The 57671-nt window shown below is 61.4% G+C and carries 48 protein-coding genes and 1 tRNA gene (2 of these 49 cut by a window edge); 24 read left to right on the forward strand and 25 right to left on the reverse strand.

Annotated features, from left to right (window positions below):
* Together dnaE and M2447_RS03880 are read left to right on the forward strand one after the other, a co-directional pair.
* Positions 1–1083 carry the 3' portion of a DNA polymerase III subunit alpha gene (gene dnaE, locus M2447_RS03875; protein WP_277557472.1) on the forward strand. 2889 nt of this gene lie to the left of the window's left edge, so 1083 of the gene's 3972 nt are visible here — the last part of the coding sequence; its start codon lies beyond the left edge, outside the window; it ends in the stop codon at positions 1081–1083.
* 242 nt (positions 1084–1325) lie between these two features.
* The gene (locus tag M2447_RS03880) at positions 1326–3422 is read left to right on the forward strand and encodes a glycoside hydrolase family 172 protein (protein WP_277557473.1); all 2097 of its coding nucleotides are present in this window, start codon (positions 1326–1328) and stop codon (positions 3420–3422) included.
* Positions 3423–3533: 111 nt separating this feature from the next.
* Here M2447_RS03880 and M2447_RS03885 read toward each other — a convergent pair whose 3' ends face one another.
* Positions 3534–4502, reverse strand: a complete 969-nt coding sequence (locus M2447_RS03885; protein WP_277557474.1) for a hypothetical protein — start codon at positions 4500–4502, stop codon at positions 3534–3536.
* A gap of 93 nt (positions 4503–4595) precedes the next feature.
* On the opposite strand from M2447_RS03885, the gene M2447_RS03890 reads away from it, so the two are divergent.
* The 6 genes from M2447_RS03890 (at position 4596) to gyrA (ending at position 12459) form a co-directional block, all read left to right on the forward strand.
* Entirely contained in the window at positions 4596–5078 is a 483-nt protein-coding gene (locus M2447_RS03890; protein WP_277509824.1) for a deaminase, read from the forward strand.
* A 201-nt stretch (positions 5079–5279) separates the two neighbouring features.
* Positions 5280–5711: a 50S ribosomal protein L13 gene (gene rplM, locus M2447_RS03895; RefSeq protein ID WP_277509823.1), complete on the forward strand. Its 432-nt coding sequence runs from the start codon at positions 5280–5282 to the stop codon at positions 5709–5711.
* Positions 5712–5718: 7 nt separating this feature from the next.
* The gene (gene rpsI, locus M2447_RS03900; RefSeq protein WP_277509822.1) at positions 5719–6114 is read left to right on the forward strand and encodes a 30S ribosomal protein S9; all 396 of its coding nucleotides are present in this window, start codon (positions 5719–5721) and stop codon (positions 6112–6114) included.
* A gap of 136 nt (positions 6115–6250) precedes the next feature.
* The gene (locus tag M2447_RS03905; RefSeq protein ID WP_277509821.1) at positions 6251–6892 is read left to right on the forward strand and encodes a hypothetical protein; all 642 of its coding nucleotides are present in this window, start codon (positions 6251–6253) and stop codon (positions 6890–6892) included.
* Positions 6893–7223: 331 nt separating this feature from the next.
* The gene (gyrB, locus tag M2447_RS03910) at positions 7224–9842 is read left to right on the forward strand and encodes a DNA topoisomerase (ATP-hydrolyzing) subunit B (protein WP_277557475.1); all 2619 of its coding nucleotides are present in this window, start codon (positions 7224–7226) and stop codon (positions 9840–9842) included.
* A gap of 121 nt (positions 9843–9963) precedes the next feature.
* A complete protein-coding gene (gene gyrA, locus M2447_RS03915; protein WP_277557476.1) occupies positions 9964–12459 on the forward strand; it encodes a DNA gyrase subunit A in 2496 nt (831 codons plus the stop codon).
* 380 nt (positions 12460–12839) lie between these two features.
* Here the strand turns inward: gyrA and M2447_RS03920 are convergent, their stop codons facing one another.
* The 10 genes from M2447_RS03920 to rpmH form a co-directional block, all read right to left on the reverse strand.
* Positions 12840–13598, reverse strand: coding sequence for a hypothetical protein (locus M2447_RS03920; protein ID WP_277557477.1), 759 nt, complete (start codon positions 13596–13598; stop codon positions 12840–12842).
* Between the two features lie 71 nt (positions 13599–13669).
* Positions 13670–14134: a ribose 5-phosphate isomerase B gene (gene rpiB / locus M2447_RS03925; RefSeq protein ID WP_277509816.1), complete on the reverse strand. Its 465-nt coding sequence runs from the start codon at positions 14132–14134 to the stop codon at positions 13670–13672.
* Positions 14135–14218: 84 nt separating this feature from the next.
* Positions 14219–15997 carry a biosynthetic-type acetolactate synthase large subunit gene (ilvB, locus tag M2447_RS03930; protein WP_277557478.1) on the reverse strand — a complete coding sequence of 593 codons (1779 nt, stop codon included), beginning with the start codon at positions 15995–15997 and terminating at the stop codon, positions 14219–14221.
* Positions 15998–16108: 111 nt separating this feature from the next.
* On the reverse strand, positions 16109–17110 hold the full coding sequence (locus M2447_RS03935; protein ID WP_277557479.1) for an NAD-dependent epimerase/dehydratase family protein: 1002 nt from the start codon (positions 17108–17110) through the stop codon (positions 16109–16111).
* 12 nt (positions 17111–17122) lie between these two features.
* Complete coding sequence (locus M2447_RS03940) at positions 17123–17911, reverse strand: WecB/TagA/CpsF family glycosyltransferase (RefSeq protein WP_277557480.1); 789 nt, start codon at positions 17909–17911, stop codon at positions 17123–17125.
* Positions 17912–18016: 105 nt separating this feature from the next.
* Complete coding sequence (locus tag M2447_RS03945; RefSeq protein ID WP_277557481.1) at positions 18017–18733, reverse strand: YebC/PmpR family DNA-binding transcriptional regulator; 717 nt, start codon at positions 18731–18733, stop codon at positions 18017–18019.
* Positions 18734–18810: 77 nt separating this feature from the next.
* The gene (gene yidC, locus M2447_RS03950) at positions 18811–20631 is read right to left on the reverse strand and encodes a membrane protein insertase YidC (RefSeq protein ID WP_277557482.1); all 1821 of its coding nucleotides are present in this window, start codon (positions 20629–20631) and stop codon (positions 18811–18813) included.
* A gap of 47 nt (positions 20632–20678) precedes the next feature.
* Complete coding sequence (gene yidD, locus M2447_RS13710; RefSeq protein ID WP_343215365.1) at positions 20679–20951, reverse strand: membrane protein insertion efficiency factor YidD; 273 nt, start codon at positions 20949–20951, stop codon at positions 20679–20681.
* Between the two features lie 158 nt (positions 20952–21109).
* Positions 21110–21496 (reverse strand): ribonuclease P protein component, encoded by a 387-nt coding sequence (gene rnpA / locus M2447_RS03960; RefSeq protein ID WP_277509809.1) that lies wholly within the window; start codon positions 21494–21496, stop codon positions 21110–21112.
* 52 nt (positions 21497–21548) lie between these two features.
* A complete protein-coding gene (gene rpmH, locus M2447_RS03965; RefSeq protein WP_277509807.1) occupies positions 21549–21686 on the reverse strand; it encodes a 50S ribosomal protein L34 in 138 nt (45 codons plus the stop codon).
* Positions 21687–21799: 113 nt separating this feature from the next.
* Here rpmH and hemG point away from each other — a divergent pair, with 113 nt between their 5' ends.
* Entirely contained in the window at positions 21800–23203 is a 1404-nt protein-coding gene (gene hemG, locus M2447_RS03970; protein ID WP_277557484.1) for a protoporphyrinogen oxidase, read from the forward strand.
* A gap of 25 nt (positions 23204–23228) precedes the next feature.
* Here the strand turns inward: hemG and M2447_RS03975 are convergent, their stop codons facing one another.
* Positions 23229–24728 (reverse strand): sigma-54 dependent transcriptional regulator, encoded by a 1500-nt coding sequence (locus M2447_RS03975; RefSeq protein WP_277557485.1) that lies wholly within the window; start codon positions 24726–24728, stop codon positions 23229–23231.
* Between the two features lie 198 nt (positions 24729–24926).
* Here M2447_RS03975 and M2447_RS03980 point away from each other — a divergent pair, with 198 nt between their 5' ends.
* From M2447_RS03980 to M2447_RS04000, 5 genes are all read left to right on the forward strand, one after another.
* Positions 24927–25469, forward strand: coding sequence for a hypothetical protein (locus tag M2447_RS03980; protein WP_277509803.1), 543 nt, complete (start codon positions 24927–24929; stop codon positions 25467–25469).
* Between the two features lie 59 nt (positions 25470–25528).
* Complete coding sequence (locus M2447_RS03985; protein ID WP_277557486.1) at positions 25529–26401, forward strand: hypothetical protein; 873 nt, start codon at positions 25529–25531, stop codon at positions 26399–26401.
* A gap of 101 nt (positions 26402–26502) precedes the next feature.
* Positions 26503–28281, forward strand: coding sequence for an arginine--tRNA ligase (gene argS, locus M2447_RS03990; protein WP_277557487.1), 1779 nt, complete (start codon positions 26503–26505; stop codon positions 28279–28281).
* Positions 28282–28363: 82 nt separating this feature from the next.
* Positions 28364–28990: a DUF4339 domain-containing protein gene (locus M2447_RS03995; RefSeq protein ID WP_277557488.1), complete on the forward strand. Its 627-nt coding sequence runs from the start codon at positions 28364–28366 to the stop codon at positions 28988–28990.
* A 27-nt stretch (positions 28991–29017) separates the two neighbouring features.
* Positions 29018–30670: a YhjD/YihY/BrkB family envelope integrity protein gene (locus tag M2447_RS04000; RefSeq protein ID WP_277557489.1), complete on the forward strand. Its 1653-nt coding sequence runs from the start codon at positions 29018–29020 to the stop codon at positions 30668–30670.
* Between the two features lie 140 nt (positions 30671–30810).
* Here M2447_RS04000 and M2447_RS04005 read toward each other — a convergent pair whose 3' ends face one another.
* The 4 genes from M2447_RS04005 to M2447_RS04020 all read right to left on the reverse strand — a co-directional run bounded on the left by M2447_RS04005 (position 30811) and on the right by M2447_RS04020 (position 35896).
* On the reverse strand, positions 30811–32070 hold the full coding sequence (locus M2447_RS04005) for a 6-phosphofructokinase (RefSeq protein WP_277557490.1): 1260 nt from the start codon (positions 32068–32070) through the stop codon (positions 30811–30813).
* Between the two features lie 547 nt (positions 32071–32617).
* On the reverse strand, positions 32618–33655 hold the full coding sequence (locus M2447_RS04010) for a DUF362 domain-containing protein (RefSeq protein WP_277557491.1): 1038 nt from the start codon (positions 33653–33655) through the stop codon (positions 32618–32620).
* Positions 33656–33770: 115 nt separating this feature from the next.
* Entirely contained in the window at positions 33771–34643 is an 873-nt protein-coding gene (locus tag M2447_RS04015) for a DUF6599 family protein (protein ID WP_277557492.1), read from the reverse strand.
* A gap of 80 nt (positions 34644–34723) precedes the next feature.
* The gene (locus M2447_RS04020) at positions 34724–35896 is read right to left on the reverse strand and encodes an aldo/keto reductase (RefSeq protein ID WP_277509791.1); all 1173 of its coding nucleotides are present in this window, start codon (positions 35894–35896) and stop codon (positions 34724–34726) included.
* Between the two features lie 171 nt (positions 35897–36067).
* Here M2447_RS04020 and M2447_RS04025 point away from each other — a divergent pair, with 171 nt between their 5' ends.
* Positions 36068–37384: a citrate synthase gene (locus M2447_RS04025; protein ID WP_277557493.1), complete on the forward strand. Its 1317-nt coding sequence runs from the start codon at positions 36068–36070 to the stop codon at positions 37382–37384.
* Positions 37385–37410: 26 nt separating this feature from the next.
* On the opposite strand, the gene M2447_RS04030 is transcribed toward M2447_RS04025, so the two are convergent.
* Positions 37411–37992, reverse strand: coding sequence for a hypothetical protein (locus M2447_RS04030; protein WP_277557494.1), 582 nt, complete (start codon positions 37990–37992; stop codon positions 37411–37413).
* A 143-nt stretch (positions 37993–38135) separates the two neighbouring features.
* Here M2447_RS04030 and M2447_RS04035 point away from each other — a divergent pair, with 143 nt between their 5' ends.
* Both M2447_RS04035 and meaB read left to right on the forward strand, forming a co-directional pair.
* A complete protein-coding gene (locus M2447_RS04035) occupies positions 38136–38618 on the forward strand; it encodes a PTS sugar transporter subunit IIA (protein ID WP_277509786.1) in 483 nt (160 codons plus the stop codon).
* An 18-nt stretch (positions 38619–38636) separates the two neighbouring features.
* The gene (gene meaB, locus M2447_RS04040; protein ID WP_277557495.1) at positions 38637–39788 is read left to right on the forward strand and encodes a methylmalonyl Co-A mutase-associated GTPase MeaB; all 1152 of its coding nucleotides are present in this window, start codon (positions 38637–38639) and stop codon (positions 39786–39788) included.
* A gap of 3 nt (positions 39789–39791) precedes the next feature.
* Here meaB and M2447_RS04045 read toward each other — a convergent pair whose 3' ends face one another.
* Together M2447_RS04045 and M2447_RS04050 are read right to left on the reverse strand one after the other, a co-directional pair.
* The gene (locus M2447_RS04045; protein WP_277557496.1) at positions 39792–40088 is read right to left on the reverse strand and encodes a hypothetical protein; all 297 of its coding nucleotides are present in this window, start codon (positions 40086–40088) and stop codon (positions 39792–39794) included.
* Positions 40089–40094: 6 nt separating this feature from the next.
* Positions 40095–40412 (reverse strand): addiction module protein, encoded by a 318-nt coding sequence (locus M2447_RS04050; protein ID WP_277557497.1) that lies wholly within the window; start codon positions 40410–40412, stop codon positions 40095–40097.
* A gap of 87 nt (positions 40413–40499) precedes the next feature.
* Between M2447_RS04050 and tkt the strand changes: the two genes are divergently transcribed.
* Positions 40500–42494: a transketolase gene (gene tkt / locus M2447_RS04055; protein WP_277557498.1), complete on the forward strand. Its 1995-nt coding sequence runs from the start codon at positions 40500–40502 to the stop codon at positions 42492–42494.
* Between the two features lie 289 nt (positions 42495–42783).
* On the opposite strand, the gene M2447_RS04060 is transcribed toward tkt, so the two are convergent.
* Positions 42784–42860: transfer RNA gene (locus M2447_RS04060), tRNA-Val, on the reverse strand.
* Between the two features lie 195 nt (positions 42861–43055).
* Here M2447_RS04060 and lepA point away from each other — a divergent pair.
* The 3 genes from lepA (at position 43056) to M2447_RS04075 (ending at position 47275) form a co-directional block, all read left to right on the forward strand.
* Positions 43056–44849, forward strand: coding sequence for a translation elongation factor 4 (gene lepA, locus M2447_RS04065; RefSeq protein WP_277509782.1), 1794 nt, complete (start codon positions 43056–43058; stop codon positions 44847–44849).
* A 98-nt stretch (positions 44850–44947) separates the two neighbouring features.
* Positions 44948–46255 (forward strand): signal peptidase I, encoded by a 1308-nt coding sequence (gene lepB / locus M2447_RS04070; RefSeq protein ID WP_277557499.1) that lies wholly within the window; start codon positions 44948–44950, stop codon positions 46253–46255.
* Positions 46256–46303: 48 nt separating this feature from the next.
* The gene (locus tag M2447_RS04075; protein WP_277557500.1) at positions 46304–47275 is read left to right on the forward strand and encodes a DNA/RNA non-specific endonuclease; all 972 of its coding nucleotides are present in this window, start codon (positions 46304–46306) and stop codon (positions 47273–47275) included.
* A 104-nt stretch (positions 47276–47379) separates the two neighbouring features.
* On the opposite strand, the gene galE is transcribed toward M2447_RS04075, so the two are convergent.
* Positions 47380–48369 (reverse strand): UDP-glucose 4-epimerase GalE, encoded by a 990-nt coding sequence (gene galE, locus M2447_RS04080; RefSeq protein ID WP_277557501.1) that lies wholly within the window; start codon positions 48367–48369, stop codon positions 47380–47382.
* Positions 48370–48467: 98 nt separating this feature from the next.
* Here galE and M2447_RS04085 point away from each other — a divergent pair, with 98 nt between their 5' ends.
* A complete protein-coding gene (locus tag M2447_RS04085; protein ID WP_277557503.1) occupies positions 48468–49703 on the forward strand; it encodes a beta-ketoacyl-[acyl-carrier-protein] synthase family protein in 1236 nt (411 codons plus the stop codon).
* 55 nt (positions 49704–49758) lie between these two features.
* Positions 49759–50016, forward strand: coding sequence for a phosphopantetheine-binding protein (locus tag M2447_RS04090; protein WP_108823975.1), 258 nt, complete (start codon positions 49759–49761; stop codon positions 50014–50016).
* Positions 50017–50216: 200 nt separating this feature from the next.
* Here M2447_RS04090 and M2447_RS04095 read toward each other — a convergent pair whose 3' ends face one another.
* The 3 genes from M2447_RS04095 to M2447_RS04105 form a co-directional block, all read right to left on the reverse strand.
* Entirely contained in the window at positions 50217–52043 is a 1827-nt protein-coding gene (locus M2447_RS04095; protein WP_277557504.1) for a hypothetical protein, read from the reverse strand.
* 111 nt (positions 52044–52154) lie between these two features.
* On the reverse strand, positions 52155–53009 hold the full coding sequence (locus tag M2447_RS04100; protein WP_277509773.1) for an alpha/beta hydrolase: 855 nt from the start codon (positions 53007–53009) through the stop codon (positions 52155–52157).
* Between the two features lie 94 nt (positions 53010–53103).
* A complete protein-coding gene (locus tag M2447_RS04105) occupies positions 53104–54264 on the reverse strand; it encodes a PatB family C-S lyase (protein WP_277557505.1) in 1161 nt (386 codons plus the stop codon).
* A gap of 47 nt (positions 54265–54311) precedes the next feature.
* Between M2447_RS04105 and M2447_RS04110 the strand changes: the two genes are divergently transcribed.
* The gene (locus M2447_RS04110; RefSeq protein ID WP_277557506.1) at positions 54312–55349 is read left to right on the forward strand and encodes a Gfo/Idh/MocA family oxidoreductase; all 1038 of its coding nucleotides are present in this window, start codon (positions 54312–54314) and stop codon (positions 55347–55349) included.
* Between the two features lie 10 nt (positions 55350–55359).
* Here M2447_RS04110 and M2447_RS04115 read toward each other — a convergent pair whose 3' ends face one another.
* Positions 55360–57671, reverse strand: the 3' end of a protein-coding gene (locus tag M2447_RS04115; RefSeq protein ID WP_277557507.1) for an autotransporter outer membrane beta-barrel domain-containing protein. It continues 2704 nt past the right edge of the window; the window shows 2312 of its 5016 coding nt (coding positions 2705–5016); its start codon lies beyond the right edge, outside the window; the stop codon is at positions 55360–55362.

The following is a 57671-nucleotide window of genomic DNA, read 5'->3' on the forward strand; positions in this document are numbered from 1 at the left end:
CTCGAAAACCTCGTCGCCACCGGCGCGTTCGATTTCAGCGGCGTGGAACGCGAAACCCTTTTTCCCCGCATCGACCTCGCCCTCGGCGCGCTCTCCGAGCTTCAGCGCAAATACCCCGCGCTCAAAAAAGACGCCGGCAAACCCAAGGAGGAAGCCCCCGCCGGCACGATGCTCTTCGACCTCGGCGCGATCGACAGCGCCCCGCCCCTTCCGCCCATGGGCGAACTCGAAAAAGAATTCGCCCAAATCCTGAAACACTCGCGCAAAGTCACCCCCGCCGCGCCCGCCGCCGCAATCGACGACGACAACGACACGCTCGCCCTCGGCGCGGTCGCCAAGGGCAAAAAGAAAACAGCGTCCACCGGCGCCGCCGAACGCATCCTCACCAAGGAAAACCGCCTCCAGTTTGAAAAGGAACTGCTCGGCTTCTACGTCAGCGGACACCCGCTCAACGAATACGCCGGACTCGTCGAGGCGCTCGACACCTACGCGATCGGCGACCTCATCACGCTGCCCGACCGCACCGAGTTTCGCCTCTGCGGCATTTGCGGCAACATCGCCAAACGCCTCTCGAAAAAAGACAACCGCCCCTGGGCCTCGTTTGGCCTCTCCAACAAAAACGGCGCGATCACGCTCAACATGTTTGCGAGCACCTACGAGGAATACGGCGCGGCGCTCGCGGAAAACGCCCTCGTGGCCGTGCAAGGCATGGTGCAAGTCAACAAGGAAGGCGAAAAGCGCATCCAGATCAACGAGTGTTATCCGCTGGTGCCGTTCATTGCGCAAAATATCCGGCGCATCACCTGGCTGCTAAAACCCGATCATCCCGAATTGCCCGAATTCCTAAAAGCGTTGCGCAAAACCCTCGACCAAACTCCCGGAAAAACCGAAACCTCCTTCGCGTTTCTTTTCGAGGACCGCGTCGCGCCCATCGCCGAGGCCGCCGATTCACTGGCATGGACTTTCACGACCGAGTGCTTCAACCAAATCCGCAACCACCCCGCGGTCCTTGGCGCGCAAATCCATGCCGGGCCGCTCATCCTCAAGCGCCAGGAACGCCGCTGGGCGCCGAAACGGGATTAGTTTTTTGGTTCGCCCCGCCAAAAGACATTTCCCCACGACAGTTTAAGCCGAAACCGCTCTGGATCAAACGACGCCCTTGCGGCGAGGCACATGGTTCCTTCCTCAAGCCCGGCTGTTATTTGTTTCAAAAATTCCCCCGCCTCTTTTCGGAAATCCACCTTGTGCACGGACGCCGATGAGGGCAGTTTACCAGTGCTGCGAAACAGGCGCGAATGGTTCGCGCGCGTTTCTTTTTTCCCATCATGAAACCCAAAATACTTCTGCTCGCCCCCCTCCTTTTCGCCATTTTTGCGGGCGCGGCAAACGCCGGCACCATCACCATCAAGTCGCTGCTCGATGAAATGACCGACCGCGACGAACGCGCGCGCTTCCCCGAGCCCGCCTTCACCTGCGCGCAATTCAGCAGCTACGATCGCGCCTCAGTCGCGCCGGACAAACCCGGCTGGTTCGCCAACTCCGACCGCTCCATGTTCCTCCGCGTCGAGCGCAACAACGGACGCCGCGAGTTCGTCATGTTCGACGCCGGCGGCCCCGGCGCAATCGTCCGCTTCTGGATGACGTTCGCCGGCAAGGATTGCGGGCGCGGCACCATGCGCATTTACATCGACGGCGACGACGCGCCTGCCGTCGAGGGCGCGGCGTTCGACATCCTCAGCGGCAGCATCATCGCAGGCCCGCCGCTCGCCGCGTCCGTCTCCGAGGAAACGCCCTACGAACGGCGCGGGCACAACCTCTACTTCCCGATTCCCTACGCGAGGCATTGCAAAATCACCTACGAAAGCGAACGGCTCAGCGAGGACGATCCCGGCGCGAAAAAGGGCGGCACCGAGCGCGTCTATTACAACATAAATTACCGCTCGTATCCCGCCGGCACGCCCGTCGAGTCCTTCTCAAAATCCGTCGTGCAACGCCACGCCGGTGCCATCGCCAACGCGCAGGCGCAACTCGCATCCGGCGCCGCGGGCCTCACCATCAACATCGACGGATATATCACCAACCTCGCCACCAGCCTCGAGCCCGGCGCGAGCCGTGACGTCACCCTGCGCGGCGGCCCTGCCGCCATCGACTGCATCGCACTGCACCTAGGCGCGGAAAATCAGGAGCAGGCACTCCGCTCCACCATCCTCGAAATCGCGTTCGACGGCGAGCAAACCGTCCGCGTGCCAATCGGCGATTTCTTCGGCATCGGTTACAAACAACTTCGCACAAACACCTATTACACCGCGACGGAGAAATCCGGATTCATGCGCGCCGCATGGATCATGCCGTATGAAAAAACCTGCACCATCACGCTGCGCAATCTCGGCGCGCAAACCGTCCACATGGGCACTTCCGTCGTCATAATCAAAGATTGGAAATGGGACGCGCGCTCCATGCACTTCGGCGCGGGCTGGCGCCAATACACCAAGGTCCTCGCCGGCCCTCATGACAAAGCCGTCGACCTCAACTACGCCGAACTCCGCGGCAAGGGCGTTTATGTCGGCGACAATCTCGCCATCTTCAACACCACCTACCGTTGGTGGGGCGAGGGCGACGAAAAGGTCTATGTTGACGGCGAAAAGTTCCCCTCGCACATCGGCACCGGCACCGAGGATTATTACGGCTACGCATGGTGCCGCCCCGAGGGCTTCACCGGGCATCCGTTCATCGCGCAGCCCTTGGGCGAAGGCAATTTCGCGCCAAAACTTTCCGTCAACACCCGGTATCGCGGCCTCGACGCCATCCCCTTCGACAAATCGCTCCGCTTCGACATGGAACTGTGGCACTGGTCGCCCACGCGGGTGAACTACGCGCCCGCCGCCTTCTGGTATATGCTCCCCGGCGGACGCAGCCTCGCGCCCGACAACACCGCCGACGCCCGCGAACCCGTCGCGCTCGACCGCTCCGACATCATCCCAAGCGATCTCCAAGGGGACAAGGCCGGCGCGCTCTTCATTGAGGGCGAGGATTTGCTCGTTGAAAAAACCACCTCCGGAAAAGCCGCCGCGCAATCAATCAAGCGACCCATGCCGTGGAGCGGCGGCGCGCAACTCTGGTGGCGTGATCTCAAGCCCGAAGCCCGCGCCACCTTTGCCTTTTATTCCGACGTCTCCGGCCGCTTCGACATGACCGCATTCCTGACCACCGCGAACGACTACGGCACATTTGATGTCCGGTTGAACGGAAAAATCGTTTTCAAAAATCTCAACCTCAACACGCCCGAGCTCTACACCACCACCGCGCAAGCCGGCGTCGAACTCGTCAAGGGCAAGAACACCCTCGAGGTCGAACTCGTCGCGCCGTCCAAGCATCCCGGCGGCAAAACTCACTTCGGCCTCGACAGGCTGCTGTTCAAGTGACCCGGGCTGCGGTTTCGACGGTTAGAGCGATCTCAACAATCCGACAACCGCCCCGCCCAAAACGATCCTGCGATTTCCAAAACCGCGCCCGGCCCGGTCAATCAAGCCGGCCTATCGCATCGGCCCCAGCATCCAGAGTTGATACTGGATTTTTTCTATTTCGTCGAAGAGGCCGAGTTCGGCGGCGGCGCGCATGCGCAGGCGCAGCACGAGTTCCGACTCGGCCCAGTCGGCCGGCAGGCGCGATAACGCGAGCCAGCCGTCGCCCATGCGCGCCGGTTTGCTCCAAAGCGCGTCAATCGCCTCCATGACAAGATCGGCGGGCGCAAGCGGAAGCGAGGCGTCGGTCGCACCGGGCGAGACGAGGAAACGCATCGCGCCGACCTGTGTCTCGCTGCCGGCTTCCCTGACGATGACGTTGTAGATGCGATCCGCGCGCAGCACGCGATCCTGCGTGGTTTCGAGTTGGTCGATGCGCAAGGGCGGGAGCACGTTGATCGCGACACGGGGTGGAGCGACGGGATCGGCGGGATCAACAACCGCCACGTCATAACGCACGCCGGGGCGCGGCTCCCACGTGATGATCGGGTTGGTAAAACGCGTCACACCAAAAGGCGAGGTCACCAGCACGCGCCCCGTGCTTTCGCGCGGACCGCCGTAACGCGCCGTGATGAGGATTTCTTTTGGCGAAACCAGAAAATCGACCGCGTCCTTCTTGGGCTCCCGCGCGGGTTCGGGGCGGAGGGTTTCGGGACCCTTGATTTTTTTTGAGGAGGCGTCACCAGGGTGCACGACGATGATGTTTGCGCGCGCGGGCACCTCAATGGCCGAGCCGGAGGGAACGGCGAGGGTTGTTTCGAACAGAATGTTTTTCCCATTAACACGAACCGTGGTCGCGCCGCCGGGGGAAACGAGATAGGCGGCGGGCAGCACGGGCTCGGGCTCCTTGCCCCATGCGCGCATGAAAAACGAAACCGCCACGCCGGCGAACACGACGGCGACCACAAAACCCGCCGCCGCAAGCCGTATGATCCGCCGCCGGCGCCGTTCCTCGGGGGTGAGTCGGAAAAGTTCGTCCATGATGCGCGCAACATGAAGGGGAAATAAGGCGGAAAGGGAAAGCAAAACACGCCTCGCTTTTTTCCGGGCGTTTTTCAATCTTCCCCGGATATTATGAGCACGGAATCAACCGAATCACTTGTGGACATCGTGGCCAATGCGGCCGCGACGGCGACGGAGCGCCCCTCGTGGGACGAATATTTCATGGCGACGGCGCTATTGATCTCGACGCGCTCGCCGTGCGAACGCCTGCATGTCGGCTGCGTGATCGTGAGCGGCGGCGCGCGCAAAAACCGCATCGTGGCAGCCGGCTACAACGGCTACCTGCCCGGCGTGCCGCACATCTCCCGGGTGCGCGACGGGCACGAGCAATCAACCGTGCACGCAGAGCAAAACGCGGTGGCCGACGCCGCGCGCCGCGGCAGCTCGGTGGAAGGCTGCATCGCCTACGTCACACATTATCCGTGCATCAACTGCGCAAAAATCCTGTCCGCCGCCGGCATCGCCGAAGTGCGCTACCGCGACGACTACAACAACGACCCGATTGTCGCCCCCATGCTCGGTGACGCCGGCGTGCGCATCGTAAAGCTGGATTAAGCCCTGGCGAACAATGCCGATTCCATCGCAAAATGGCGCGTCGTCCGGGCAAATGACAGCCGGCGACACGGCGCAAAAAAGGGAAAAACGGCGGTTTTTGCAGCCGCCGCGCCCACCGAAAATCTCTCGATTTGAATTTTTCCCAACTTCCGTGGTTGACAGTCACCCGCCGTGCGCTACCAATCAACCCCTTTTCCTTTCATGAAAACGTTCCTCGCCAAGAAAGAGACAGTGCAGCCCAAGTGGTATCTCATCGATGCCGACGGGCTCGTGCTCGGCCGTCTCGCAGTTAAAGTCGCCAATATTATTCGCGGCCGTCACAAGGCCACCTACACTCCGCATGTTGACACCGGCGATTACGTTGTGGTCATCAACGCCGAGAAAGTCGCGCTCACCGGCAAGAAAGACGAGCAAAACGAATACATGTTCTTCTCCGGCTACGTCGGCGGCGAAAGCTATCGTTCCCTCGCCCAGATGCGCGAGCAGAAGCCCGAGTTCATCATCACCCACGCGGTCAAGGGCATGCTCCCGAAAAACCGCCTCGCGGCCCAGATGCTCAAGAAACTGCGCGTCTTCAAGGGCCCGAACCACACGCACGAGGCGCAAAACCCCGTCACAATCACTCTCAAATAATTAGCCCATGAGCGAAAAAGTCATCCACCTCGGCACTGGCCGTCGCAAAACCTCGGTCGCCCGCGTCCGCCTTTCCGAAGGCTCGGGCAAGTTCGTCGTCAACGAACTCGAATACGACAAGTATTTCCCGCACGAAACCTTCTCCAAGGCCGCCTGCGCCCCCTTGATCGTCGCCGAGATGCGCGACAAGGTTGACGTGACCGTCCTCGTTGACGGCGGCGGCGTTTCCGGACAGGCCGGAGCCGTTGCGCACGGCATCGCCCGCGCCCTCCAGAAGCTCAATCCCGAGCTTCGTCCCGCGCTCAAGAAGGCCGGCCACATCCGCCGCGACCCGCGCGAGAAAGAGCGTAAGAAAGCCGGCCAGCCCGGCGCCCGCAAGCGCTACCAGTTCTCCAAGCGCTAAAGACCGCGCCAGTTTTCTTCCAATTTGGAAACCGAAACGCCCTCGAAACCGGGGGCGTTTTTTTGTGCGTATGTTTTGGAGAAGGAACCTCGCTTTTTTTGCAATACCTATCACTCTGCTAGCAATCGCGAAACCAATGAAGAATTTGCTCCTCTCAATATTGTGCAGCACGTTAGCTACCCTGCTGCATGCAGAAACAACTCCAATTCCAGAAACAATCGTTGCGGATGGATTTTCTGTAACTTACAAAATCGACGCCCCCGCGCAATGGAACGTGAGTGTCTTGGATAACAAGACACGGATATGCTATAAGCGTCAAAGTGAGAATGCGATGGGCGATTTTAATGTGATAAAAGTGTCGATTGCCGCCAAATTGCTGACGGAAAAAGACCGTAAGATAGCCGACTCGATGATAAGAAAGGACATTCCGAAATTTCACAAAAAAACCTTTGGCGACCGGCAATCACTTCTCTTTGAAAAAAAGCCTGTGTTTGAATCAAAAATTGGAAGCGTCTTTTTCTATAAAAGCCGATTTGACGAATGGCGGGAAACCCAACGAGGAAGGAATCGTCCATTTGATACATCTCGGTTATTTCTTTCGTATGCAGCATTTATATTACCCAAGGATTACAAGACCAATGGATATGCCTATATTGTCACGGGCATCGAGATGAATCCCGAATACACCAAAATCCCATCAACCAACCCCCGTTTGCTGGATATATTTCAAGGTATTTTGACAGGCGTAACGGAGAATCCGGATACAAAGGCCAAATAATTCCTTATAGATCCCTCCCTCGTTGACAAAGGCGCGGAGCAGCAGACCTCAAAACGCATAGCGCCCCCCATTTCTCAGGTCTTGGCTTTGCGCGCAGCAGCGATTGTGTTTAATCATACACAACGACGCAATTACACGCGCTCAAATCTCTTGGGCTTTGGGATTTTGAAATTTGAAATTTAACCACGCCGCCGCCCTCAAAATCACGCCGTGCTCCATCACGAAAAATAATCCCATTTTCCCCTAAAAACCCATTGCGTCCGACCCTGAATTTCGATGCAATTTCCCTTTTATTTTTAACGCAATTACGCACCCGATTTTCCACGCAAATATGTCCGACCAAAACGACCCGCAAAACGCCGACCAGAACCCCGCCGCAGGCGCCGACGCATCCGGCTACAACGCCTCCCAAATCGAAAAACTCGAGGGCCTCGAGGGCGTCCGCAAACGCCCCGACATGTATATCGGCGACACCAACGAGCGCGGCCTCCACCACTGCGTCTTCGAGGTCGTTGACAACTCCATCGACGAGTGCCTCGCCGGCTTCGCCACCTCCGTCAAGGTCACCATCCACCTCGACGGCTCCTGCTCGGTCGAGGACGACGGCCGCGGCATCCCCGTGGACATCCACCCCAAATACGGCATCCCCGCCCTCGAGCTCGTGCTCACCAACCTCCACGCCGGCGGCAAGTTCGGCAAGGGAGCCTACCAGGTCTCCGGCGGCCTCCACGGCGTCGGCGCCAAGTGCGTCAACGCCGTCTCCGAATGGTTCGAGGCCGAGGTGCGCCGCAACGGCAAGGTCTACCAAATGCGTTTCGCCCAGGGCCTCACCACGCAAAAGATGACCGTCGTCGGCGACACCAAGAAAACCGGCACAAAAATCACCTTCAAGCCCGACGCGGAAATCTTCCTCACCACGCGCGAATTCCAATACGAAATCCTCGCGCGCCGCCTCCGCGAACTCGCCTTCCTCAACCCCGGCGTCCGCATCGAACTCAACGACGAACGCTCGCAAAAATCCGACGTCTTCTACTTCAAGGACGGCATCGTCGAATTCGTCCAGTATCTCAACACCAACAAAAACCTCGTCCACCCCAACCCCGTCTCGTTCTCCGACTCCGTCGCCGACGAAAACGACCCGACCCGCCCGCCCATCGCCGTCGACGTCGCGATGCAATACAACGACTCCTACAACGAGCAAATCTTCGCCTACGCCAACTCCATCCACAACATCGAGGGCGGCACGCACCTCTCCGGCTTCCGCTCCGCGCTCACCCGCGTCCTCAACAATTTCGCCAAGGCCAACAACCTCCTCAAGGAAAAGGACCCCCCGATCAACGGCGACGACTGCCGCGAAGGCCTCACCGCCGTCATCTCGGTAAAAGTCCCCGAACCCCGCTTCGAAGGCCAGACCAAGACCAAGCTCTCCAACGGCGAGGTCGACGGCATCGTGCAAAAAATCGTCGGCGAAAAACTCAAGTTTTTCCTCGAGGCCAACATCCCCACCGCCAAGCGCATCATCGACAAAATCGTCAACGCCGCCCGCGCCCGCGAGGCCGCCCGCAAGGCCCGCGAAACCGTCCGCAAAGGCGCCCTCTCCGGCGGCGGCCTCCCCGGCAAACTCGCCGACTGCTCCTCGCGCGACCCCGCCGAATGCGAAATCTACATCGTCGAGGGTAACTCCGCCGGCGGCTCCGCCAAGCAGGGCCGCGATCGCCGCTACCAAGCCATCCTCCCCCTCCGCGGCAAAGTCCTCAACGTCGAAAAAGCCCGCCTCGACAAGGTGCTCTCCAACGCCGAAATCCGCACCATGATCACCGCCTTCGGCACCGGCATCGGACAAAACTTCGACGTTGACGGCACGCCCACCGAAGGCGGCTTCAACGGCGACAAGGCCCGCTACCACAAAATCATCATCATGACCGACGCGGACGTTGACGGCGCGCACATCCGCACCCTCCTCCTCACCTTCTTCTACCGCCAAATGCGCGGCCTCTTTGACAAAGGCTACATCTACATCGCCCAGCCGCCGCTCTACAAAATCAAACGCAAAAAACGCGAGCAATACATCGAGAACGACGAGCAGATGAACCGCATCCTCCTCGAACTCGGCTCCGAGGACGTCACCCTCACCCGCCTCCGCGACAACAAAGTCCTCGCCCCCGCCGAAATCGACAAACTCGTCGAGCACTTCTCGGCGCTCGAAAAACTCGGCGGCGGCGTCACCCGATACGGCGCCTCGTTCGCCGAATACCTCGACTGCCACGACAAGGAAACGCACGCCCTCCCCCGCTACATCGCGCGCATCCGCGAAGGCAACAAGGAGAGCCACCAATTCCTCATGGACGAGCACGCCCGCGCCAAGTTCGTGCAAGACCACGGCCTCGACGCCGACCTCTTCGAGCAACCCGCCGGCACCGTGGGGGCGCCGCTTGCGACGCCCTCCGCGACAACCACCGACGACAACAGCAACAACACCGCCCCCGCCGCCAAAAAAGCCGCCGCCGGCCCGCTCAAACGCATCACCGTCCACGAAATCTTCGAATCGACGGAAATGTCGAAAATCCTCCGCGCCATCACCGCCGCCTCCGGACTCGACATCAACCGCTACGGCCCCACCGAGGAACCGCGCTACATCATCACCGAAAACGCCGGCCAGAAATCGGAAAGCCAAATCGAAATCCACAGCCCGCTCGAAATCGTTTCGCACATCCGCGCCCTTGGCCGCAAAGGCCTCACCATCCAGCGCTACAAAGGCCTCGGCGAAATGAACCCCGAGCAACTCTACGAGACGACGATGGACCCCGAGCGCCGCCGCCTCCTCCGCGTGAGCGTGGCCGACGCCGCCAAGGCCGACGCCCTCTTCACGCTCCTCATGGGCGACGAAGTCCCCCCCCGCCGCCAATTCATCGAAGACAACGCCCTCAACGTCCAATACCTCGACGTCTAATAAAAAAAAGGAGTCAGAATACAGAAGTCAGGAGACAGGAGAAAAAACCTCCGGCAACCCTCAAGCCCTCTGTATTCCGACTCCTGACTCCTGTATTCTGACTCCTTCCTCCTTTTCATAAATGCAAACACCGCCCGACAAACTCTCCACGGCCAACATCACCGACATCATGCAGACGGCATACATCGATTATTCGATGTCGGTCATCATCTCCCGCGCGCTGCCCGACGCCCGCGACGGCCTCAAACCCGTGCAACGCCGCATCCTCTACGCGATGTATCGCCTCGGCCTCCTGCGCAACCGCCCCTTCACCAAATGCGCCAAAGTCGTCGGCGAAGTGCTCGGCAACTACCACCCCCACGGCGACTCCTCCGTCTACGACGCCCTCGTGCGCCTCGCCCAAACCTGGGTCATGCGCTACCCGCTCATCAACCCGCAAGGCAACTTCGGCTCGGTCGATGGCGACGAAGCCGCCGCCTACCGCTACACCGAGTCCCGCCTCGAGCACACCGCCGAAACCATCCTCGCCGACCTCGACGAGGACACCGTCGACTTCGTCCCCAACTTCGACGAAAAAACCACCGAGCCCTCCGTCCTCCCCGCCGGCCTCCCCACCCTCCTCCTCAACGGCTCCACCGGCATCGCCGTGGGCATGACCACCAACATCCCCCCGCACAACCTCCACGAAGTCGCCGCCGCCGCCGCGCTCCTCCTCGACAACCCCTCCACCACCGTTGACGAACTCTGCGACATCATCCAAGGCCCCGACTTCCCCACCGGCGGCGTCATCGCCGGCCGCGAAGGCATCCTCTCCTACCTCAAAACCGGCCGCGGCATCATCCGCGTCCGCGGCAAGGCCCACACCGAGGACAACAAAACCGGCGAGCAAATCGTCATCACCGAAATCCCCTACAACGTAAACCGCGCCAGCCTCGTCACCCGCATCGCCGAACTCGTCACCGAAAAGGAAATCGAGGGCATCCGCGACGTCCGCGACGAATCCGACGCCAACACCCGCATCGTCATCGAACTCAAGCGCGGCGAACAAGCCTCGCCCATCATCAACCAACTCTTCAAAAAAACCGCCCTCGAGTCCTCCTTCGGCGCCATCCTCCTCGCCCTCGACAAAAAGCGCCCCAAGCAAATGAACATCAAGGAACTCCTTGAATGCTTCATCGACCACCGCCGCGAAGTCGTCACCCGCCGCACCCAGTTCCGCCTCAACCAAGCCGAGGCCCGCGCCCACATCCTCGAAGGCTACAAAATCGCCCTCGACAACCTCGACGACTTTGTCCGCATCATCCGCGCCTCCGCCTCGCGCGCCGAGGCCAGGGAAAAACTGATGGCCAAATACCCGCTCACCGAGCGCCAGACCGACGCCATCCTCGAACTGCGCCTCTACCAGCTCACCGGCCTCGAACGCGACAAAATCGAAGCCGAATACCTCGAACTCCTCAAACTCATCGAGGAACTCCGCTCCATCCTCGAAAACGACTACAAACTCCGCGAAGTCATCAAAACCGAACTCCTCGCCCTCAAGGAAAAATTCGGCGACGAACGCAAAACCGAAATCACCGGCGCGCTCGGCGAGTTCCGCATGGAGGACGTCATCCCCAACGAAGGCTGCGTCATCACCGTCTCGCACCTCGGCTTCATCAAGCGCACCCCCGTCGTCGAATACCGCTCGCAAAAACGCGGCGGCAAAGGCGTCATCGGCACCGAGACCTACGCGGACGACTTTGTCGAACGCCTCTTCACCGCCGAGACGCACGACTACATCCTCTTCATCACGACCACCGGCCAGTGCTACGCGAAGAAAGTCTACGAAATCCCCGAGGCCGCCCGCGCCGCGAAAGGCAAGTCCGTGCACTCCTTCCTCATGCTCAAGGAAGGCGAGAAAATCGCCGCCATGCTCTGCACGCCCGATTTCGCCAATGAAAACGCCGCCAACCGCTACCTCGTCATGGCGACCAAGCGCGGCACCATCAAGAAAACGACCCTCGGCGACTACGCCAACGCCACCCGTGAAAACGGCCTCATCGGCATCAACCTCGCCGAAGGCGACACCGTGATCGGCTGCGTGCTCACGACCGGCAAGGACGAACTCATCCTCGTCTCGCACCAAGGCCTCGCCGTGCGCTTCCGCGAAAGCGACGCCGAGACCGGCGAAGTCCTCTTCCGCGCCACCGGCCGCGCCACCGCGGGCGTCACCGGCATGCGCTTCAAGCTCAAGAGCGACTACCTCGAAGTCATCGAAGTGGTTGACCACACCGCGAAGTTCCTCGTCGCCAGTGAAGCCGGCCTCGGCGTGCGCACCCGCTTTGAGGACTACCGCCTCATCAACCGCGGCGGCACGGGCGTGTGGGCGATCGACCTCCCTGAAAAAATCAACCTCGCCGGCGCGTTAAGCGTCCACGACACCGACGAAGTCATGCTCCTGACGGCGAAAGGCCAAAGCATCCGCTGCCCGGTGGACACGATCCGCGAAACCAACCGCGGAGCGAAAGGCGTGAAACTGCTCACCCTCGCCGAAGGCGACACCCTCCTAAGCATCGCCAAGGTCGTCGAGTCCGAGGAAGAGCAGGAAGCCGCCAACGCGGGCGAAGCCGCCGAATAAAAGGCGGGACGGTTTCGCAAAGCCGATACTTCCACCGTTCGCAGACCACCATAGCACACTCAAAAAATTCGTTTAGCGAGAAGGCAGAAGTTTCGTGACTGCCTTTGCACGCCAAAGGCGTGCTACAACTTAGCCCGGGGCGAGTTACACTGCCCCGGGTTTTTGTATTTAAAATTCAGCACCCTGAAGGGGTGCAACACCCGCCACCACATGTTGTCGCGCCCATTCAGGGCGCCGACTTTATATTATCGCACCCCTGGGTTGCGCGCTACGCGCCACACCCAGGGCTAATTTGTATGACGCCTTTGGCGTCGAATATGCGGCCACACCCTCGCCCCCAAACAAACACCAAAAACTATCCTCAATAAGATAATCGACGCCTACAACTTCCCCAGCGCCAGTAGCGCGCGATGCGTTTGCACGGCGGCCTGCAGCAATGAATCCGTTGGAGGTGGTTGTGATTCTGGCGACGACGATTCGCCTTCGGTTTCTTTTTCACCCGGCTTCGCCTGCGAATCAGGGCCCGCCGCATCCGGGGCTTTTTTATCCGCGACCGTTTTTGCCTCCACCTCCGGCTCCGGCAATCCCTGATAGTCGCGCATGAGCGCCGCCTCGTCATAGCGCTTTTTGTCCGGCTGGTGATTGATCAGAGTCGAAACCGCCGCGCCTTTCGCAATCGCCTCGCATGCGCGGCGGTCGTCCTCAACGGAACCCCGCACCTTCACGTCGGCGGGCACGTTGTCGCCGGCCAATGCCATGACCAGCACGCCCTGAGTGTTGTCCGGCAATCCGGCGTTGAGCGTGAACGGAACCGCTGACGACGTGTCGCGATTGATCAACACAAAACGCGCGGCCCGAGTCGCCGGGGACACCGGCGGAACAAGCGCGATTCGCAACGCGCGCACATCGGCCACGCTCGCATCCACTCCGCGCAAATCGACAACCGCCGCCTTGTTTTCCGCGAGCACGGATTTCAGCGCGGGCAAGTCGGCGGCGGGGTTTGTCATGCGAAAATACACAAGCCCCTCGCCAAGATCCTGCGCGCCCGCCTTGTCAGCCGCGCCCGACGCCGCGCAAAATCCGGCCAGCAACAGTGACAGCGCGCCGAGAAGACATTTGCACAAACGATAAAAACTCATGCGGCACAGTGTTTGCGGTTCCTTGAAATTATTCAAGGAACCAGCGTGTGGAGCGAGTAGTTCGCGCGCGATTACGCCTGGCGCATCGCGCGCTCGATTTCAGCCATTCTTTCAACCTTGGGCAGCGAGCGGGCACCCTCGAATTCGGATTCCAGAAAAGCGCGCACAATCATCTTGGCCAGCTCGGGGCCTATCACACGCGCGCCGAGAGTGACGATTTGCGCGTTGTTGCTCTTGCGCGCGCGCTCCGCGGAAAATGTGTCGTGCGCCTGCGCGGCGCGGATACCCGGAACCTTGTTCGCGGTCATGGCCATGCCGATGCCCGTGCCGCACAGCAGCACGCCGCGCTCATGGCGTCCGCTTCGAATCGCCTCGGCCACGGCCAGCGCGATGTCGGGATAAAGCACGGAAACGCCCTCCTCGGAGCCGACGTCCTCGACCTCGTAGCCCAGGCTTTTGATGTGGGCCTTGAGCGTGTTTTTGAGTTCCCAGGCCGCTTCGTCACAGCCGATTACCACGGATTTTTTTTCAGTCATTGTTTTTTGTTTTGGGTTTAAGGAGATTGTTTTGTCGGTTTCGCGCCTGGGCAAAGAGTCTTTCGCGCACGCGAGGTCGAGCGCTTACTTCATGATCATTTCCTTCACCGATTTTCCGGCGGGGATCATCGGCAAAACGTGCTCGCTGTGCGGCACGATCACGTCGAGCAAATACGGGCCGTCATGGTCGAGCATTTCCCGGATCGCATCGCGCAGCTCGCTCTTCTTGATCACGCGGCGCGCCTTCACGCCGAAGCCTTCCGCGATCTGTGTGAAGTTCGGATACAGGCCGCCGATGTTTGTCGGGCTGCCGATATTGTTCACGTCGCCAAGAATCGTCTGCCCGCGGACGCTTTGATAAAAACGGTCCTCCCACTGTGTCACCATGCCAAGGTGCTGGTTGTTCAGGACCATCACCTTGATGTTGATTTTTTCAATGGCCGCGGTGGCGAGTTCCTGAATGTTCATCGTGGTCGAGCCGTCGCCGTCGATGTCGATGACCTGCCTGTCCGGACACGCAACTTTGGCGCCAATCGCCGCGGGCAGGCCGTAACCCATCGCGCCGAGGCCGAGCGAGCTGATGTAGCGGCGCGGTTTTTCGAACGAGTAAAATTGCGCGGCCCACATCTGGTGCTGTCCGACGCCGGTCGCGATGATCGCGTCGCCCTTGCTCAGTTCGTAGAGCGAGGCCACCGCCTCCTGAGGCAAAATGTGCGGGCTGTCCGGATAACTGAACGGATGCTCCTTGCGCCATTCGCGGATTTGCGCAATCCACGCCGCCGTGTCGGGCGCGGCAAACGAGCGCGCGGACATGAGCTTGTTCAGGCGCGTGAGCGCATCCTTGACGTCGGCGCAAACCGGGTAATCAACGCGCTTGTTTTTATTGTGCTCGGAGGCGTCGATGTCGATGTGGATGATCTTGGCGCGCGGAGCAAATCTGTCCGTGTCGCCCGTGATGCGGTCGTCGAAACGCGCGCCGAGGCTGATGAGCAGGTCGCACTGGTCGACGGCCCAGTTGCCATACGCCGAGCCGTGCATGCCGAACCAGCGCGCCGAGAGCGGATGCGTCTCGGGGAACGCGCCGAGGCCCATGAGCGTGGTCGCGACCGGTATTTGCGCGCGCTCGGCAAACGCGAGCAGCTCCTTGTGCGCGCCGGACGAGATGACGCCGCCGCCGACATAGAGCATCGGTTTTTTCGAGGCCGAAACGAGTCCGGCGATTTGTTTCAACTGCGCGTCGCTCGCGGTGTGCTTCAACCCGACAAACGGATTGCGGAACGAAACTGTTTCCGGGAAACGCGGCACGAAGCGCGCCTGTTGCACGTCCTTCGGAATGTCGATGACCACGGGGCCGGGCCGGCCGCTGCGCGCGAGCTCGAACGCCTCCTTGAAGATGCGCGGCAGGTCGGCGACATCGAGCACGAGGTAGGAGTGTTTCACGATCGGCAGTGTCATGCCGAAAAAGTCGGTTTCCTGAAACGCGCTCTTGCCGATGTATTTTGAAAAAACCTGACCGGTGATGGCGACGAGCGGGATCGAGTCCATGAACGCGTCGGCGATGCCGGAGACGAGGTTGGTGGCGCCGGGGCCGCTGGTGGCCATGCACACGCCGACCTTGCCGGACGCGCGCGCGTAGCCGCCCGCCGCGAACGCGCCGCCCTGCTCATGACGGGGAAGGATGACGCGCAGCTTTTTGTTGCGCGCGAACGCCTGGTGCAACTCGAGCGCCGCGCCGCCGGGATACGCGAAGACGACACCGACCTTTTCGCGCAGAAGGCATTCGACGACGCAATCGGCGCCGTTCATTTCACGCGGGGCGGTTTTTGTCGCGGTGGCGGATGAGCGTTTGGCTGTCTTTTTCATAAATAAAAGTGGTCCGGAAAAACGTAAAATAAAGTCCGTCGTCCGCGGAGGATGCAAGAATGGAAAGCGACCGGGGAGTTGCGCGTGCCGCGGGACGGCGGCAAGCCCGCGTCAATGGAGATTCACGCGCGACGCTTTTCCCTCGCGCCCGGCGCGCATCATTTCGTCGTAAATCCAGCGGTAAGTTTGCTCCATGCCGTCGCGCAGGCGCGTCGACGGTTCCCAGCCGAACAGCGACTTGATGCGCGTGTTGTCGCTGTTGCGCCCGTTCACGCCCTTGGGCGCGCCGGGGTTGTATTTTCGCGCGAGCTTCACGCCCGCGATTTCCTCAACGATGCCGACAAGGCCGTTTATCGACACGAGTTCCGAGCTTCCGATGTTGAGCGGCTCGGCGCAGTCGCCGCCCATGAGCAACAGCGTGCCTTTTATGCAATCGTCGATGTAGGTGAAACTGCGCGTCTGGCTGCCGTCGCCCCAGATTTCGATTTCATGCCTGCCGGTGCGCACCGCCTCGATCACCTTGCGGCAAATCGCGGCGGGAGCCTTCTCGCGGCCACCGTCATAGGTGCCGTGCGGCCCGTAAACATTGTGATAACGCGCCACGCGAGCGACCACGCCGAAATCCTCGTCGAAGTGGCGGCACATGCGCTCACTGAATAGTTTCTCCCATCCGTAGCCGTCCTCCGGCATCGCCGGATATGCGTCGGCCTCCGTCAGCGGCGTCACGTCCGTGCTCTTTTGTTTGTCGGCATTGTAAACACAGGCTGACGACGAGAAGAAAAAACGTCCCGCGCCGCAATCGCGCGCGGCCACAAGCAGGTGTGTGTTGATCAAGACGCTCAACATGCACAGCGCCTTGTTGTTTTCGATGAACCCCATGCCGCCCATGTCCGCGGCCAGATTATACACCTCGTCGTATCCGCGCACCGCCTCGGCGCAGGCGTCGCGCAACTGCAAGTCCAGGGTCCGCGACTCCGCGGCGTCATGAATTTGGCACCACGCCTCGACGGGCTTTTTATCCACGGCCCCGACCTTGTGCCCCAAGTCGAGCAAGGCCTTTACCAAATGCCCGCCGATGAATCCCCCGGCGCCGCAGACCAGTATCTTTTTCATATGCGAAATTGCTTACCCTTTGCGCAGCGTTTCCTCAAGAGGATATCTTTTCAGCCCGAGCAACTGGAGCGTCACCCTGAGCACGAACAGCGGATTGTTTATCAAGTAGCGACGCCAAAGCCGGCGCGGCTCCATGCACAGCCGGAAAAACCATTCCAGCCCGCAACGCCGCATCCAGCGAGGAGCCTGCCGCGCGCGACCCGACAAAAAGTCAAACGCCGCGCCCACGCCAAGCAACACCGTGCCCGACCCGGCGATGCGCGGGGCGAATTGCGCCATGAATTTTTCCTGCTTCGGCGCGCCCAACCCGACCCAAAAAAAGCGCGGCTTGAGCATGTTCACGCGCGCGGCCAGCACGGCGAGTTCCGCCGGGTCGAGCTCGCGAAACGGCGGCGTCTTGACGCCCGCGACTTTCAATCCCGGAAAACGCGCGCCGAGTTTTTCCGCCAGCAACCCGGCCGTGCCCTCGCCGCCTCCGTAGAAAAAATGCGTGAGCCCGTCCTCCACGCCCGCCTCGCAGAGCGCAAGCATCAGGTCGGGCCCGTAGACGCGCCCGATGTCCCCGCCCGCGCGCCATTTTGCCAGCCAGACCAGCGGCATGCCGTCGGTCGTGTTCAAGAATGCGTCGTTGAGGATGCGTTTGAATCCGGCGTCCCGTTGCGCCTCCGAAACCCCATGCACTCCCGTCACACACACATACCCGCCCCGCCCCGCGCGCGCGGCATCAAGCAGCAGCGTGGTGGCGACGCGCAGGTTCATGGCGCTGACGCCCACGCCGAGCACATTGACTTTTGGAGGCATTTCCACGGCCAATTGAAAAAACGCAAACAACGGCGCCGCGCAATGGGATTTCGCCCGGCGCGCATGCGCGGATTTTCCGCCCGGCGCAAGAAGGCGGCAGCGCGCTTACTCCTCGTTCGAAAACACACTCTGCACGTCGTCGATTTCGTCGAGGGCGTCGTGCAGCTTTTGGAGCGACTCGGCGACCGCCGCGTCGATCGCCACCGTGTTGTTCGGTATGTAGGCGATTTCGGCGGAGTCGGGTTTGATGCCCGCCTGCTCCAGCGCTTGCGAAACTTTGTCGAACGCGGGGATCGGACAGCGCACTTCGTGGCCTTCCTCGGTCGTGATGATGTCGTCCGCGCCGGCGTCGAGCGCCACTTCCATGAGCTGGTCCTCGGTTGTCTTGTCCTTCGCGATCAGGAACTGGCCGGCGTGGGTGAAATTGAACGCCACCGCGCCCGCGCCGGCGAGGTTGCCGCCGTATCGGGAAAACACGCTGCGCACATCGGCCGCGGCGCGGTTCTTATTGTCCGTGGTCACCTTGACGATCATCGCCACGCCGCCGGGGCCGTAGCCTTCGTAGGTGGCGTCCTCGTAGGAAACGCCGGGAAGCTCGCCCGTGCCTTTCTTGATGGCGCGGTCGATGTTGTCATTGGGCATGTTGGCGTCGCGCGCCTTCAGGAGGATGGTGCGCAGGCGGGGGTTTGCGTCGGGGTCGCCGCCGCCGGCTTTGGCGGCAAGAGTCAGATCGCGCGAGATGCGGGAAAAGATTTTGCCTCGTTTGGCGTCAATCGCGCCCTTGAAGTGCTTGAGTTTGGCCCATTTACTGTGTCCTGCCATGGCGGGGGAATGTTGGATTAGGGTGAGTGGTGATTCTCGAATGATGAAATGTTATCGGGTGAATGTGAAGCCCGTGTTTATTTTTTCTTCGGGGGCGTCACGTTTTTCATCGGGCGCTTGCCCTTTGCCGCGGGCGCGGGGGCGGGGGCGGGTTCCTTGTCCTTCATGCGGTTGACGACGAGTTGCTGGCAGATGGTGAACAGGCCGTTGACCGTCGAGTAGAGCGCGAGCGCGCAGGAGAAGTTGTAGAAGAAGACAATGAACATGAGCGGCATGAACTTCATTATCTTGACCTGCATGTTGTCCACGCTGGGAGAAGGCGTGAGGCGCATCTGGATCATCATCGTGGCGCCCATGAGGATCGGCATGATGTTGATCGGAAAATTCAGCCAGGGAAGGCGCGCGATGGTGTCGGGCGCGGAAAGGTCGCTCGCCCACAGGAAGCTCTGGAAGCGGAGTTCGGCGGTGCTTTGAAGCATGAAGAAAAACGCGACAAAGAGCGGCATCGTGATGAAGATCGGCAGGCAGCCGCCGAGCGGATTCACCCGGTGCTTCTTGAAGAGCTCCATCGTGGCCTGGTTGAGCTTTTGCGGGTTGTCCTTAAATTTCTCGCGGATGGCCTGCATCTCGGGCTGCACTTTTTGCATGCGCTTGGCGGAGCGCGACGCGGAGAGCGTGAAGGGCAGCGTCACGAACTTGAGCATCAGCGTCATCATGATGATGGCGATGCCCCACTGGCCGACAAAGCTGTGCATGAAAACCATGAGCCGGTTCATGATCGGCGAGAAAAAGCCGCTGAGCATGATCGTCCGGTAAAAGCCGCTGCTGAATTGCAGCACCTCGTCCTCGTTTTTCTTGGAGACTTTGGAGAACGAGCGGATGCGGGTGTATTCCTTCGGGCCGCCGTAATAGTTGAAGCCGAGCGTGGTCTCGGCGTTGGGCGCGAGCGCGGGCACGTCGAACGCCGCGCTCACGGTGAGGCCAACGGCGGGCGTGGTCATGCCGCGGAGCGGCGGCAGCTCGATGCGGCGCGTGATCATGCCGCGTCCGGGCTGGTCGGGCGTGAGCAGGCCGGTGAAGAACTGGTTGCTCACGGAGGCCCAGACAATCTGCTCCGGCGAGCTGACGTAGGGGACCGGGGCGCTGGCCCCGAAGCCGAGGAAGCCGCTGCCGCCGGCGAGCTTGGAGCGCTCGATGAACTTCGATTTCTCGCCGTTGTTGTATCCACTGGTCAAATACATGCCGTTGTCGCGCTCGTTGACGGGCGACGCCGTGCCGATGTTGAAGGAAAACGCCGGCATGGGCACGGCCTCACCGGTGAGATTGCGGAGCGTGAGCTCGTGGCGGATGATGTAGGGATCGCCCGCGGCCTCGGGCGCGCCGGTGGGCACGATTGTGTAGCGGCGCAGCACCTCGATGCGGTTTTCAAAAACCGTGCGGTAAACAACCTCGGTGGCCGATTGCGAAACGAGTTCGTAGGACACATGGCGGTCGAGTTTTTTCGACGTGAACGCGTCGGTCGTGAACGCGAAGATCGGGTCGGCGTGGCTGCCGTTGAAAACGAAGGGTTCGTCGCTGCTTTTTTCGGCGGCGTATTTTTTGAAGGCAATGTCCTCAAGCGCGCCGCCGAAGTTGGTGAAGCGCGCCTGGATGTAGTCGTTCGAAAGCGTCACGTAGCGCGCGTCTTCGTAGGCGGAGGCAACCGGGGCGAAGGTCGCGTTGCTCTGCACGCCGGGCGCGGAGGGCGGCACGGCGGAACCGGGCGCGCCGGCGGGCGCGGATTGCTGCGCGGGCGGCGGCGGTTGCTGGCGCGGTGTGTTGCGCGAGCCCGTGTATTGCATGAGCCCGAATGCGGCGACCAGCAGCACTATGCCGATGAGGAGGTTTTTTTTATCCATTATACGAACGTTTTTTGGGAGAGAGTGTTTGGTTTTGTGAGAAAAATTCAGGCGACGCGCTCGCAACGGAGCCGGCGGCGCGGCGCGGGTGGAGGCACCGGGTCAAGACCGCCCGCGCTCAACGGCGAGCAACGCAACAGCCGCCACGCCGCCAGCGCGAGTCCGCGCAGCAAACCGTGCGCGCGGAGCGCCTCGGCGGCATAACACGAGCAAGTGGGATGAAACCGGCACCCAAACGCGGAGCCCGCAACCACGTGCAGCGCGGGCGAAATGACGCGCTGGTAAACGGCGATCAAAAACAAAGGAGCGGCGATCTCCAGGCCGCCGGACGGGGCGCGACGCACCCCGCCATCCGATTCCGAAACCATCGACATCTCCAGTCCCTGACCCTCAAGCCGTGCGAGGCCTTGCCGCGTCCGGCGGCCTGGAGACCGCCGCTCCGTGCGCAAGCGTTCTTTGTTCGATTGCATGGTTTTGTTCACGGTTTGGTTTCGGTTGGTTGTTTCTGAAAAGCCCTGCGGCAGGCGTCGGCAAATTTTTGCCCGATCACTGAAAAATCCGTTTTGTTAAGCGAGCGGCGGGCGACGAGCAGGATGTCGTGTCCGGGCGGAACGAGTTGCTGGTTTTGGCGGAAAACCTCGCGCAGCCGGCGCTTGGCGCGCGCGCGGGCAACGGCATTTCCAACCGCCGCGTAAGAGGCGACCACTCCGACGCGAACAACCGGCGGCGCGGTTTCGGAAGCGTCGGCGTCCGGACGTTTGTAATGCCAAAACGCAAAGCCGCCGCATTCGAAGCGGCGGCCTTTTTCCCGCAAACTGCGGAAGTCGCGTTGCCGCCGCACATGTTGTTCGGGGCGGAAACGCATGATGCCGGCAAGTTAAGTCGCGTTGGATATCGAGATGAGGGACGCGACGGAATCAAACCACGGTCAGGCGTTTGCGGCCGACGCGGCGGCGATTGGCGAGGACTTTGCGGCCACCCTTGGTGGCCTTGCGCGCGCGGAAACCGATCTGGCGGGCGCGCTTCTTGCGATGTGGACGGAATGTAGGTTGCATGATTAGTCGAAAAGGGTGAAAGGTGACCGGACAATGCGGCGGGTGTAAAGCGGAAATATGTTTTTTTGTTGCGCGCCCCCCAAAGCGTCCCGTGCATTACCCCTCCACGCAAAATGAGCAACCAGTCCATCGCCGTCGTGGGCGGAGGCATCACGGGACTCGCCGCCGCCCACCATCTCGCCAGTGAAAACCGCCGCGTCCGCCTTTTCGAGGCGTCGGGGCAGCTCGGCGGCTCCATTCGCAGCGAACGCACGCCGGAGGGCTGGCTCATCGAAACCGGCCCCAACACCGTGCTGGACAAGACAAACGAGTTCAAGCGCTACCTCGACATCCCCGGGCTCGCCCAAAGCCGCCTGCGCCCCGACCCGCTCGCCAAAAAACGCTTCATCGTGCGCAACGGAAAACTCATGGCGCTGCCCACATCGGCGTTCGGCGCGGCCACCACGAGGATTGTTTCGTTCAACCTAAAATGGCGCATCGCGCGCGACTTTTTCTTTTCGCGCCCGCGAAACCGCACGGAGGATCTCCCGCTCTCCGAACTCGCGCGCGAGCACTACGGGGACGAATTTATCGATTACGCGCTCAACCCCATGGTCGCGGGCATCTACGCGGGCGATCCGGAAAAACTCTCCGCGCGCCACGCCATGCCCTTCATTTGGGACGCGGAGCGCTCGCACGGCTCGATCGTCCGCGGACAAATCGCCCAGATGCGCGCCCGCCGCAAGGCCGGCATCCCGAAGGCCGAAATGCTTTCGTTCCAAAACGGCCTGCAGGAATTGCCCGACGCGCTCGCCGCGCAACTGCCAAACTCGGCCCTCGAAACCGGCGCGCGCATCGAATCAATCTCGCGCTGTGAAAGCAGTGGCGCGTCCGAACCGCGCTGGCTCGTCCGCTGGATGCGCGACGGCGCCGCGCAAACGGAAACATTCTCCAAGGTGCTGCTCGCCATCCCGCCCCACGCGCTCGCCCCGTTGCAAATCGCGCCCGATGCCGCGCGCCCCGGCGAATTCTTTGCACCGCTCGCCGGGCTCGGCGAAATCGCCTCGCCGCCGCTCGCCTCGCTTTTCCTTGGCTACAAGCGCGAGCAAATCGCGCATCCGCTCGACGGATTTGGCGCGCTCGTGCCGGAAGTCGAGAAGCTGCCGTTCCTCGGCGTGCTGTTCAGCAGCAGCCTCTTCGCAGGGCGCACCCCGCCGGGGCACGCGGCGCTCACCGTGATGATCGGCGGCACGCGCCAGCCGGGACTCGCAAGCTTGGGCGAGCAACAGCTTGTCGACCTTGTGAGCCCGCCGCTTGGAAAACTGCTCGGCATTCAGGGCGCGCCCGTCTTCCAGAAACTCACCACGCACCAGCGCGCGATTCCGCAATACAACGTCGGCCATGAAAAATACCTGTCGTTGATCGACGAATTTGAGCGAGCGCACCCCGGCCTGGTCGTCGCCGGCAATGTTCGCGACGGCATCGCCGTCCCCGCGTGCGTCGCCTCCGGCGTAAAACGCGCCGGGACGGTCATGTGACGCAGGCCGGCTGTCCGCGACAGCGCTACGGTTTCAGCCCGTATTCATCGAGCCGTTTGCGCAAAGTGGCGCGCGTGATGCCAAGTTTTTCGGACGCGCGCGCAGTGTTTCCGTTTTCGGCCTTGAACACGCGAATTATCATTTCGCGTTCCAACCGCGCGAGAATGGGCCCGCCGGATTCGGAAAGGGTTTCGCGCAGGAAATCGAGAGCGCGCCCGGTTGTGAGCGAGGGCTCGGATTTGTTTGTTGAGGACGCCGCTGTTGTCGCGGGTTCGGACGCAGGAGCGCCGGAGTGTGTTTCATCCCGCACTTCTCCCACGGCGTCGCGCACTTCCTGCGGCAGGTCTTTCAGGAGGATTGTGTCGCCCTGGGCGATGACGGCGCTGCGATAGATTGTGTTTTCGAGTTCGCGCACATTGCCCGGCCAGCGATGGCGGGTGAGCACGGACATCGCCTCGGGGGAAACCTTGCGCGCGCGGGTCTTTTTTTGGCGGGCGAGGTTTTGCACGCAAAAATCGACGAGTGGCGGAATGTCGTCCGGACGGGCGCGAAGCGCGGGAATGCGTATGCGCACGACGTTGAGGCGGTGGTAGAGATCATCGCGAAATGTTTTTTCGCGGATCATGGCATCGATGTCCTTGTTCGTGGCGGCGAGGATGCGAACGTCGACCTTGATGGTTTCGCCGCCGCCGACGCGCTGGATTTCGCCCTGCTGGAGCACGCGAAGGATTTTCGCCTGCGTGGCCGGGGCCATGTCGCCGATTTCGTCGAGAAAGATCGTGCCGCCGTCGCAGAGCTCGAACTTGCCGATGCGCTGGTTGGTCGCGCCGGTGAAGGAGCCTTTTTCATGGCCGAAGAGTTCGCTCTCGATGAGGTTGTCGGGAATCGCGGCGCAATTGACGGCGATGAAGGGCTTTGGGGCGCGGCGGCTGTGCTTCCAAATGGAGCGCGCGACGAGTTCCTTGCCGGTGCCGCTTTCGCCGGTGATCATCACGGTGACGTCGCTGGCGGTGACTTGCCCGATGAGCTTGAACACGTCCCGCATGGGTTGCGAGCCGCCGACGATGCCCTCCTTAAAATCGTCTCTGGTGATGGCGGGTTTGTAATCGCTCGCGGCGCGGGTGTCGGCGCGGGCCTTGAGCGCGTTTTCGGCAAGCGCGAGCACCTTCTGCGGATCGAAGGGTTTCATGATGTAATCAAACGCGCCGTATTTCATGGCCTCGATGGCGGTTTGCGCGGTGCCGAAGGCGGTCATGAGAATGACCATTTGCCGCGGATTTACGGAGCGGATGTGCTGGAGCGCCTCGATGCCGCTCATGCCCCCCATGCGCACATCGAGAAAGACAAGGGCGGGCGGGGATTTTTTGACGATGTCGACACCCTGCTCGCCGCTGGCGGCCTCGACGATGTTGTAGTTGCGCGAGGAAAGCACGCGGGAGAGGGAATAACGCACCTCGGAATCATCGTCGATGAGAAGTATGACGGGGGGCGCGGATGAGCTGGCGGCGGCGGAGTTTTCAGGCATGGCGGTTTCGGACGATTGCAAATGACACCGGCCCGCGCGGTTAGTCAAATTGTCCAACGCCGTTTGGCGCAATAATAAGCGCAATTGCTGCAAGTTCAGATCAGTTTTACGATTTCTTGGGCGTGGAAAATGCCGCGTATTTTTCATCCGCGCATTTTTTCCTTCCTTGGCAAGGACGAAGCGGGCAAAGAACACGCCATGAAAAAACCACTACTCAACAAGTGTTTTGCGGGCCTGACCGCGGGATTTGCGATACTGGCGCTGACCGGCTGTCCGAGCGGGAACTCGACAAAGAAGGTCGTTGGCACGGTGACGAAAAAAACCGTCGAAACAGCCAAGGGCGTTTTCTCCGGCATCTCCGAGGGCATTGACGAGGGACGCAAACAAACCACGGGCGTGGACGGTGCGAGCGTGGCAACGACCTTTGCCGAAATGCAAGGCAAGGTGAGCTTCGAGATTCTGAGCGTGGAGGACGACGAGACGCGGGGCGCGGTGATCGTGACACTCGGCCTGGCAAACGAAACGGACGCGCCAATCCGTGTGAGCGGACTCGCGGCATCCGACCAAGTCATGCTTCTCGACAAGTCCGGTTATGTCGCCCGTGTGCAGCGCGCGCCGACGAACGTCACGATTCCCGCGATGGCGAAGGAAAAGGCCCGGCTTGAGTTCACCGGCAAGGCTGCGGATTTTGCGACCCTGCGCCTGCTCGGCGGCGAAGTGTCGCTAAACGAACGGGAATAAGCGGAGCGCAATCCACCCGCCTCCGGAACAATACGCTCTCAATCTCCGCAACAACCCACATGAACGCGTCCCCTTCCTTCGTTCGGCGGCGTTGCGGGGTTTTCACCAAAATCACAATCGGGCTGGCGGCGATTGCGACCCTGGGTTTGCCGGAGGGGACACTGCGCGCGGCAAAGGGCGACATTGATGTGCTCGTGGCGCCGGACCGCACCGCCGAGGGGAAAAACTTTGTGCCGCCGACCGCGGAAAAACCCCGTCATTGCATCATACACTCGGCGGGGCCGATGGAGCTGGGCGCGGTTTACGCGGGCGAAAAAATTCCGAGGGAGGAGGAGGTCGCGCCGCACGTGAAGAAGGCGCTCGCATCGCAGCACTACCTCGAAATCGACAAGGACCATCCGGAGCCGTCGCTGCTCATAGTTTACAGCTGGGGCAGCATCAACGCCGACGAAACGGAGTTGGGCGAAGAGGGGGGAACCGCCACGACTCAACGCCACACGGCGGAGATGCTGGGCATCGTCAGCACGAACAAAATGGACCTGCGCCCCCACAGCTTTGACCGCAAACACAACCTGCCGGACTTGAGCGAAGGACGTTACTTCATTCTTTTCGGCGCATACGACTATGCGGCGCTGAAAGCCGGCAAGCCCCGCCGCCAGACAATGCTGTGGCGCACGCGCCTGAGCATTTACAACACGGGCCGCGGCTCGGCGCCGCTCGCCGAGGCGATACCGCGAATGTTGGAAGTCGGCGCAAGCTCGTTTGGCGCGGACGGCTACCCGGTCGAACTGCGCAACAAGCTCAAAAAGGGCAAGGTCACGCTTGGCGAGGCCGAGGTTGTGGAATACGTCATCTCCGGCACCGACGTGAAACCCGCGCCAAGGAATAAAACGAATCCAAAGGCCCCGAAGAAATCGAAAAATGCCAAGTAGGGAAAATCCCGGCGGGTTGGGTTTGGGGATTTTATTACCGTGGGGATTTCCGCGGATTTTTCTAGTTGCCGCCCCGCCCTTCCTGCCCGTCTTTTAAACGCATGCACGTTTCGTTCAATATCGCGGCGGATATCGACGCCGCCATGAAAACCGCCGTCGCCGCCTCAGGCATCGACGCGGGCGACTTCGCGCCCGATGTCCGCACCGCCGATCCGCGCCACGGCGACTTTCAGGCCAACGGCGTCCTCGCCTTCGCAAAACGCAACAAACAAAACCCGCGCGCACTCGCCGAAAAAATCATCGCCGCGCTCCCCGGCGAAACCAAAGCCCGCTTCGACACCGCCATCGCCGGCCCCGGATTCATCAACTTCACGCTCAAGCCCGCCGCGCTCGCCGACTGGCTCAACACTTACGACTCCATCCAAAAACTTTCGGCCGGCGCCTCGTCCGCCTACGCGGGGCAGACATGGGTCGTCGATTATTCCTCGCCCAACACCGCCAAGCAAATGCACGTCGGCCATCTGCGCTCGGCCGTGATCGGCGAGGCGATTTGCCGGCTGCTTGAGTTTAGCGGCGCAAAAGTAATCCGCGACAACCACCTCGGCGACTGGGGCACGCAGTTCGGAAAACTCATCTACGGTTACAAGCGCTGGCTCGACAAGGACGCCCTCGCGCGCGATCCGATCTCCGAGCTCGAGCGCCTCTACAAACTCGGCAACGAAGCCACGCCCGACGGCTCGCCCGAACTCGAGGAGGCGCGCCAGGAACTCGTGAAACTCCAGCGCGGCGACTACGACAGCCTCGAACTCTGGAAACTGTTCTCCGAGGTCAGCAAAAAAGCCTTCGACGAAATCTACAAGCAGCTCGCCATCAAGTTCGACCACTACCTCGGCGAAAGTTTCTACAACGACAAACTCCAACCCGTGCTCGACGAGCTCCAAAAACTCGGGCTCGCCGAGGAGAGCCAGGGCGCGCTCGTCGTTTTCCATCCCGAGCACCCGCGCTTCGCGAAACAGCCATTCATCATCCGCAAAAGCGACGGCGCGTCGAACTACGCCACCACCGACCTCGCCACCATGCTCTACCGCGTCGAGCATTTCCACGCCGACGGCATCGTGATCCTCACCGACTTCCGCCAGTCCGACCACTTCGAGCAGCTCGCGCTCACCGCCGAAAAATGGTTCGCCAAAACCGGACGCCGCATGCCCCGGTTCGCCCACGTCACATTCGGCGCCGTGCTCGGCGAAAACAACAAGCCGCTCAAAACCCGCGACGGCGACACGATCAAGCTGAAGGATCTCCTTGGCGAGGCCGAGGAACGCGCCCACGCCATCGTGAGCGAGAAAAACGCGAGCCGCCCCAAGGCCGAGCAATTCACCGACGAGGAATGCCGCGCCATTGCGCACCACGTCGGCATCGGCGCCGTGCAATACGCCGACCTCTCGCAAAACCGCTCCAGCGACTACCTCTTTTCGTGGGACAAAATGCTCTCCCTCGACGGTAACACCGCGCCGTATCTTCTCTACGCGATCGCGCGCATCCACAGCATTTTCCGCAAGGCCGGCATCGAGCCGGAAGCCCTGGCCGCGATCGAAAAGGAGGCCGCGCCGCTTGAGACACCCACCGAGCTCGCCCTTGCGCGCAAACTCGTGAAGTTTCCCGACGCGCTTCGCCTCGCCACCGACACGCTCCGCCCGCATTTCCTCGCGCTCTATCTCTACGAGCTCGCGGGCGATTACAGCGCTTTCAACAACGCGGACAAAGTGCTCGTTGACGACGCGCCGGTTCGCGCCCGCCGCCTGCTTCTTTGCGCGCGCACCCAGCTCACGCTCAACACCGGCCTGAACCTCCTCGGCGTGCGCACGCTCAAGCGCATGTAGCACAAACTGCCAATCCTGCATTTTTGCCGATTCCCCTTCCCTTCCGAACCACGAGCAAACTTGGCGGTCTGCGCCACAAAGAATGCCTCCTTCCCAGCACGAGTATTACATCCGCCAGCCATCCGACACCGACGCGCGCGGACCGTTCACGATTGAACAACTTTCCCGGCTCGCCGAATCGGGCGGGCTTAATTCGAGCACGCTCCACTTCGACGCCAACACCGACCAGTGGATATCGCTGTTCGAGGTGCCCGAACTGGCCGCGTTGCTGCCCAAAAACACCGCGAAAAATCCGGCACCTCCCGCGGCTTCGTCTCCGCTCGCGGCGAAACTCACCGTCGTTCTCCTCGCGGGCAGCGCGCTCGCGCTGTTGCTCCCCATGCTCAAAAGCGTGGACGCGCTCAATGCGAACGCCCTCCTGCAATATCCATGCTTCTGGCTCGGCGCGCTCGACCTTTTGATGGCGTTGTGCTGCGGCGTGTTTGGCGTGCGATTCTTCCGTTTCGTCCGCGTTCGCACGGGACTCGGGCTCGGTTTTCTGGGCGCGCTTTTTTGGCTGCAAGCGAACACCGGCGCGCTTGTTGCCGCGTTGATCGCGTCGGTCTGTCTCTGGCTGGCAACAACATGCGCCGCTCCGCGCGCGCTCATCGCAAACACAATCGCAGGCTTGGCAGCGCTCGCAGCGCTCGCATATTGTCTGCTCACGTAAATGCGGCCCCGGGCCGCGCCCACCAATATGATGCGCTCACTCATACTCCTCAAAAACCGCGCCGTCTCCCTCTACACAAAGGAAATCTGGCAGTCCACGCACATGGGGGAAAAATCCCTGCGCGGCTGGGCTTACGCGCTCCTGCGCGTCATCTCGATCACGATCACCGGCACGCTGGCCACGCGCTCGTTTGCGCGCGCCGCCGCCCTGAGCTTCACCACGCTGCTCAGCCTCGGGCCGCTCATCGCGCTTGCGGTAATGGTCGCCGGCTTTGTGCTCAAGGACCAGGATCCCGACATGATCGCGAACAAACTCAACGACGCGATCAAGTTCGTCGCGCCGCAGGTCGATCACTACGAGGAAATCCGCCAGCAAAACCGCCGCAATGGGCGCGCCAGAAACTCCGCCGAGCGCCCCGGCACCCAAACACAATCCAACGCCGCATCGCCCGCCCCGGCGCCTTCGGCGCCCGCGCCATCCTCCGCCGTCACGGCTGCTGAAAAAACATCCACAGCACCATCCACCCCCGCGCAACCCGACACAGCGCAACGCAAGGTTCGCCCCGAAATCGTCCGCCTCATCAACAACTTTATCACCAACGCCCGCTCCGGCACCATCGGCGGCATCAGCGCGATCACTCTGATCACGATTGTGATTTTTCTCTTCGGCGCGATCGAGGATGTGTTCAACGACATTTGGGGCGTGCGACGAACGCGCTCGTGGCTCACGCGCGTCGTGTTTTATTGGACGATTCTCACGCTTGGCACGATCATCTTTTCGGTCGCCATCACCACGCTCTCGGCGGCGACTTTCGAGAACTTCTTCCGCGAAAAAATCCCCTTTGGTGCGCAGATGATCGCCGCCGCAAATTTTGTCATGCCCGCGGTCATCGCCGTGCTCGCGCTTGGGGCGCTCACTCTTTTTTACCGCTTCATTCCCAACACGCGCGTGTATTGGCGCGCGGCGCTCGCCGGCTCCATCACCATGTCGGTGCTGCTCGTCGGCAACAACCTGATCGCATTCGCATATTTTCGCCGCATCGAAATCACGCAAAGCCTCTACGGCTCGCTCGGCGTGCTGCCCGTGCTCATGCTCGGGCTGTATGTGTTCTGGATGATTGTGCTGATCGGCGGGCAGGTCAGCTACGCGGTGCAAAACGTGCATTTCCGCAACAGCCAGATCGCCTGGGGCACGCTGTCGTTCACCCGGCGCGAACGCCTCACGCTCATCGTGCTGCTCACCATCGCGCGGCGTTTCCAGGCGTGCATGCCGCCGTGCACCGTTTCGCAACTCGGCGACACGATCAAGGCGCCCGCGCAAATTCTGAACGAATGCCTCAACCGCTTGAAGGATCTCGGGCTGATCTCGGCCGTGCCGCCGCCGGCCAAACGCGAGGCGGCGTCGGACTATCTGTATCAACCGGCGCGGCCGCTCAACCGCATCACGCTCGGCGAGTTCAAGGAGCTCTTTGAGAACATCGGCGAGGATCCCTCGGGCATGCTGCTCGACAGCATTGATCCCGTGAGCGCGCAGTATCATGCCGCGATTAAGGCGATAAATCGCGAGCCGGTTTTCACCAAGACGCTCGAGCAGCTTTTCGCCGAAAACCCGATTGACGGCACACACCCGCCCTTCGCATTCGGCGAAAAACTCAAGCCGGCCCAAGGCGGAACAACTTGAACCGGCATGAATCGACTTGAGTCGATTCAAGTCGATTTACGTTGAAACGGAACGAGCCGGGACAACCACACGCAAAAAAAGCGCCGCAAAACGCGGCGCTTTGAGAGAGAATTAAGTGTGCGTGCGTGTTTGCCGCCGGCTCAGATTTCGTATGCGGGGAGCGCTTTGTCCACGCGCACTTTTTCGAGTTTCACGAAGGCGGGCAGGCCGTTTTCGTAGGGAACGACCGTTTCGCCCTGGATGAGCGGCTGCGCGTAGCGGATGAACTGGTTGCTCATGCTCACGCCGTCCTCGTTGATCCACTCGCGGGGGAGTTTCTTCACGCCGTTGGCGATGTCGCCAAGCGGGGCGAGTCCGGTTTCGCAGCTGTAGTGGTCGGTGTCGCCACGCAGGAGCGTGACCATTTTGTCGGTCTCGCCTTCGACGACGGCGGCTTTGACCGCGGCTTGCCCCGCGAGATAGGCCTCGTCGGCATCGGCTTTCGAACCACCAATGACCGCGGCGCGCTGCGCCATGCCGAGCTTGACGGTGCGGCATTTCACGGTCGGGAAGTTTTGTTCGACAAGACCCTTCAGGTAATCGGCCGCGCCACCGAGCTGGGCATGGCCGAAGGCGTCGGTTTTGTCATCGGCGGAAACGTAGTTGCCGTCGGCGTCGATGAGGCCCTCGCCCACGACAATCATGCAGTATTTTTCGCGCTTGAGAACGCGTTGCACGTCGCCAACGAACTTCTCTGTCGAGAAGGCGACCTCGGGCAAATAGATGAGGTGCGGGGGATCATTGGGCTGGTCGCGACGCTTGGCGAGCGCGGCGCCGGCGGCAATCCAGCCCGCGTTGCGACCCATGACCTCGATGATTTGCACGAGGTCGTGCTGGCCCATGGCCTCGTTGTCGCAGGCAACCTGGCGAACGGTGGAGCAGATGTGCTTGATGACGGAACCGTAGCCGGGGCAATGGTCGGTGACGGGCAGGTCGTTGTCGATGGTCTTGGGAATGCCGATGACGCGCAGGTCGTAGTTTTGCTCTTGGGCGAGCTTGGAAATTTTGTCGGCGGTGTCCTGCGAGTCGTTGCCGCCCGCGTAGAAGAAGTAGCGGATGTTGTGCGCCTTGAAGACCTCGAGAACGCGCTCGAAATCCTGCTGTTTCTTGAGCTTGTAGCGGCAGGTGCCGAGCGCGGCGCCGGGCGTGTAACGGAGGCCGCGGATGACCTGTTGCGATTCGGAGGCGAGGTCGACGAAATCCTCATTAAGGATGCCGAGCACGCCGTTGAGCGTGCCATAGATTTCCTCGATGCACTCATGGTTGAGTGCTTCGGAGACGACTCCGGCTACGCTGGCGTTGATAACGGCGGTGGGGCCTCCTGACTGGCCCACCAAGACATTTCCTACAAGTTCGGCCATGGTGTTGTGCGATGTGATTTTGGTTGTTTGGGTGCTGATAAATTTGTGTGAAGGTCAAAAGAAGTAACTGTGCCCGCTTGCTGGCAAATCAATTCTAAGGGAAGCCCAAAAGAACCTGCCGTTTCGAGGCGAGCGGGCTTGCCGTCTGGGTGGAGGCATAAAAGAAACTGTTTCGGTGAAACAGCCCCGCCAGGATTTGAAACACCGCGCGCCTCCCCAAGGCCAGACACCCGCCGACTAAAAAAACGCCTTCGCCTTTCACGAGGCGTTCATGAAATCAGGCGACATGCGCAATACGAAACGGCGGAACGCTCATCCCCAACGGGGATGAGTCCCTTAGCCCGGGTTGGTGCGAGCCGCGAGCGCCTACCCCGGGTGCCATGAGAAAGATACCGCAACCCCGTTGGGGTTGTTTGTCATATTCACCATACCCAAGGTAGCTCGCTGCGCTCGCAACCTTGGGCTAGAGGACGGAAGCCCGTTGGGCTTCAAGCAATGTCCCTTTTATTTCGCACTCCTTGATAATCTCGCGCTAAAGCGCGACCGCTCATTTGTCCACATTGATCACGCGCTCCGGGGTGATGCGCGTGGAGCCGACGCCGAGCGTTTCGGCAAAACCGAGCGTGTGAATGTCCTCGGACACCGCGCGGAAGCCGTTGCGTTCGCGCCAGCGGTTGATGCGCTCCAAAACCATCGAGTCGAGCGCCACCGGGTCGCTGCTCAACCAAAGCACCGGCTCCGACACCGTGTAGAGCGAGTTAAAATACGGCCCGCCGATGTATTGGTAGTGCTCCAGGCTCGCAATCGTGAGCGCCCACGTCTGGCGGAGCTCGGGGATCGCGCTCATCTCGGCGACCGCCGCGGGCGCGTTGGCCGGACTGCGGAAAAAGCGCGCCGTGTTGCTCGCGTTCCAGAGCGTCGCGTTCACCAGCGAGCCGTTGATGCCGAGAATCGGATGGTCGGTGAACACCGGCAGGTTGATCCAAAAATCCGCGTCGAGAAAGAGCGGCGTGGCGAGGAAGCTCTTGCGGTCCTGCTCCTTGGTCGTGTTCGGGTTTTGATCCTCCACGCTTTTCTCCGCAAAAATCGAATCGAAGCGCGACGGCAGCGGGCTGTCGTAAAACCAAACCGGATCGTAATACCGGCCCGACTCCAGCACGTAAACCGGGTGCCCCTTGAACGGATAATCTCCTTGCGCGTATGCCGGCAGGTATCCGGTCATGCGCAGGCGCAGCTGGTTCAACCCGACAATGAAAATACCCTCCGTTTCAAATCCGCGCCTTTCCATCGCGGCAATAACCGCCTTCACCAGCGCGATCGGCGTGGCCATGCCAGGCCCCGAGTCCGTGTAGATTTTGAGCCCTACTTTTTTCTTCGGTCCCGGCGCGAGTTTGCGCCCCGTGGACGCCTCGTATTTCGAGAGCAGCAGCTCGACCTTCGCGTCATAGGCGCCCGCGTCGAACTTGGGCAGCCCGGCCTCCCATACGGGAGTCGGCCCTTGCGCCGCCGGCGTGTCGGCCGCGCGCGCAAATGCCGCAACGGCCAGTGTCGTTGTGAAAAGCAGGATCGCTCTGAAAAATCGCATGAGAAAAAATAAGTCGCCTACCGGGAGGAAAAGTTTCGTGAATTAACGCTTAATGCCAGAATGCATTTGGGGTTAAAAGGGAAATCGCATGCACAGGGGGCGCGCCTCCGGCCTTCTACTTCACGGCTTCCGCAAGCCGCGCCAAAAGCGCGCTCGCATCAATGTCGGCGCCGCTGTCGTTGGTGATGCCGAAGATGTATTGGCCGCGCCAGAGCATCGGGATGTCGCCGTTGAAGCGGTCGGGCATCACAAACGCGCCTTCTTGGGGCGCGGATTTCTGCCGGTTGAATTTTGCGTAGTCGCCGAGCAGCTTTTCGATCCCCGCCTTTGTTTTTCCGTCTATGATAAACATGGCATAGTCCTTCCCGTTTTTGTCATAGGTGGCGCTCCATGCGGGGAGCATGAATTTGTGTCCGAGGAAACTGTCAACGATGTAGGTCTCCGAGAGCGCCCGTTTGTTCTTCCGCGGAAACGCCTTCAGGATTGCGGGAAGCGCGGCGGCGGGGTCAATTTTGGCGGCGAGCGTGCGCGCGACTTTTTCCATCATGACCGGGGTTTCCGGACTTTCGTCGGAGGTCGTCACTTTCACATACATGCTGCCGGATAGAAAATGAACCAGGCCGGCGGCGCGATAACCCTCAGCGCCAATTTGGAGGAAGGCTGGCCCCGGCGAGCGTTCGGCGGAGTATATGGCAAAGGCGTCAAACGGCGTGGCGTGGCGATACATTTGCAGCGTCACGTATTTGTCCGTGCCGTCCTTTGTGTAATCGACGGAGGTCATCTCGGCAAAGTTGCACTTCAGATACCCCTCGGCCGCGCCGTTGATGCGGTCGAAAAGATTATCACCGGTGAAAACCTCAACTTGCTTGGAAATCGTCCAGCCGTCGATTTTCGGCAGCATGGCGACGAGTTCCCTCGGGGTTTGGGCGAATGTGAGCGCGGCGAAAACGACGGGAAAAACGAATAGTGCGAGGATGATTTTTTTCATGGTATGAATAAGCCCCATGCGACCGGCGGGATGAACGGGACAAACGGGACGGGATGAACGCGGTGTTTTGCGCGATTTGGCTACACCAAAAACTCGTCGGGCACGTTGCGAATGCGGGAGATGTCGCGGATTTTTTCGGCAACGAGAAACCCGGAGCGGCAGTTGACGGTGCAGGTTTCGCAATCGCCGCAGGGATTGTCGGGCAGGCCGAGCTCGGTGATGGTTTCCTTGGCGAGGCCGGGCTGGCGATAGCCGTGCGCATACATGTAGGCGCGCATGAGGTCGGGGATCGGCAGATTTTGAGGGCACTGGCCGTCGCATCCGTGGCATTGCGTGCAGTAGAGTGAGGCGACTTTTTTGCCGCCGTCGATGAACGCCTTTTCCTCGGGCGTGTAGGCGAGACTGGCGGCGGATTCGAGGCACACGTCGAGTTCGTCGAAGTTTGTGTAGCCGGGAATCGCCGTGGTCACGTTTTTATCCCGCAACGCCCACTTGAGCGCGGCGGACACGTTTATGTCTTTCGCGCCGGCCATTGTTTTCATCGCGACGATGCCGATGCCGGCGGCGGCGGCGCGCGCGATGGCGGATTTTATATCGAGGCTTTGCTGCTTCTTGAAATTATACGCCGTGAGCACGACCTCGTAAAACTTCCCCTTGATGACGGCGTCGATGACCTCGGGCTCCTTGTCGTGCGTGGAGACGCCGCAATGCTTGATGCGCCCCTGTTTTTTCAAGGTTCGCATGACATTGTGGATCGGTTCGTGAAGCACGGCCTTCCCGGAGTTGACCCCGTGGAGATAAAGGATGTCCACGTATTCAAGCCCGAGGCGCTCCATGCTCGTGTTGAACTTTTCCATGAAAATATCCGGGGCGTTGTCGTTGAAGATTTCCCGGCGGACGCCGACTTTCGTCGCAATGACAAACTGGTCGCGCGGCACGCCCTTGAGCACCTTGCCGAGCATGGTTTCGTTGTTACCGCGCTGGTAACTGTGCGCCGTGTCGAAATGCACGACGCCGTTGCGCAGGGCCGCCCTGACGAGGTTGGGATTGTCGGCTCTCATCACGCCCATGCTGAGGACGGGGAGCTTGATGCCGGTTTTGCCAAGGGGGCGAACCTCGAACTTCGGCGGCTGCGGCGCGACGGTTTTTTCACCGGCTGAAGGTTGCGCGCGCAGCGCGGATGACAGAATCAGGCCCGCGCCTCCGGTTGCGGCATGACTGAGAAAACGACGGCGGTTTATGTTTTTTTTCATAATGCTTATGAACGGGGTGATTTTATTGGAGTTGTTTTTACCCGCGACGTTTTTTGGTCTGCGCCCGCGAGTCCGCTGGTCAAATTTTCGCTAAAGGTGAAAAGAATATTTGCACAAAAAACGCAACTTTTCTTTGCATGCCGCGCAATCCAGCCTGCATTATCCACAACCATGTCCTCCGACGCCCTCCTCAAATTCAACAACAAGGAACTCACACTGCCGGTCATCACAGGAACCGAAGGCGAAATCGCCATCGATATGAGCCGCTTGCGAGCGGACACCGGCGCGATCACTTTCGACGAAGGCTATGCCAACACCGGCTCGTGCAAAAGCGAGGTCACCTTCATCGACGGCGAAAAGGGAATCCTGCGCTACCGCGGCTACCCGATCGAGCAGCTCGCCGAAAAATCCAACTTCGTGGAAACCGCCTATCTCATAATGAACGGCGAGCTGCCCAAGCCCCACCAGCGCGCCAGGTTCGGACGCCTCCTCTCGGACAACGCCGCGCTGCGCGAGGGCATGGTGCGCTTCATCCAGAATTTCCCGCGCGACGCGCACCCGATGGCCGTGCTCTCCGCGAGCCTCAACGCCCTCGGCGCCTACTACCCGCACCTCGCCAGCAACAACCACCAGCAGGATCTCGAGCACTTCGACGAGGCCGCCGCCGTCGCCATTTCCAAGGTGCGCACCATCGCCGCGCACACCTACCGGGTGAACATGGGCAAACCCTTCAATTATCCGCGCCCGAACTTCGGCTACTGCGAAAACTTCCTCCACATGCTGTTCACCGACCCCTACAACGAATACATCGCGAAGGAGGAAGTCGCGCGCGCCCTCAACCTCTTCCTGCTCCTGCACGCCGATCACGAGCAAAACTGCTCGACCTCGACCGTGAAAATGGTCGCCTCCGCCGGCGCCAATCTCTTCGCCTCAATCGCCTCCGGCGTGTGCGCGCTCTGGGGCCCGCTCCACGGCGGCGCCAACGCGGCCGTGATCGAAATGCTCCAGCACATCCACGACGCCGGCGACGACGGCACGAAATTCATCGCCGCGGCAAAGGCGGGCAAGGGACAGCGGTTGATGGGCTTCGGCCACCGCGTGTATCGCAACTACGACCCGCGCGCAAAAATCATCAAGCAAAGCTTCCACGACGCGCTCGCGAGCCTCGGCATCAAAAACGACCCGCTCCTCAACATCGCCATGAAACTTGAGGAAGCCGCGCTCAACGACGAGTATTTCATATCGCGAAAACTCTACCCGAACGTCGATTTTTACTCGGGCCTGATCATGCGCGCCATCGGCCTCCCGACCGACATGTTCACCGTGATGTTCGCCATCGGGCGCATGCCCGGCTGGATCGCCCAATGGCGCGAAATCGCGGCAAACCCGAAAGGCAGAATCTACCGCCCGCGCCAAATCTACACCGGCCACACACTCCGCGACTACGTGCCCATGCGCGAACGCATCGAAGCCGCGAAGCGCGCGTAACGCGGACGCGGACGTTTCGTTTTCGGCTACTTCACCAGCTTCACCTTCGCCTGGGTTTTCACCCGCTCAAACTCCAGAAAGAAGCTGCCCAGCACGCCCGGCTTCACGCGCACCTTTTTGACGCGCGGATCGGGGCCGCACGAATACGAACCGGAAACCACCTTCCAGCGCTGTCCGTTTGAAAGCGTGAAAACCGTGCCCTTCTCGAACCCCGCAAACGTGCCCGCCAGCTCAAGCTCCATCGTGTTGTATTCGATCTCGGTGCCGGGATCGACCTTCACCTTTTGCCGGTTCGGTTTGGGCGGGGATTTTGGTTTTGCAGTTGCCGCGTCCGTCGCAACCACCGTCACTGGTTCATCCCCGGTGGGCTTGGCCGCAGCCTGCGTTTCAGCGTTCGCAACACACGCCCCCGCGGCATGCGCCCGCACAAGCGCGTCGAGATGCGCCCGCTCGTCATCGGACAATTTCGCCAAACCCGCCGCCGCGTAGTCGGCCTTGCTAAGCCCGCCCGAAAATCCCGCGCCCGCGCAAACTTCAGGGGCGAAAAACAACCCCGCCGCGCAGGCGGCCAGCGCCGCCGTCAACCGAAAGAAACGAAGAGAAGTCATGCCCGAGTCATGCGCGGCCTTCGCGCGGGCTGCAATTTTATTTGCTTCTTCAAAAAATCGTTTTCTTGGGCGATTCCTCCCTTGCAAACTCGCGCGCGCGGGCTCTCTCTGTTTCTTTGCTTAACCATCAACCGACATCAGCAATGATTGGCCGCCTCTCACAACTCCTGGACCCTTCCCGCGTCACGCTCTCCATCAAGAGCGCGCGGAGAACCGCCGCGATCAACGAAGTTGCGCGGCTCCTCGACGGCCACCCCAATGTCACTAATTTCCAGGGCTTCTACAACGAGCTGCTCGCGCGCGAACGCCTCGACACCACCTGCCTCGGCAACGAAATCGCGATTCCGCACGCACGCACCGAGCATGTGCAAAAAATCGTGCTCGCCGTCGGTCGCAGCGAGAAGGGCGTCGTGTTTGAAAACTGCAACCAGATCGTAAAACTCATGTTCGTGCTCGGCACGCCGAAGACAAATCCCGGCACCTACCTCGCCATCGTCAGCGCGCTCTGCCGCCTGCTCAAGGAACCCGAAAACCGCGAGGTCCTCATGAACGCGACAACCCCCGGGGAATTCATCCAAGCCGTTGTCGCCGCCGAGGAAAAACTCTTCGGCGTTGACGCCAAGTAACCGTCATCCCTTTGCGCCGTGTCAGAAAAGCCTGAAAAAAATCCGCACACACCCGCGCACGAACAACCCGCGACGGGCGGACGCCCCGACTGGGTTCCGGAAAACGCCGGCTCCGCCTTTGCCACCTGGGTGATCGAGGGCGTGAAACAAACCGGCGACTTCGCGCCGCCCTCCGCCACCCCGCCGCGCCGCCGCAAGCTCTCGATCGACGACTACGTCGAAGGTATCCAAAAACAGGATACGACCATCCTCGCGCGCGCGATCACGCTCGTCGAAAGCAGCGTCGCCGCGCACCAGGAGCAGGCGCAGCAGCTCCTCGCGCGCATCCTCCCCGACACCGGCAAGTCCATGCGCGTCGGCATCACCGGCATCCCCGGCGCGGGCAAGAGCACCACGATCGAAAGCCTCGGCACGCACCTCTGCGAAAAAGGCCACCGTGTCGCCGTCCTCGCCGTCGATCCGTCGAGCAGTGTGCACGGCGGCAGCATACTCGGCGACAAGGTGCGCATGGAAAAACTCGGACGTCAGCCCGGCGCATTCATCCGCCCCTCGCCCTCAGGCGGTTCGCTCGGCGGCGTCGCGCGCAAAAGCCGCGAAACCATTCTCCTCTGCGAGGCCGCCGGCTACGACGTGATCATTGTCGAAACCGTCGGCGTCGGCCAAAGCGAGGTCACCGTGCGCTCCATGGTCGATTGTTTCCTGCTCCTCTCCATCGCCGGCGCGGGCGACGAAGTGCAGGGCATCAAAAAAGGCATCATGGAACTTGCCGACATCATGGTCGTGAACAAGGCCGACGGTGATAACAAAATTCGCGCCATGGCCGCGCGCGCCGAACTCGAACGCGTGCTCCACTACCTGCGCCCCGCCACCGAAGGCTGGACCACTCCCGCGCTCACCGCGTCCGCGATCACCGGCGAGGGCATCGACAGGGTTTGGGAAACCGTGCTCAACTTCTTCAAGACCTGCCGCGAAAGCGGAATCCTCGACGAACGCCGCCGCGACCAGTCCATCGCATGGATGCACTCGCTCATACGCGAGGCGCTGTTGAGTGAGTTTTACCAGGCCCCCGGCGTGAAGGCGCTGCTCCCTCAAATCGAGCACGCCGTCGCCAACGACCAAAAACCCTCCCTCGCCGCCGCCAAGGAACTGCTCGCGCTCTGGAAACGGTGACGCTCACCCAAGCCGCCGCTTCCAATAATCCGGCTCGCGATGCAGGTGCATGATCGCGACCACCCACACGCAGTCCGGCTCGTCGAGATAAACAACGGCAAATGGAAATGAACGCCCCAAGTTTCTCCTTGCAGGCGGCTCGTATTGTCGGAACTGCGCCGGGGATTTTCTGATTTCCAAAATCCACCTTTCGATCTCGTCATAAAAACGCCCGCCCAATTGCCGGCTTATGTTCGCGTAATGTTTGGCTGCGACGGCATATTCCTCATCGGCCTCGGGGTGAAGAACGACGGGCTTCATCGGGCATCACCTTCCGACGATTTGCCTGATTTTTTTCGATGACTGCTCCGCCGGAATGCCCTTGATTTTTCCGCTCCGAATATCGCCGATGCGCGAATGAACGACCGCCGACCACGCGGCGGAGTGTTCCGCATTCTGGCCGCCGTGAGACTCCATCAAAATACGATCGACCAGTTCCGCCACCACATCACGCGGCAGCGAACGTGTTTCATTCACGATCTGGTCAATGGTCATCGGCATCTTGCTAGAATGGGACAACATCCGGTGTTTGCAACCCCGCAAACGCCTCGGCGTCAAAACGCCGCGCCATTTTTCCCTTTTCACGCATCTCCCTTGCCTCTTCACTTTAAACCTTTGTCTTTTTCACCAAACGCATAACGCGCCTTTTTACATCACCAAAAAACAACCATCATGGCACTCGAAACAAACCTCCTTGCAAAAGCAGCCAACCAAGCCCGCGGCCTCGCCATCGACGCCGTCCATAAATGCAGCTCCGGCCACCTCGGCCTCCCGCTCGGCTGCGCCGAAATCGGCGCCGTCCTCTACGGCAGCGCCCTCCAGCACAATCCCGCCGATCCCAAATGGCTCAACCGCGACCGCTTCGTGCTCTCCGGCGGCCACGGCTCCATGTTCCTCTACGCCTGGCTCCACATGAGCGGCTACGACCTCCCGCTCGACGAGGTCAAAAACTTCCGCCAGCTCCACAGCAAGACCCCCGGCCATCCCGAGTTCGACGAAACCCCGGGCGTCGAGGCCACCACCGGCCCGCTCGGCCAGGGCATCGCCAACGCCGTCGGTTACGCCGTCTCCGGCAAAATGGCCGAGGCGCGCTTCAACACCCCCGAGCACACCATCTTCGACAACCACATCATCACGCTCGCCGGCGACGGCTGCATGCAGGAAGGCGTCGCCATGGAAGCCGCCGCCTTCGCCGGATTCCAAGGCCTCGACAACCTCATCCTCATCTACGACTCAAACGACGTCACCCTCGACGCCATGGCCGACAAGTCGCAAAACGAAAACACAGCCGCCCGCTTCAAGGCCATCGGCTGGGACGTGATCACGCTCGCCGAGGGCCACGACATCGCCGCCATCAACAAGGCCGTCAACAAGGCCAAGAAAGCCAAGACCGGCAAACCGCAGCTCATCATTGCAAAAACAATCATCGGCAAGGGCATCCCCGAAGTCGAAGGCACCTCGAAAGGCCACGGCGAGGGCGGCGCGAAATTCGCCGACGCCGCGCGCGCCGGACTCGGCCTCCCCGCCGACCAGCTCTTCCACGTGAGCGACGACGTCAAAGCCTACTTCGCCAACCACAAAAAGCGCCTCGTCCGCGCCTACAACAAATGGGGCAAAACCTACAAGGCCTGGCGCGAGGCCAACCCCGACAAGGCCGCGATCCTCGACTCGCGCAACACGCCGGTCAGCGCCGCGCATCTCGCCGAGAACGTGATCCCGATGTTCGCCGCCGACGCCAAGCTCGCCACGCGCGCCGCGGGCAAGGAGATACTCCAGCCCCTCGCCGCCGAGCTCCCGCTCCTCGTCTCCGGCAGCGCCGATCTCTACGGCTCCACGCTCAACTACATCGCCGCCTCGGCCGACTTCGACAAAACCAACCGCGCCGGGCGCAACATCCGCTACGGCATCCGCGAGCACGCCATGGCCGCCATCAACAACGGCATCGCCTACGACGGCATCTTCCGCACTTCGTGCGCCACGTTCCTCGTGTTCGCCGACTACTCGCGCCCCTCAATGCGCATCGCCGCGCTCGCCAAGCTCCCCGTCACCTACATCTACACGCACGACTCGGTCGGCGTCGGCGAGGACGGTCCCACGCACCAACCCGTTGAAACCGTCAGCGGCCTCCGCGTCATTCCGAACATGGACGTCATCCGCCCCGCCGACCCCGAGGAAACCGCGGGCGCCTTTGCCGCCGCGCTTGAGCGCACCGACGGCCCCACGCTCCTCGCGCTCACGCGCCAGGCGCTGCCGATGCTCAACGACATCCCGCCGCACATCCGCCGCGCCGGCGTGTTGAAAGGCGGCTACGTCGCCATCCAGGAAACCGCTCCGCTCACGCACATCCTCCTGGCCGCCGGCAGCGAAGTGCAGCACGCCGTCGCAGCCGCGAAAATCCTCGGCCCCGGCGCGCGTGTCGTCTCGATGCCCAGCTTCAAGCGCTTCAACGAGCAGCCGAAGGAATACCGCGACTCGATCCTCCCGCCCGACTGCCGCAAACGCGTCTCGATTGAGGCGGGCGTGACGGCGCTCTGGCGCGAATACGTCGGACTCGACGGCATCTGCATCGGCATCGACCGCTTCGGCATCAGCGCCCCCGGCGGCACCGTGATGAAAGAGCTCGGCATCACCGCCGAAGCCGTCGTCGCCGCCGCGCAATCGCTGTAAGGAAACGAATATCAAAAACAATCTTCTGCAAAAGCGGCGGCCTGAAAAAGTCCGCCGCTTTTTTTGGAGCGGCACAGGCTTCCAGCCCGTGGGATCCGGCCTTACCATCGGCAGTCCGAAAGCAGATTGTGGAAACTCTCTTGGTCTGAAGAAAAGGGTGCCCAAGCGAAGAGCCCTTAAAAATCCCGTCGCCTTTCCAAAATCCTCGGCGACTTGCTCATTCCCATGAAAACCTCTGTTTCACAAGAGGCGTTATCAACGCTGACCGCCTTGCAGCTTGCCAAAAAAATGGTGGACGCTACTGGACTCGAACCAGTGACCCCGTGCGTGTGAAGCACGTGCTCTAACCAACTGAGCTAAGCGTCCGACAGTTTTTTGCCCGCAAAAATAAGCGGGAGCACAAAACCGTGCCCGCCTGCGCGCGGAAATCAACACTGATTTTTCCGTAATTTCGCCGCTTGCTCCCGCGCGCTTCCGCCTGCAACTTGACGGGTTTCAAATCACACGCCAATCAACACGAATCGCGACGCCCTTACCGCACCAGACTTTTTACGCACCAGAATGGACGAAATCCTGACACGCAATTTCTGCATCATTGCCCACGTCGACCACGGCAAGACGACGCTTTCCGACCGCCTGCTCGAACACACCAACACCGTCGAACAACGAGTCCTCACCGACCAGCACCTCGACGCCATGGACCTTGAAAAAGAGCGCGGCATCACCATCAAGAGCCACCCCGTCACCATGCACTACCGCGCCAAGGACGGGCGCACTTACAAGCTCAACCTCATGGACACGCCGGGGCACGTCGACTTTTCCTACGAGGTCTCGCGCTCGCTCGCCGCTTGCGAGGGCGCGGTGCTCCTCATCGACGCGGCGCAGGGCGTCGAGGCGCAGACGGTCGCCAACGCGCATCTCGCCACCGGACAAGACCTCAAGGTCATCCCCGTCATCAACAAGATCGACCTTCCCAGCGCAAACCTCGACCTCTGCCTCCAGCAACTCGAGGACATTCTTTTTATTCCGCACGACGAGGCCATTCTCGCCTCGGGCAAGTCCGGCATCGGCATCCAGGATATTCTGGAGGCCGTCGTCACGCGCATTCCGCCTCCGCGCTGGCGCGACCACAATGGCACGCGCGCGCTTGTCTTCGATTCGCTTTACGATTCCTACCGCGGCGTCATCACTTACGCGCGCGTCTTTTCCGGGGCACTGCGCGCCGGCGACGGCATGACGTTGATGAGCACCGGCCAAAAGGCGGAGATCAAGGAGGTCGGCATCTTCACCCCGAAGATGGTGAAAATCGACATGCTCGGCGAGGGCGATGTCGGTTATGTCGTCTCCAACATCAAGGACACTTCGGACATCAAAATCGGCGACACCATTACGCAAACGCGCCAGCCCGCCACCGAGATGCTCCCCGGCTACAAGGAGGTGCGCCCGATGGTTTTTTGCGGACTGTATCCGCTCGAGTCCAATGACTACGAAAAACTCAAGGCCGCGCTCGGACGCCTCCGCCTCAACGACGCCGCGTTTCAATACCAGTCGGAGAGTTCCCTCGCGCTCGGTTTCGGTTTTCGCTGCGGGTTTCTCGGACTGCTGCACATGGAAATCATCCAGGAGCGCATCCGGCGCGAGCACGACGTGGAAATCATCTCCACCTACCCGAGCGTCGTTTACCATGTGAAGGCGCACGGCCTGCCCGAGATCGACGTGGACAATCCCGTGCTCCTGCCCGATCCCGGCACCATCGAATACATCGCCGAACCCACCATCCGCGCGTCGATCCTCATTCCCAACACCTGCATGGGCGACATCCTCTCGCTCATCATGGAAAAACGCGGCGTCATTGACCACACCGACACACTCGACGCCAACCGCGTCATGCTCACCGCCATCCTTCCGCTCAACGAAATCCTCGTCGATTTTAACGACCGGCTGAAGAGCGTCACGCACGGCTACGGCTCGATGGATTACGAGCTCGGCGAATACAAGGCCGACGACCTGGTCAAGATGGACATTCTCATCAACGGCGAGCCGGTCGACGCATTCTCAAGCATCGTTCACCGAAGCAAGGCCGAGGGGAAGGGCCGCGAGCTTTGCGAAAAACTCGCCGAGATCATCCCGCCGCAAATGTTCCGCGTGGCAATCCAGGCCGCGATCGGCGGCAAGATCATCGCGCGCGAAAACGTCCGCGAAATGCGCAAGGACGTCACCGCGAAATGCTACGGCGGCGACATCACCCGCAAGCGCAAGCTCCTCGAAAAGCAGAAGGAGGGCAAAAAGAAGATGAAACAAATCGGCAAGGTTTCGATCCCCCCGGACGCCTTCATACAAGTTCTGAAGAACTGAAAACCTGAAGGCTGAAAAAACAATCGCCCAAACCGCTCAAATCATACACCAACGAACCTTCAGCCCTCAGGCTTTCAGGTTTTCAGAACTTCCCTCCCATGTTCGGACTCTTCACCTCGCCCGATAAACAAATGCGCGCCAATGCGCGCAACTGGCTCGATGTCGCGGATCGTGTTTTTAACTACCGGCGCGACGAACTGAGCGAGGCCGAGCTCGCCGACTTGCAGAAAAAGACGGAGACCCTGCGCACGCAGGTTCGCGAAAAAGCCGGGGCCGAAAAACTCAAGCTGTCCATCGAGGAACTGGAGCCGGTGCTGCGAAAAACAGGCGGGCGCATTTATCCGCACAGCGGATTGCGCGAGTGGGTGGAGTTCTTTGTGGTCGCGGCGATCCTGCTGATCGGAATGAGGCAGTTTTTTGTGCAGCCGTTCAAGATTCCGACCAACTCGATGTGGCCCACCTACAACGGCATGTTTCCCGAAGTGCACGCGAAGATCGAGGACGAGCCGGGCGCGGCCGCGCGGCTGTTTCGCACGCTGGCACTTGGCGCGATCGCCTACCGTGTCGACGCGCCGGTGGACGGCGAGATTGTGATTCCCGTGGGCTATAACAGTAATGAGAAAACCTATTACATGGTGGGAGAGCCTGTAAAGGGACGGCACTGGCTCGTTCTACCGCAAAACCAAAGACGGTATTATGTGGTTGTTGGGAATCAGGTTGTTTCTGTCAGTGTGCCCGAGGACTTTGCAATGGACTGGGCGATTAAGGACACCATTAATCCAGAAGAGATCGACTTTGCCCATCTGGCGCGCAAGGCCGAGCAGGAGGGCCGTATTGCGAGAGGCTATGTAACAACAGAGTCCGGCGACAGGGTGCCCGCATACATGCTGCGCACGGGCAAACATGTGCGCGCGGGCGAGCGTGTCCTCTCGTTCGACATCATCACGGGCGACCAGCTTTTTGTGGATCGCATGAGCTACCATTTTGTGAAGCCAAAGGTGGGCTCCAGTTTTGTGTTTCGCACGCGCAACATCGAGGGCCTCGGCGACAGCTATTACATCAAGCGTTTCATCGGCGGCGCGGGCGACGTCCTGGAAATCCGCCCTCCGTGCCTTTACCGCAACGGGGCGCCGATCACGGGCGCGCAGGCCTTTGAGGACAACGCAACGCGCCAGGGTAAGTATCGCGGTTACGTCAACGGCAAGCCGGCGGGAGGCTATCCGCGCCCCATACTTGTTCCCGGCCAAAAATACACTGTGTCCAAGGATGGATACATCGCGCTCGGCGACAATTCCAACAACAGCCTCGACAGCCGCTACTGGGGCGAGGTGCCGAAGAAGGACGCGGTGGGGCGCCCGCTGTGGGTGTTTTATCCGTTCACCAGCCACTGGGGACCGGCGAAGTAAGACATGGCAAGGGGCAAATCCCGCAAGAAAACGCGCAACCGCGGGCGCATGAATTTGCGCCGCCTGATTGTTTGCGGGCTGGTCGTCTTTGGATTGCTGGGCGGGGTTGCGATCTGGCACCGCCTCGCCCCGCCCGCCACGCGGGAACGCATCGAATCCGTGACGCTCAACGTGATCGACCTTGCGCGTGAAAACAGGTCGATGCCCCGCGAACTGGTTTTCTGGCTCGATTTGCTTTCGGACAAAATCCCGCTCGCCCGAGGAAAAACCGTCGCCCCCGGCGTGACAATCGAAAGCGACTTGATGGTTCTGGGCGGCACGCCCGCCTCGCCCGAGCCCCTGGATTTTTTGCAAAACAAAGGCTACCTCGCGGGCTACGACAACAACCACCGAAACCCCGCATGGGTCGCCTATCGCGTGTTTCCGCCGAAATACAAATCGGGCAGGCGCCCCGACAAGTTCGAGCCCGATCCGCGCACGCGCGCCAAGGTGCGCTCCTCCGCGTATTCAAACTCCGGATACGACCGCGGCCACATGGCGCCGAACCGCGCGATTGCGGTGTGCCACGGCGGGGAGGCGCAGGTGGAGACGTTTCTCATGTCAAATGTCGTGCCACAGTTGCACGGCCTGAACGCGGCCTTCTGGGAGGCGATGGAAGCGCGCGTGATTGAGCGCTACACGCGCCGCTTCGGCCAGGTCTGGGTAATGTGCGGCCCGGTTTACGAGGCGGGCAAAACACCCGTCAAAATCGGCTCGGACGTAAGCGTGCCGGACGCGTTTTTCCTGATAATCTCAACGCACGAAAAAGACGCGTCCAACAAAGACATCACCGACACCGGGCTCATGCGCACGGAGGCATTTTTGGTGCCGCACCGCGCAATCGCGGCGAAGGAGGCCCCGTCAAAATATTTGGCAAGCGTGCGCGAGATAGAACAGCGCACGGGTCTGGATTTCTTTCCGCTGTTTTCGAGCGAAGTGCAGGACGCGCTGGAGAGCGAACCCGCCAAGCGCGCGTGGTAGGAATGCCGGCCCGCAGGGGCGCACCTGGCGTGCGCAGTCACAACACCCGCACAAACGAGGGCGCGCGCAAGCCGCGCCCCTGCGAAATGCGACAGGTTGCGCGCTTACTTCCCGTATCCGTTCGGGTGCTTCGAGTGCCAGTTCCAGGCGCTGGCCACGAGGGATTCGATGTCGTGGTATTTGATTTTCCAGCCGAGCTCCCGCTGCGCCTTGGTGGAGTCGGCGTAGAGCGCGGGAGGATCGCCCTCGCGGCGCGGGGCGATGGTGTAGGGCACTTTTTTGCCGGTCACTTTTTCAACGGCGCGGATGATTTCCAAGACGGACACGGGCGTGCCGGTGCCGAGATTCCAGGTGAAGACCTTGCCCGGCTCGGCGAGCTTGTCGAAGGCGGCGACGTGGGCGCGGCTCAGGTCGTCAACGTGTATGTAGTCGCGCAGGCAGGTGCCGTCGGGCGTCGGGTAGTCGTCGCCGAAGAGCTTGAGCGGCGGGCACTGTCCGGTGGCCGCGCCGATGGCGAGCGGGATGAGGTGCGTCTCGGGCGAGTGATCCTCGCCGATGGAGCCGTCCTCGGACGCGCCGGAGGCGTTGAAATAGCGGAACACCGCCGCGCTGAGCCCGTAGGCGCGCGCGAAGGCGTGCAGGGCGTGCTCGACGTCGAGCTTGGTTTGCCCGTAGGGGTTGATCGGATTCGTGGGGGAATCCTCCGTGATGGGCATTTTTTCGGGAATGCCGTAGGTCGCCGCGGTCGAGGAGAAGACGAATTTTTTGACGCCCTTCGAGAGCATCGTCCTCAGGAGCTGGAGCGTGGAGACGACGTTGTTGAAATAATACTTCATCGGCTCCTGGACGGATTCGCCGACAAAGATGTAGGCGGCGAAGTGCATCACGACGTCGATTTTTTCATCGACGAGGATTTTGCCCACGGCGGCCTCGTCGCCGAGATTCGCCTCGTAGAAGGGCACGTCGGGCGCGACGGCCGGACGATGGCCGAAGACAAGATTATCGATCACCACGGGACGATGGCCCGCGGCGGCCACTTGGCGCACGCAATGGCTGCCAATGTAACCAGCTCCACCTGCAATTAAAACATTCATGCGAAGTGAATGTTGTATTGATTGTGCGCGGCGGTTGGCTAGCTATTTTCGTTTCATTTTTCGCATTAACCCGCACAGTGTCCGCTTATAAAGTCCGCATGAATCTTCCTCGCATCGTTATCACAGGCGTCGGCCTCACCGCTCCAAACGGCAATTCGCTCGCCGAATTTCGCGCAAACCTCCTCGCCGGGGTTGGCGGCATTGAACCGCTCGAAGTGCGCTACATGGGGCCGCTGATCGCGGGCGTCTGCCATTACGACCCGCTCAAATACCAGAAGAAAAAAGAGGTGCGCGTGGGCACCCGCGCCGGGTCGATCTCGATCTACTGCGCGCACGAGGCGCTGGCCGACGCCGGGATTCCCGTCGAGTCCGTCGCGAAGGACCGCACGGGCATTTACATCGGCATCACCGAACACGGCAACGTGGAGACGGAAAACGAAATCTACAGCCTCTCGAAATACAACTACGACACGAAGTTCTGGTCGCATTACCACAACCCTCGCACCGTCGCCAACAACCCCGCCGGCGAAACCTCGCTCAACCTCGGCGTCACCGGCCCCGCCTACACGATCGGCGCGGCGTGCGCCGCCGGCAACATGGGCCTCATCCACGCCGCGCAAATGCTCCGCCTCGGCGAGGTCGATCTCGCGATTTGCGGCGGCGTGAGCGAAAGCATCCACACATTCGGCATCTTCGCCGCGTTCAAAAGCCAGAACGCGCTCGCCTCCCATCCCGATCCGAAAAAAGCCTCGCGCCCCTTCGACCTTGCGCGCAACGGCATCGTCATCTCCGAGGGCGGCGCGCTTTACACGCTCGAACGCCTCGACGACGCGCTCAAGCGCGGCGCCAAAATCTACGGCGAAATTTCCGGCTACCACGTGAACTCCGACGCCTCCGACTACGTGCTCCCGAACCCCGAGCGCCAGGCGGAATGCGTGGCCGCCTCGATCCGGCGCGCCGGTTTGCGCCCGTCGGACATCCACATCGTCAACACGCACGCCACCGCCACGCCGCTCGGCGACGTTCAGGAGGCCGACGGCCTGCGCACAGTGTTTCAGGATTGCCCCGACACATACATCAACAACACCAAGAGCTTCATCGGGCACGCCATGGGCGCGGCGGGCGCGCTCGAACTCGCGGGCAACCTGCCCAGCTTCGAAGACCTCGTTGTGCACCCCACGATCAATGTGGACAACCTCGACCCGAAGTGCGCGCTCCCCGGCCTCGTGATAAATGCGCCCGTGAAGGCAAAACGGGTTGACGCTATCCTCAACAACTCGTTCGGTATGTTGGGCATCAACTCCACGCTTATCATAAAACGATACGTGGCCTGAGCCCCTGACAACACGCCAACCGACTTTTTCCAAACACAACACAACGCCACACAGCATGACTAAAGACGAATGCAAAAAGCTCGTGATCGAAATCATCGCCGACATCGCGCCTGATGAAGATCTCACCAACCTCAAGCCCGACGTGCGCCTGCGCGACCAGCTCCAACTCGACTCGATGGACTTCTTGGACATCGTGATGGAACTGCGCAAACGCCACGGCATCGAGGTTCCCGAGGCGGACTACATGCAGCTTGCCTCGCTCGACAGTTGCGCGGAATACCTCACGCCCAAATTCCAAGCGATGGGCAAATAAGCCGCCGCGATTTTAAGAAAATTCAAGAACCGCAAACCGCAAGGGATGCGATAAAAAAACCGGAGCGGGCCCGCTCCGGTTTTTTGTCGAAAGGTGGGGCGGTCTCGCCGAGGCCGCCGCGTTTGTCTCCCGTCAGTCTCGGCGCGCTCGGCGAGCACGCCCTACCGAAATTCAAAAGCCGGCGGGCGCCGACTCGTGTTTCACTTGCGCCGCAGGCGCGCCGCCGCAAGCGCGCCGAGCACGAGCAGATACCACGCCGAAGGCGCGCCGCCACCACCGCCGCCGGAGGACGACTCGCCGACCGTGACATTTTCGCCACCTGTTGATCCGGTTGAAATCGGCGCGGCGGTGAGCGCGAGCGTGCTCACGGTAACCGTCGTGCCGCTTTGCGTGATTTTGCGAATCGCCGCGTTTTCCGAATCGGCCACATAGATACTTCCATTGCCACCGACGGCGACACCGGAGGGAATGTTAAAGAGCGCCTCCGAGGCGTCGCCGTCCTGAAAGCTGTTCGAGTAAAGTTCCCACAGGCTCGAACCACTTGTCCAAAGCCAGTTGGTAAGGCCAGCGAGGACGTGTCCGGAACCCGAGGTTGTTAATTTCACAATGCGCGAGCTGTAGGCATCGACAATGTAGAGGTTGCCGGCACTGTCATAACAAAATCCGGCAGGACTGATCGGCTTTGGGGAAGCATTCGCGATAGTGTCGTAGGCGGGTTCATTCACGCACATCTGGAAATAATCCATATCGCCAGTTGCGATGGTTACGATCACGAAGGAGTCGTTGCCGGGATCGGCAACGAGGAGCAATTTGCCGTCCGGTGAAAGCGTGATGCCCAGCGCGCCGCTGAAGCGATATGAATACTGCGATGCGGACGGGGGAGGAAATGAAACGGAGGTGGTGCCTGTGATATCAATACCTGAACCTTGAAAACCGCCGCCGAGAATGCCGCCGGTGCCACCCGTGTAAATTTCACCTCCCCCACCGAATATCCATGAGCCGGTGGTAATCAGGGTTCCGGTGCCGAGCACGGCTCCATCGGATGATCCCCAGTTGCCCCAACTCATGGTTCCCGTTACGCTTCCGCCGCCTGTGTTTTTATAATATTCTCCCGCGACATGCGAGGTGACTCCCGTTGGCGTGATCTTGCGAATCACACTGTTGCCCGCATCGACCACATAGACATTGCCGGACTCATCAACCGTGAGCGCGGCCGGGTAGTCAAACCGGGCGCCGGCACCCGTGCCCTCTTGGTAATCGCCTGCGTGACCGGACGAACCAGCGAGCGTCGAGACATTGCCGTCGGACGCGATTATACGGATGGCGTTGTTGCCGGCATCGGCAACGTAGAGCTTGCCGTTGTGATACGCGATTCCTCGCGGATATTTGAAACGCGCGAGCGTGCCCGACGCATTTGTCGTTCCTGACTCACCTGTCGCGCTTCCGGCGAAAACGGAAACCTTGCTGTCGTCCGTGATTTTCAGGACGGCGTGCGAGAGCATGTCGGCCACGTAGAGATTGCCGGACGCGTCAAAGGTGAGCGATGCCGGACAATTGAGAAAGGATGTCTTGACGTTGAGTTTTTCCGAAACAACGGCGCGGGTGGCGGTGGACTGACCGCCGTCGTGGGAAATCGTGACGGTGGCGCGATATTGCCAGCCGGTCATGTTTGTGCCGAGCGCCCAGATGGTAAGCGGGTTCGAGGAGCCGCTCGAATAGAGGGTCGAGTCCTCCAGTGCGCTGCCGATTTTGCGCCAGCTCGCGCCGTTGTTTTCCGAGACTTCCCAATAGCCGTCGGTGAGTGTGGCGTAATCGGGATTCGGCGCGCCCGATTCGGTTGTCGCGTAACGGTTCCCGGCGGGAAGCACCACGGCCAGGTTAAGGCTCTGGTTTTCGAGCTGGTAGCCCATGCGCGAACCCTCGATGTAAGGCTCGGGCGCGGCGGCTCGAAGCGGTGTGTGGAGCTGCGCAAAAGCAAGCGCGCTGACAAAAAGGCACGAGGCAAAGTGAAGGTTTTTTATTTTCATAAGTTTGGACAACAGATGCGCGGGGTTACGAAGAATGCACAAAACAATGCCACGGCCCAAATGCCGGTCAATTGCCAATGGCGTAAAAATTGATGCAAAAAAGCCCCGCAATCACTTCAACGCCTCATCGAAAAACCGCACCAGTTCGTCACGGTAAACATTGCCTTGCGCCTCGGTCATGGCGTCGATGTGGCTGCCGCCGTTGATCGTGATCAACTTTTTCGGCTCCCTCGCCGCCGCGAACAGGCGCGTGGCATTTTCATACGGCACGACATTGTCGGCCGTGCCGTGGATCATGAGCAGCGGGATCGGCGGAAGCGCTGCCACGTATTTGCCCGCCGAATACTTGTTGCCGATGAGCAAGCCGCCTCCGGGAACCTTCTGGTTTGCGATGTGCGCATACGAGTAGAACGTCGCCTCCTGCGCGACCGCGCGCACTCCCTCGCGGTTGCCCGCGCCCACGGCGGCGATGGCGTGGGTGCCGCCGAGGCTTTGTCCGAACACGAGGAGCCTGGTCGCGTCCACATCGGGGCGCGAACGCGCGTAGTCGAGTGCGGCCTGCGAGTCCTCAAACAAGCCGCGTTGTGTCGCGCGGCCCTCCGACGCACCGTAACCGCGGTAGTCAAAAACAAGCACGTTGAAACCGCGCGCGGGCAGCCAGCCCACGAATTCCCAATGCGAGGTCATGTTTTGCGAATTGCCATGGTAATGGATGACCGTGCCCTTCGCTTTTCGCGCGTCGACGGCGCCGTCCACGACGGCGGGCATGAACCAGCCGGAGAGCTTGGTGCCGTCGCGGCTCTTGAAAGTGACGGCCTCATAGGCGACGCCTTTCTTGCCGGGCGTGCCGTAAACATCGCGGGTTGGATAATAGAATACGCTGTTGGCGCAGCCGCTGAAGCCGACAATCACGCCGGTCAAAATAATCACGCCGAGAACAATGCCTATGATGCGAAGTGTTTCCATGCCGCGAAAACCCTGCGCGAACCCAATGCGCTTTGCGAGCCTTCGCATCGTGTGTTGAGAATGCGCACAGGTGCGCCCCGCGGGTGAAACGCGGTCACAGCGCCGCCTTCATGCGCCGCAGGGCCTCGTCGAGCGTGGCGCGCGGACAGCCGAAATTGAGGCGGACATGAGCGCCGCGCGGCGAGCCGAAATCCGCGCCGTCGCTCAGGCCGACGCCGTGCTTCTCAAAATGCGCGACGGGGTTTTCGAGCTTGAGCGCGCTGACGTTGAGCCATGCGAGATAGGTCGCCTCGTGCGGTGCCTCGATGGTGACGCCGGGAAGCTCGCCGGCGACAAATTCGCGAACGCGATCACGGTTGCCGCGCAGGTAGGCGAGAAGCTCCTGCCGCCAAGGTTCGCTGTCGCGATAGGCCGCGGCGCACGCTGCATAACCGAGCGCGTTGACCTCGGCGACAATGCCCGCGGCGGCGCGTTGAAACGTGGCGCGAAGCGTTGGGTTGCTAATGATGGCAAACGAGGTGCAGAGGCCGGGAATGTTGTAGGTTTTGCTCGGCGCCATGAGTGTGATGGCGCGGGCGGCAATCTCGGGCGCGAGCGTGGCGGCGGGGATGTGCGGGAGCGCCGGGTCGAGAACGAGATCGCAGTGGATCTCGTCGGAACAGAGAACGATTTTGTGGCGCAGGCAAAACTCGGCGAGGCGCAGAAGCTCCTCGCGGCGAAAAACGCGCGCGACGGGATTGTGGGGATTGCAGAGGAGGAAAATCTTCACGCTGCCATTGCCCGCAACGACGGCGCGCTCCATGGCGTCGAAGTCGATTTCCCAGCGGCGCGCGGCGCTGTTGAGCGCGAGGGGAACGGCGAGCGAGCGGCGTCCGGAATTGGTCGCGGCAGTCATGAAGGGCGGGTAGATCGGCGTGTTGCAGAGGACTTGGTCGCCGGGGCCGGCGAAGGCCTGCGCAGTCACATTGAGGCCGCAGACGAGGCCGGGCAGCCAGACAATCCATTCCGGCAAAATCGCCCAGCCATAGCGCGCTTGCATGGCCTCGACAACGGCGGCGGTTTCATCGGCCGTGGCGTGGGCGTAGCCGAAGATGCCGTGCGCGACACGTCGCCGCAGCGCCTCGACAATAGCGGGCGAAGTTTGAAAATCCATGTCGGCAACCCACATGGGGAGGATGTCGGAGCCGGCGTATTTCTGCCATTTCAGCGAGTTGGTGCCGCGGCGGTCGTGTGTTGTTTCAAAGTCGTGGGACATGGTATGCGGGCTTGCGTTTTTTAGTTTTGGAAAAACGTTCGTATGACATGAGCACGCAACATCTCAAGTGGGGACTTTTGGCGACGGGGCGGATTGCGGAAAAATTTGCAAACGGCCTGGCTGCGTCAAAGTTGGGGCGCGCGGTGGCGGTCGGAAGCCGGAGCGGGGCGACGGCGCGGGCGTTTGCGGAGAAATTTGGCATCGCCCGCGCGCACGAAAGCTACGAGGCGCTGCTGGCGGACGCGGAGGTGGACGCGGTTTACATCGCGACCCCGCATCCGATGCATCTTGAGTGGGCGCTCAAGGCGGCGCGGGCGGGAAAACATATCCTGTGCGAGAAGCCGATGGGGATGAACCGCGCGCAGACGGAGCAAATGATCGCGGCGGCGCGCGAGCACGGGGTGTTTTTGATGGAGGCGTTCATGTATCGATGCCATCCGCAGACGGCGAGGATCGCGGAGTTGATTCGCGATGGCGCTCTGGGCGAGGTTCGCATGGTGCAGGCGGCATTTGGCTACAATCGCCCCTTTGACCCGCAATCCCGCGTTTGGAGTAACGGGCTGGGCGGCGGCGGGATTCTGGACGTGGGATGCTATCCGGTTTCGCTCTCGCGTTTTGTCGCGGGCGCGGCGGAGGGAAAAGGGAGCGTGTTCCTCGATCCGGTGGAAATCAACGGGACGGGCGTCACGCATCCGCAGACGGGCGTCGATGAGTGGGCGGCGGCGACCTTGAAATTTTCAACAGGCATGGTGGCGCAGGTGTCGTGCTCCACGAGCGTGCAACAGCAAAACACGGCGCGCATTTACGGCACGAAGGGCTGGCTGCATGTCGTGGAGCCGTGGACCCCGTCGCGCAACGAGGGCGGCCGGGCCCGCATGTGGCTGCGCCGTCCGGACGCGGCGGCGGGGGAGATCGCGCTGCCGTATCAAGAAAGTGAATACATGCTTGAGGCCGATGTCGTGGCGGAGTGCGTGGCCGCGGGGAGGCGCGAGGCGGGCCAGATGAGCTGGGCCGACTCGCTCGGCAACGCGGCGGCGCTGGACAAATGGCTGGAGCTCGCGGGCGTGAAATACGGCGCCGCGTGAGCGCGCCGCGCTACCAGGCGCGGCGGTAGCCGAGGTTTATGCTCCAGGGGCGCTCGTAGTGCGGGGCCTTGTTGTATTCATAATCCAAATACAACTGGCTTCGCTCGTCGATCAGGTAGCCCGCGCCCGCGCCGGTTTCAAACCGCCAGCCCTCAAAGCCGGGGCTTTGGGTGCGGCCTTCCACCGTGACTTCGCCGCCGCTGATGTCGCTCTTGACCACGCCGAACTTGATGTAGGGAATCCAACGCTCGAAGTTGGCGCCGGTGCGGACTTGCGCGCTGTATTGCCACGAGTCGGCGTCGCCGATGCGCACTTGGATGTCGCGGTGGCGGTCGTTCCTCATGGTGTAGCCGGTCCCGTTGATCCAGGCGACGGCGGCTTGCGCGGAGGGCTCCACCCAGTAGCGGCCGTTCACAAATCGGCGGCCGGCCTCGACGGAGACGCCCTGGATGTTGTTTTTGTATTTGCCGCGCGAGAGGTAGCCGTCAACGCCGCGCGCGTTGAGTTCGCTTTCGGAGCGGTCGAGGCGCAGCACGGAATCGACGAACCAGCCGGCGTCGTGAATCCAGAGCGCGTAGAGGCCGCCGCCGAGGATGGTGCTGTTGCCGTCGCCGTATTTGTGGCCCAGGGCCTCGAAGGAGCGGTCGCTGTAGCTCATGCCGGCATGGACGCCGGCCATGAGGAGCGCGTTTTTAATGGCGAAGATTTTGTCCGCGCCCACGGTGAGGCCGTGGGTGTCCTGACGGACGCGGCTGTTTCCAAAGTGGGAATCGGTGTTGAGGCGGTAGGTGTTGGCGCGGGCCCAGATGTTGCCGCGGTCGTGAGATCGGGCCGGGGCGCCGCGATCGTGCGGTATGCCGGCGCGGTCGCCCAGTGTGGCGAGGTGGTCGGCGGGCATGTTGACGCGGATGTCGCCCATGCGTTTGTGGACGTTGTCGAGGCCGTAGTGCAGGTCGGCGGTCATCACCCCGGCGGTGCTCAGGATCGCGTCGCCGCCGCGGCTGATGGAGTTGCCGGCGGTCAGGTAATAGGCCGAGGTGTCGGGCATGATCGCGCCGCCGTCGCCTTGGTGGAGCTCGTAGGTGATCATGCCGAACTCGATGCCGTCGGAGGTGAACACGGGGTCGCCGTATTCGTAATCGACGACGAGCAGGGCGTATTTGCGGGCGGGGTCGTGGGGCCGCGTGTCGTTCATGCTGGTGAAGACAATGTGGTGCGCGCCGTCCGCGCTGCCGCTGATGATGAGGCGGTCGGTTTGTTTGTTGGCGAGATCGACGTTCATGCGGCCCGTCGTTTCGCCTGTGTAGTCGCCCGTGATCGTGAGCGTGGTGTAGGTGGTGTCGTTCGAGCCGGGCGTGTGGTAGTGGATCGCGCCGCCGACGGCGTGGAGGTTTTGGAGGGTTTGCAATTTGTTGCCGAGGTCGAGCGTGGCGTGTTCGAGCGTGATGCCGCGGCTCGTCCGGATGGCGTTTTCGGCGGCGAGGCGCAGCGTGCCGTTTTTAACGGTGGTCGAGCCGGTGTGGCGTTGCGCTTTCCCAAGCACCACGACGCCGTCGCCGATGGCGGCGATGTCGCCCGCGCCGTCGATCACGCCGGCGTAGGTGACGAGGTCGGAGCGGTTGAAGATGAGCGAGGCGGCGTCCGCGACGGTGGCGTCGGCGGCGATGGCGGTGTCCGGGGCCCAGCCGTTTGCCGCGCCGTCGCCGATTTGGAGCGCGCCGTTTTCAACGACGAGTTTGCCGGTGAGGGCGTTGTCGCCAGTGAGCGTGGTGGTGCCGCTGCCGCGCTGGACGAGGTCGCCCGCGCCGATGATCGCGCCGGTGTGGGTGATGTTGCCGGAGCGGTTGATTGTGAGCGTGCCGGAGTTGGCGACCGTGGCGGAGGCGATCATGCCGGAGGCGCCGCCGCCCTGCCCCGCCCCGAGCTGGAGGTGCGCGCCGGTTTCGATTGTCGTGGAGCCGGTGTGGGTGTTGTCGCCGGTGAGCGTGAGGACGCTGCCGGCGGTGAGGGTGAGTTCGCCGGCGCCGTCGATTGTGCCGGAGAAGACGAGGCCGTCGGTGTTGTTGTCGATGTTGAGCGCGCCGGTGCCGATGCGGATGGCGCCCGCGCCGGAGAGGTTGCGCAGGGTTTGGGTTGTGTTGCCGGTGTCGAAGGCGGCGCCGGCGGTGATGCTCACGCTCGTGCTGCTGGCGATGATGTTGGAGGCGCCGGCGGTGGTGAGTGTGGCGGAGCCGGTGATGAGTGTCGCGCCGGTGTAGTCGTTGCCGCCATGGCCGAGGACGATGGTGCGGCTTCCTGTGAAGGTGAAGCCCGCCGCGCCCG

It is taken from the genome of Ereboglobus sp. PH5-10 (assembly GCF_029504735.1).
Taxonomy (GTDB): domain Bacteria; phylum Verrucomicrobiota; class Verrucomicrobiia; order Opitutales; family Opitutaceae; genus Ereboglobus.

What these genes read in the sequence shown, in the direction of transcription:
- M2447_RS03880 (WP_277557473.1), top strand. Translation starts at nt 1,326, where the DNA reads ATGAAACCCAAAATACTTCTGCTCGCCCCCCTCCTTTTCGCCATTTTT.
- M2447_RS03885 (WP_277557474.1), bottom strand. Translation starts at nt 4,502, where the DNA reads ATGGACGAACTTTTCCGACTCACCCCCGAGGAACGGCGCCGGCGGCGG.
- M2447_RS03890 (WP_277509824.1), top strand. Translation starts at nt 4,596, where the DNA reads ATGAGCACGGAATCAACCGAATCACTTGTGGACATCGTGGCCAATGCG.
- rplM (WP_277509823.1), top strand. Translation starts at nt 5,280, where the DNA reads ATGAAAACGTTCCTCGCCAAGAAAGAGACAGTGCAGCCCAAGTGGTAT.
- rpsI (WP_277509822.1), top strand. Translation starts at nt 5,719, where the DNA reads ATGAGCGAAAAAGTCATCCACCTCGGCACTGGCCGTCGCAAAACCTCG.
- M2447_RS03905 (WP_277509821.1), top strand. Translation starts at nt 6,251, where the DNA reads ATGAAGAATTTGCTCCTCTCAATATTGTGCAGCACGTTAGCTACCCTG.
- gyrB (WP_277557475.1), top strand. Translation starts at nt 7,224, where the DNA reads ATGTCCGACCAAAACGACCCGCAAAACGCCGACCAGAACCCCGCCGCA.
- gyrA (WP_277557476.1), top strand. Translation starts at nt 9,964, where the DNA reads ATGCAAACACCGCCCGACAAACTCTCCACGGCCAACATCACCGACATC.
- M2447_RS03920 (WP_277557477.1), bottom strand. Translation starts at nt 13,598, where the DNA reads ATGAGTTTTTATCGTTTGTGCAAATGTCTTCTCGGCGCGCTGTCACTG.
- rpiB (WP_277509816.1), bottom strand. Translation starts at nt 14,134, where the DNA reads ATGACTGAAAAAAAATCCGTGGTAATCGGCTGTGACGAAGCGGCCTGG.
- ilvB (WP_277557478.1), bottom strand. Translation starts at nt 15,997, where the DNA reads ATGAAAAAGACAGCCAAACGCTCATCCGCCACCGCGACAAAAACCGCC.
- M2447_RS03935 (WP_277557479.1), bottom strand. Translation starts at nt 17,110, where the DNA reads ATGAAAAAGATACTGGTCTGCGGCGCCGGGGGATTCATCGGCGGGCAT.
- M2447_RS03940 (WP_277557480.1), bottom strand. Translation starts at nt 17,911, where the DNA reads ATGCCTCCAAAAGTCAATGTGCTCGGCGTGGGCGTCAGCGCCATGAAC.
- M2447_RS03945 (WP_277557481.1), bottom strand. Translation starts at nt 18,733, where the DNA reads ATGGCAGGACACAGTAAATGGGCCAAACTCAAGCACTTCAAGGGCGCG.
- yidC (WP_277557482.1), bottom strand. Translation starts at nt 20,631, where the DNA reads ATGGATAAAAAAAACCTCCTCATCGGCATAGTGCTGCTGGTCGCCGCA.
- rnpA (WP_277509809.1), bottom strand. Translation starts at nt 21,496, where the DNA reads ATGCGTTTCCGCCCCGAACAACATGTGCGGCGGCAACGCGACTTCCGC.
- rpmH (WP_277509807.1), bottom strand. Translation starts at nt 21,686, where the DNA reads ATGCAACCTACATTCCGTCCACATCGCAAGAAGCGCGCCCGCCAGATC.
- hemG (WP_277557484.1), top strand. Translation starts at nt 21,800, where the DNA reads ATGAGCAACCAGTCCATCGCCGTCGTGGGCGGAGGCATCACGGGACTC.
- M2447_RS03975 (WP_277557485.1), bottom strand. Translation starts at nt 24,728, where the DNA reads ATGCCTGAAAACTCCGCCGCCGCCAGCTCATCCGCGCCCCCCGTCATA.
- M2447_RS03980 (WP_277509803.1), top strand. Translation starts at nt 24,927, where the DNA reads ATGAAAAAACCACTACTCAACAAGTGTTTTGCGGGCCTGACCGCGGGA.
- M2447_RS03985 (WP_277557486.1), top strand. Translation starts at nt 25,529, where the DNA reads ATGAACGCGTCCCCTTCCTTCGTTCGGCGGCGTTGCGGGGTTTTCACC.
- argS (WP_277557487.1), top strand. Translation starts at nt 26,503, where the DNA reads ATGCACGTTTCGTTCAATATCGCGGCGGATATCGACGCCGCCATGAAA.
- M2447_RS03995 (WP_277557488.1), top strand. Translation starts at nt 28,364, where the DNA reads ATGCCTCCTTCCCAGCACGAGTATTACATCCGCCAGCCATCCGACACC.
- M2447_RS04000 (WP_277557489.1), top strand. Translation starts at nt 29,018, where the DNA reads ATGATGCGCTCACTCATACTCCTCAAAAACCGCGCCGTCTCCCTCTAC.
- M2447_RS04005 (WP_277557490.1), bottom strand. Translation starts at nt 32,070, where the DNA reads ATGGCCGAACTTGTAGGAAATGTCTTGGTGGGCCAGTCAGGAGGCCCC.
- M2447_RS04010 (WP_277557491.1), bottom strand. Translation starts at nt 33,655, where the DNA reads ATGCGATTTTTCAGAGCGATCCTGCTTTTCACAACGACACTGGCCGTT.
- M2447_RS04015 (WP_277557492.1), bottom strand. Translation starts at nt 34,643, where the DNA reads ATGAAAAAAATCATCCTCGCACTATTCGTTTTTCCCGTCGTTTTCGCC.
- M2447_RS04020 (WP_277509791.1), bottom strand. Translation starts at nt 35,896, where the DNA reads ATGAAAAAAAACATAAACCGCCGTCGTTTTCTCAGTCATGCCGCAACC.
- M2447_RS04025 (WP_277557493.1), top strand. Translation starts at nt 36,068, where the DNA reads ATGTCCTCCGACGCCCTCCTCAAATTCAACAACAAGGAACTCACACTG.
- M2447_RS04030 (WP_277557494.1), bottom strand. Translation starts at nt 37,992, where the DNA reads ATGACTTCTCTTCGTTTCTTTCGGTTGACGGCGGCGCTGGCCGCCTGC.
- M2447_RS04035 (WP_277509786.1), top strand. Translation starts at nt 38,136, where the DNA reads ATGATTGGCCGCCTCTCACAACTCCTGGACCCTTCCCGCGTCACGCTC.
- M2447_RS04045 (WP_277557496.1), bottom strand. Translation starts at nt 40,088, where the DNA reads ATGAAGCCCGTCGTTCTTCACCCCGAGGCCGATGAGGAATATGCCGTC.
- tkt (WP_277557498.1), top strand. Translation starts at nt 40,500, where the DNA reads ATGGCACTCGAAACAAACCTCCTTGCAAAAGCAGCCAACCAAGCCCGC.
- lepA (WP_277509782.1), top strand. Translation starts at nt 43,056, where the DNA reads ATGGACGAAATCCTGACACGCAATTTCTGCATCATTGCCCACGTCGAC.
- lepB (WP_277557499.1), top strand. Translation starts at nt 44,948, where the DNA reads ATGTTCGGACTCTTCACCTCGCCCGATAAACAAATGCGCGCCAATGCG.
- M2447_RS04075 (WP_277557500.1), top strand. Translation starts at nt 46,304, where the DNA reads ATGAATTTGCGCCGCCTGATTGTTTGCGGGCTGGTCGTCTTTGGATTG.
- galE (WP_277557501.1), bottom strand. Translation starts at nt 48,369, where the DNA reads ATGAATGTTTTAATTGCAGGTGGAGCTGGTTACATTGGCAGCCATTGC.
- M2447_RS04085 (WP_277557503.1), top strand. Translation starts at nt 48,468, where the DNA reads ATGAATCTTCCTCGCATCGTTATCACAGGCGTCGGCCTCACCGCTCCA.
- M2447_RS04090 (WP_108823975.1), top strand. Translation starts at nt 49,759, where the DNA reads ATGACTAAAGACGAATGCAAAAAGCTCGTGATCGAAATCATCGCCGAC.
- M2447_RS04095 (WP_277557504.1), bottom strand. Translation starts at nt 52,043, where the DNA reads ATGAAAATAAAAAACCTTCACTTTGCCTCGTGCCTTTTTGTCAGCGCG.
- M2447_RS04100 (WP_277509773.1), bottom strand. Translation starts at nt 53,009, where the DNA reads ATGGAAACACTTCGCATCATAGGCATTGTTCTCGGCGTGATTATTTTG.
- M2447_RS04105 (WP_277557505.1), bottom strand. Translation starts at nt 54,264, where the DNA reads ATGTCCCACGACTTTGAAACAACACACGACCGCCGCGGCACCAACTCG.
- M2447_RS04110 (WP_277557506.1), top strand. Translation starts at nt 54,312, where the DNA reads ATGAGCACGCAACATCTCAAGTGGGGACTTTTGGCGACGGGGCGGATT.